Source organism: Ornithinibacillus halotolerans (assembly GCF_014637405.1).
GTDB lineage: Bacteria > Bacillota > Bacilli > Bacillales > Amphibacillaceae > Ornithinibacillus > Ornithinibacillus halotolerans.
The window spans coordinates 1-42,153 of record NZ_BMEY01000028.1; the positions used below are offsets into that span (position 1 = coordinate 1).

Consider the following 42,153-nt stretch of genomic DNA (forward strand, 5'->3'; position numbering starts at 1 on the left):
GCATCTTAAGATGGATGCAGAGGATTCATCTTGATTCAAGGGAATTTAATAATTTTTTAAAAGCCTCTTCATTGGGGAGGGGGAACCTATATCTAAAATTACAGATTCTACTAATAAAAATGTGTTCAATTGAAGATAGTCATGGTGAAAATATAATTTAAAAAGGAAAAAGAAGATTGAATCCCCAAGGGAGACACACCTGCCCCGCGACTTCATTCTTCTATGGCAATCAAAAATTTTGCGTTAGTAGATAAATATAATTATAAGAAGGCACAATAAGCTGATTATCCTGCTTATTGTGCCTTCTTTCCNCTGCTTCTAACTTTTTTGTACAACAGGTAACTTCACATAAGTTTTATACTGTTTTCCGTGATAAATTCGTTGTGTGGCTTTTATATTATCTATGTCAGTTGCTGGATTTTCGCCAGTGTTACTGTTCGGAAAGACAAAACTATCCGCACTAGATGTGATGGTAAGACGAATACGATGTCCTTTTTGGAACGTATTTGCAATTTTAGATGTACGTATCATATACTCTTCAACTTTTCCTGGTTCTAATAGGACTTCTTTATCATAACCGTTACGGAATCGAGCACGTATTACACCGTCTGCTAGCTTGATAGAGTTACCAGCTGCGTCTACATCTGTTAAACGAACGACCCAATCGGTATCTCTCGCGGAACTTGATGCAAAAAAATTCACATAGATATCACCAGCAATTGTTAACGGTTCATCCAGTGGATCGGATGTGTAGACGAGCACATCCGATCGCTTTTCAACGTCTTTATAATTGGCTGGAACACCAATTTCGTTTTCGGAAAGGTCGATTAAATGTGGTGCTGGGTTTTCTGGATCATAAATGAATTCATCATATCCATCCTGTGTACTTTCTTTAAACGATAGCTTACCATCTTCATCAGATGAGACTGCATTTCCATTACCACTTACGTATATTTCTTTCCAAGCAACCTTTTCAGGTGGCCATTGGTTTGCGGTTGTCCAAGCATTATCTCCATTAACATAGTATTCCACGACTGGACTTGCATCGATGTTGTTCTCAATTCCTTTTAGTTTTCGGTCAAACCATAATTGGTAATGGAGATCCATGTCATAACGAATGGCATTATTACCTAGTGCAATACCTTGAATGTCCCTAGTTGTGTTCCCGTTATGCATCCATGGGCCAAGGATAATTTTCTTATTTTCGCTTGGATAATTTTCAACCACTTCTAATGCTTCAGTTGTCCCCATTCCATTATCATCATACCATCCGGATACAATCATGGCGGGAGCTTTTATTTTGTCTTTATATTGATACCAATCAGACTGAAGCCAAAATTCATCATTGGTTGGGTGAGACATCCAATCATCCCAAAACGCAACATCTTTTCCTAATGCACGTTTAGGGATATCTTTTAATGGGCGGATTTTAACAACCTCATCCCAGTCATTACGGACCATATTTTCTGGCTTAAATTCTTTTTCAACCATCGCAAATGCCCAGGCTAATGCACCGGAAACAAGGGTACCGCCTTTTCTAGGAATATCAATAAACGGACTTCCTGCTGTTACGATACTAACCATTGCCTTCAGATGTGGGTTGCCACTTGCTGCAGCTGCCCATTGAACATACCCACCATAGGAAGCACCAATCATTCCAATGTTTCCATCGCACCAAGGTTGGTCGGCAATCCAGTCTAATGTGTCATCTCCATCCTCAATTTCGGAAGCCATAGGAATCCAATCGCCCTCGGAATCCTCTCTTCCACGCGTATCTTGAATGACAACACCATATCCACGTTGGATAAAATTCGTATAGGAACGGGAATACATTGATTTTCCATAAGGTGTTCTTACTAAAATTACTGGTACTGGACCGTCTACTCCTTTTGGAAGCCAAACATCTGTCGCTAGTTTGATCGTATCTCTCATTTCTACCATAACGGTCTCATGAAGATGTATTCCGAAGCCTGCCTTCGAAATGTTGTTTTGGTTCCAAAGTTTTACTGGTGTATACTCTTCAAAACCCTCTTTCACGAAAACACTACAATTTTCTCTTGATATACTAATGAATGCTACAGGCTCGTTATTAACCGTTACTACATCAAGTGGGTATTTTTTTTGCCTTTCAACCCATGTGTTTTCATCGTGTTTTTGATAGGTAGCTCCCCAAGAAGTTAGGACTTCTTTGGTATCCTGTTGAAAAAGTTGCCTAAATTCATCCAAGTGCTTTGCGATAGTTAGTAGGTTAATATGATAGTAGTTTTCAAGTTCCGTAGCTTTATCTTCATTTAAACGGACAGGTTCTTGCCATTGATTAGTCATGACGTTTCGTTCTTTGAATTCAACGTCACTTCCATGCAAGCGTATTGTTGCATCGTGTATACCAGACCGATATAGTTTGAAATTCTCCATAAAAATTCTCCTCTAATTACGGATTGCCCCGCCAAACGAGTTAGCGGAGCAGTTCGTGTATTCTTATGCTCCTATGAGCGCTTTAATTAAGTAAGCTGTTCCAATACCTAAGTAGTTACCTAGCACGGAACCGATAACACCAATGACAACAGCAATACTTACTAGTGATTTCCAGCCAGCAGAAGCGGCTACTAGAGCAGAAGTTGCGCCGTCTGCAATCGATGCAACGATAGAGATAATTACATATTGATAATCGATTTTAAATATACGACAAACGATTGCATGTAATAATAAAGTAAGTACAATAACAACAAAACAGAATAGAGCAATGACTAAAGTAGAACTTAGGAAATCTTGGATATTTACCATATAACCGATAATGGTTAGGAAGAATAGGGCTACGAAAAGTCCTAGATCCATATTTCCTTTAAGTTTCTTCACTGGTCCAAGCTGTGCGACAGCTACTGCAATCGTTGTAACAAATAGAATCTTCGCAGCGCTTTGGAATGAATCTGGGAATAGTCCAGCAAGAGAAGTTGAAAGTGCTACGATAACGAAAGCAATTCCGAAGCTCCATGCAATATGTTGGATGCTCCATTTTTTCTCTTCTAAAAATCCATCTTCCGATTCTTCAGCGCCGCCCTCTAGTGCATTTGCTTGTAGAGAGTATGGCCATACTTTTTGGAACCATTTCGATTTTGCGGCAATTGCCGGGAAGGCGAACATTAGGATTAATGTCGGGATCCCAATCACATAGTCAGCAGCATTTGCAGCAGCAAAAGTAGTTGGAGATGCGTTCAATCCATAACCGATAGCAGTTAAGTTGGAGCTACCACCTGTGTATGTACCAACAAACATTCCAGCAATCTTCCAGCCTTCATCAATCATTGGAGCAAAGATTAAACCTGCAATAAATGTTACAAAAGCTACACTAGTTGCAGCAATCAACATAGCGAAAATCGGTTTCTTCGATAATTTAAGCATTGCTTTAATATCAACACTTAATAACATTAGAGCGATGGATAGTGGAACGGCATAGGTTGCCACGACACCATATACTTCTGCGCTGAATGGTACTATTCTCGTATTGGCTAAAATAATACTAATAATAATAACGATAAGTGCTGGACCAAACATTTTTAATCCTTTAAATCGTTGTAGATAAAATCCTAATGCTACAGTGATGGCCATAATGGCTAGTAGACTTTCTGTACTTGTGAATAATGCATCCATGTTCTCTCTCTCCTTTTATGTGTAAGCAATGTAGAATATAATATATTAAAGATTTAAATCGATGCCTAGTCCAGGTGTGTCTGGAAGGATAATCTTCCCGTTATTTAATTGTAATCCACCATTAATTCCGATATCTTTGACATATAAAAAACTATCCATATCTGCTTCGGTAATATTTTTCTTAGCGGCTACTAAACTAGCACCTGCTGTAATAGCAATCTTGCTTTCTAGCATGCAGCCTACCATACATTGAATACCAGCTGCTTCTGCAATGTTATTAATACTCATTGCCTTATAGAGGCCACCTGATTTCATCAGTTTAATATTAATGACATCAGCAGCTTGTTTCTTGGCCACTTGGAAAGCATCTACTGGCGAATGGACTGATTCATCTGCCATCACAGGAAGGCTTACTTTTTGTCTCACATATGCCATGCCATCGATATCCCAAAAAGGTAATGGTTGTTCAACAGCCTCCACTTGGTATCTTTCCACAGTATTGATTACTTTTACTGCATCTGCTACTGTCCACCCTTGATTGGCATCCATTCGTAAACGTATTGATGGGCCAACTGCTTCACGAATACGCGCTACCGCCTCGATATCTTGTTCGGGGTTAAGACCAGCTTTAATTTTTAAAATTGAGAAGCCTTGAGCAACTCGTTCTTTCGCCTCGTTCGCCATCGTTTCCGGTGTATTAATGCCAATCGTCACATCTGTTTGGAAAGAATTACTGTAGCCACCTAACACCTGATAGAGTGGGGCATTCATGTATTTCCCTTTTAAATCAAATAAGGCAATATCTAGTGCTGCCTTTGCTGCAGTGTTCCCAACAATCGTCCTGTCCATCAACTCGTGAATAACTTCTATGTTTAATGGATTCTGACCGATGATTCGATTTCCAAGCAGTTGTGCAGTAGAAATAGCTGTTTCTAACGTTTCTCCTGTTACATATTCAAAAGGAGCTCCCTCACCAATTCCATAAATTCCCTCATCAGTTTCTACTTTGACAAGTAAGGTTTCCACATTTTCAATGGTTCCGAGAGCAACAGTAAATGGCTTGAATAGTTCTAATTTTAATTTTTCAACTTTGATATTTGTAATTTTCATGCTGTACCAACCTTTCTTGATTTTCCATTTTTAATCAAATAGTAGGACGGTTCAGTTTTATCTTTGTAAAAGATGACTAAAGGTGTCCTTCTGCTTTCCTTGTTGTTAATTGTCCTCCTTTTTTTAAAATAGTAAAACTATTCGATAAAATTCTCAAAAATTAAATTAACTGTAATTATACGCTCATAAGAAATAATTTCAACCCTTTTTATTCATTTTTGTAAATAATTTGATATATTTATATATTTGTTTTATAAACGGTCAGTGTAACTTATTAAGGAAGATGGGAGAAGATGGACCCTAATGCCCAAATATTATTTTTTGAAAATGAAGACGAATTGAATGAATTGGTCATTACAAAGGATGCTTACTACGATGTAAGTGGATATACAAGTTAACGAGTGCTTTAATAAAAATCTAAGCTATAAGACTGATAAGCGACCAGTCGTGATATTATGATTATTGAAATTGACGGGTATTATCATCAAGCTTTACTTACAGGTGAAAAATGTTCTAAACAACAACTAAAGAAAAATATTTACAAACAAAAAAGTTAACCTATGATATAAAAGACCTTCCTAATGTATTTTGTAGACTACATAACTTTGAACAATTACCTTATGACGTTGATGTTGAAGTTGAATTTGTTATTGACAGTGATACAGATAGAATTTATTCACTTTCAGATTAAGCTAACGGGGGCTTTACTAATATAAGGAGAAGTGAAGTATGAAAAAACATTGCTGTGAGGATATGAACTATCATGCAAATTTAAAGTGTGATATACATGAAAACTCATTTGAATGTCCTGATAAAATAATTATTTTTGATGAAAAAGATAATGACTACGGATTAATCATTCATGATGGAGGTTCTTCAAGTATAGGAATTGATTTTTGTCCGTGGTGTGGTTCGAGATTATAATATGTTGTTCAACGAACGGGTGCTTTACGACAATAGTATTGCACCCTTATTCAATTAGCGGAGCAGCTTAGTGAAAGGTAAGATAGTTTGACTTAAAGGGCACATAGATCGATGGTAAGGTAAGATAGTTTGGCATTAAGGTCACATAAGTTGATACTAAGGTAAGATAGTTTGGCTTAAAGGGCATAAAGATCAATGGAAGAGTAGTGCATCTCCTTCTGGTGAAGCCAAGAAGCAAATAAATACTTTACTCTTTCAGCCAAGTTATTTATATTTCGAAGGTAGGGAAGAAAAATGATTGAATTAAGAAAAATTACCCCGATAATTTTGAGGTAGTGTTGGAGTTAAGCATAACAGACGAGCAGAAAGGAAATGTGGATTCCAGCATATATTGTTTGGCTAAAGCCTATGTAAAGATACTCAACGACGAAAAACCTCCTATGATCTTTGCTATATGCAAAATGATGAAGTCATAGGATATGTCGATATTGGATTTTACGAACTGGCGGAAAGTTCAATTTTAAGTGAAAAATATGGAGATAAATCTACTTATGGACTTAATCGTTTTATGATTGATAAAAAGCATCAAGGCAAAGGATTTGGCAAACAAGCAATGATGAAAGTTATTGATTATATAAAGTCGTTTCCACAAGGAAAAGCTGATGCAGTTTCTACTTCATATTGGATGGTAAACGATGCCGTCCGGAAGTTGTTTGCGTCTGTCGGATTCGTTGAAACAGGAGCAATATGGGATGGACAAACAGGGGGTAATTGGAATGCAGAAAGAAAAGATATAGAGTATGCAGAAGTAGGTGCCAGACTCGGATTATAAAGCTAACAATTTGAATAGTGCATCGTACAGTATGAGATACAACAAGAGATCGACTTTATGAAAGAACCAGAATTATCATTGGAGATGAAAGTGATGGAAAAAGAGTTAGGTAATGCAATTGATTTACGGAAGAATGGAAATTACAAAGAATCTAACGAGCTACTTTTAAAATTGGTACAGGAGTTTCCTGATCATGCATCGATTAACTATCAGTGTGCTTGGAGTTTTGACTTATTAGGAGAAGAAGCGAAAGCAGTCCCTTTTTATGAAAAAGCAATCAGGTTAGGGTTGCCTTCAATGGAACTGGAAGGTGCCTTATTGGGATTAGGTAGTACATATAGAACATTAGGCGAATATGAAAAATCAAAAAGTACTTTATTAAAAGGAATCGAATTATTCCCCAATAATAAAGCAATTCAAACGTTCTATGCGATGACCTTATATAATTTGCACGAACATAGTAAAGCAATGGAGTTGCTACTAAAATGCTTAATAGAAACAACAAAAGACCCTGAAATTATAAGTTATCAAAAAGCAATTGATTTCTATTCGGATAAATTAGATGAAGTTTGGAAGTAGTGGTATTTTAATGGAAGAGTATAGTATAAAAAATTAAAAACGCAGAGGATGATGAAACCTCTGCGTTTTTGTGGCTAAAGCTGGTGATTTAAGAAATTTCACGATTAGTTAATGCTATCCGGGACAACAAACCTGTCCCCACGCTCATACTATAAGGCATCTTTGATTAGCTTCTTATAGTACATAACAGAAAGTATCCCAAAGATAGAATACAAGAGTGTATACAGTACCATGACAATAATCATCGGTGTCCATAATTCGGTGCCGAAGAAGAACCAGCCTGATTTTACGGCAAAGTAACTATGGCATAATCCGACAACGAGTGGTATTCCGAAGTTAAATAGTTGCTTAATCTTGATTCCATTAAGTAATTCTGTTTTCGTATAGCCTAATTTTCTTAATATAGAATAACTCGGTTTTTCTTGTTCTCCCTCATCCATTTGTTTGAAGTAAAGGATACATCCGGAAGTAATTAAAAATGTTAACCCTAGAAAGCCAACAACAAACATTGCAAATCCCATATCCTGTTTTTGATGGATAAAGTGATCAAGTTGTGACTCATGTCCCGACCACTCACTTACACCAGTAGAATGGAAAATCTCATTTGACTTCACGATATCCGCTTTATCTACTATATTTACGCCAATCGATACCGAAAATGGGTTATGCACTTCTGGATTGGGGTCGTTCTTTATTTGTTGAAACATTTCTTCATCAACTATGACAGCTGGAAAGCCGCTATTCGTCAAACGTAACGGGATAATATAGTGATCATGAATATCTATTAATTCCAAGTCATAGGAATCAGTTGTTCCCAATACAGTAAAATTCCCTGTATGAAAGGTCATCATTGTTCGAATCGTTGCATGAGTTTTCGCTAATACGGCTTCATCCTCTGAAACATCTATCCCTTCGACCTGCGTGTCTGGTATAAAAGTTAGTGGGATATTCAAATCATCATGTGCCAACATCTCATCCATGTCGGTTTCGATAATATTTGTTCCATTCACGGCTGCGGTGAAGATGTCCATCTCCGTAACAGAATAGGAAATGCCCATTTCGTCTAGTGTATCCGTAAATTGTTTAGCATGAGCTCTATCTGGGATAGAAAAATCATACACGATAAACTCTTTCGCTTGCTTTTCTGCAGAATAATAAGAAATATACATGAGTGATAGCAAGCCAATAGCTAGAGCAGAAACTGTCGTTACAATGGTTAACAGTAACGAATTCGACCGCATCCGAAACATAATCGATGATAAGGATAAGACCTTATTCACGGAGAGATAGCCATTATCTTTTTTTCGAATGAGATAAAAAAGAAATCGAACAGATCCTTTATAAAAGAAATACGTCCCTACAATAACGGAACCGAGGATCAATAGCATGACCAAAAACAAATGAAACATATACTTGCCATTGAACATTTGTGATGACAAATAATAACCAAATATAATTAAGCCGAGCCCGAGAATACCGATGATAATTTCCAATATGGAAACCTTATAACGCTTCTCTTCTGTTTTTGATGTAGCATGGAACAGAGAAAGAATCCGTTGTCGTTTAATAAAAACATAGTTAATAGCTGCAATAATGAAATAGATAGCGGCAAAAATAACAACTGTTTGAATCAATGCTTCCATAGAAAACGTTAACGCTGCTACTTCATCTATCCCGATGATTTTCAATAAAATCATCATAATCAATTTAGAGGAGGAAAATCCGAGAAATATCCCTACAATCATCGAACCAAAATAAAGAATAAAATTCTCTACACTAATAATCCGAAAAATACGGGCTTTTGAAATACCAACTAATTGATATAATCCAATTTCCTTTCCTCTTCGTTTAATAAAAAGGTTATTCGCGTAAATAAGAAAAATAGCGACAATAGTAACTAACAAAACCGAACCTGCTTTTATTCCCGCTTCCCCTTTAATGGTACCTGATGCCACGTCCATTGCAGGATCATACTGAAGTGTAACAAAAGCAAAATACAGTGCAACACTAAACACAAGGGCAAAGACATACAAATAATAATTTTTAAGATTCTTAAGCAAACTCCTAAAAATGAGAGACTTAAAGCTCATGCTGCACCCCACCTAACACACCTTGTGTTTTGATGATGTCCTGGAAGAACGCCTGCCTTGAATCCTCTCCTCGATTTAACTTTGTGAAAATCTGTCCATCCTTAATAAAGATGACACGACTACAGTAGCTCGCAGCTGAAGGATCATGTGTTACCATCACAATCGTAGCAGCCAGCTTTTCATTTAAGTCACTTAATTTCTTAAGCAAATCTGCTGCTGATTTGGAATCCAGTGCACCTGTAGGCTCGTCGGCAAAAATAATACTAGGCTCATGGACGAATGCACGCGCTGCGGATGCTCGTTGTTTCTGCCCCCCAGAAATTTCATTTGGATATTTATCCTGTACATCCATAATTCCTAATTCCTTTACGACCCGTTCAAACATCAATTGTGCTTCTTTTTTCGGAATTTTATTTACCGTTAGTGGGAGCATTATATTTTCTTTCACCGTTAGTGTATCTAGTAGATGATACTCTTGAAAGATAAATCCTAAGTGACGTTTTCTAAATTCGGCTAATTGTTTATCTTTCATCGAAGTAAACTCTTTTCCCTCCACTCGAATGGAGCCTTGGGTAACACGGTCTATGGAAGAAAGAACATTGAGTAATGTCGTTTTACCTGAACCAGAAGGACCCATGATTCCTACAAATTCACCCTTCACTACCTCCAAGTCAATCCCTTTTAACACCTCTTGCCGATTCCACTTATTTCCATAACTCTTTACTATTTTATTTGCCTCTAATATCCGCATCTACTTCAAACCCCTTTCTATCTTTAGAATAAACGGCGTTCGATATTTTTTCCTTCGAATACCCGAACAAAATAAGGAAGCATGTGACAATATTGTCACATGCTTGATATTTCTAGGAAATCATTCTTCCTAGGGAAAATTAAGGAAACAGTTGTCCCCTTACCATAACTAGAATCAATCGTAATCTTTATCTTCAAAGCTTGAGAAACTTTCTTTGTTAGAAATAGCCCCATCCCGGTTGCCTGATGGTCCTTATGATCAGTGGTCGACGTAAATCCTTTCTCGAAAATACGTGGTAAATCCTTCACTGCTATTCCACGACCATAATCTCTAATGGTTAACACGACATGACCATTCTTAGAAAAACTAGTAATCTCGACATCGGATTGTTCACTATATTTCACTGCATTCGTCAAAATCTGCCTAATGATAAAAGGCAGCCATTTTGAATCCGAGAGAACCATCTGTTTGTCCAAGGATAAGTCAAACCCAATCCCTTTTTGAAAACACCAAGATTTTAGTCCTTGAATTTCTTGCGTAATAATTCTTTCTATATCAATTTGCTCGATATAAAGATCGTTTTCCATGGAAGGGAGGCGGCGATGATGTAATTGCTGATCCAGTAATAAATGTATTCGTAGCCACTCAAACATTAATTGTTCTTTTAATTTTTGGTCTTCTACTTTTTCAAGCATTAATTTTATAGTGGTAAGAGGGGTTTTTACTTCATGGATCCAAGCCAGTAATTCATCTTTTTCTTGCTCAATATGGATAATATGGCGACTTATTTCATGCTTAGAAAAATTAACTTGTTGTTTGATAGCATGTTCTACGATTCTTTCAAATGGAGTATTTCCATCTTGTATTATTTCCATATCAACTTGAGGATCCCAATCTTTTAAACGTCGATAGTAAGAGCTTTCTCTACGGTATTGTATGAATAAAAACAACAGAAATAATATTAGCGATAAGAAGACTACATATAAGATAGAATTAAAATGTAGGGAAGGATCTAAATATCCTACTAGAAGAAATAACCCCAAAAGCATGCCAATAAATAGAATCCAAGTCAATCGCTCGACGATAAAATCTTTAATCATTCATTTATATCCTCTTCTATAGCCATATAACCTTGCCCAACCTTTGTTTCAATATATTTTCCTAACCCAATTTCCTCTAATCGCTTACGCAACCGGTTAACATTTACTGTTAATGTATTATCACTAACAAACCGCTCATCATCCCATAATCGTTTAATAAGCTCCTCACGACTAACGATTTGGTTCGTGTGTTCGAGTAAGACTTTTAAAATATGTATTTCGTTTTTTGTTAATTCAATCGTACCTGAACGATGTTGTACCGTTCCTTTGACATAGTCAACCGTTGCATTATTCCAAACCTTTATCATTACTTGTTGTTCCATACTGTAGTTATATACACGTCTTAATACAGCTTGGACTTTGGCAATGAGGACTTCAAAATGAAATGGCTTTTGTACGAAGTCATCTGCACCAAGTTGCATCGCCATCACCATATCGGTTGGATGATCCCGGGAGGATAAAAATATGATTGGCACTTTTGAATGACTTCGTATTTTTCTACACCAATGAAAACCATCGAACTTTGGTAATTGAATATCGATGATTACTAAGTCAGGGTTTACCTCCGTGAATTCTTTCATGACCCTACTAAAATCATTAATACCATACACATCATATGACCATTGTGCCAACCGTTCTTGTATTTCGTTATATAAACTTAAATCATCTTCTATGAGTAAGATTTTAAACAATCCAATCACCGTTTCTATTAGTCTATTAATCTTATTTTATATTAGAAAAGAGTGCCTGTCACTTTAAGGGGACAGGCAACATGTATCGTAAGACAACACCTCAGAAATCTGCAATTTTAAAACCTTTCAAAAAAATAATTAAATAACTATTGTAAAGCGTTTACATATGATTTATACTATTACTAAATCGGTTTAGTAAATCGGTTTAGTAGAGAAAGATGAACAAGAGATAGATGAATAAGTTTCATGGGAGCAGAGAAATGAAAACGGTAACTATTACTGATGTTGCAAAACATGCGGGGGTTTCTAAAAGTACGGTTTCTCAGTACTTAAATAAGCGGTATGATTACATGGCTGAAAAAACGAAGAAAAAGATTGAACAAGCCATTGAAGAATTAGGGTATCAGCCGAATTTCTTGGCGAGAAGTTTAAAGCAAAAGTCGACGACAACAATCGGTGTCATTACTGCAAACATACTTCATGTATTTTCAACGCAAGTTATTCGTGCGATCGAGGACTTTTGTAATCAACATGATTTTCATGTCATTGTTTGTAACGCAGATGATGATGCGGAAAAAGAAAAGAAATATATGGATATGCTTCGGGCAAAACAAGTAGACGGGATCATCATTTTTCCAACTGGTGATAATGTCGAAACGTATAATCAAATGCTAAAAGAGAATTATCCGATTGTCTTTGTTGACCGGTATGTACCTGGACTAGAGGTAAGTGCTATTTTACTAGATAATATGAAAGCGTCAACAATGGCAGTTAACGAATTTACTAGAAATGGTTATGAAAAAATTGGCTTAATTTTGCCGGAAAATCCAGAGCTTATCACCCCAAGACGGGAGCGAATACTTGGGTATAAGGAAGCGATGAAAGCGAATGGACTTACTATCAATCCGGAATATATCCAGAGTACAGAAGTGAAGAATATGCAACAAGCGCTTGATACGTTACTCGCATTACCGGATCCGCCAAATGCCATTATCGCGGGGAATGACTTGGCACTCTATGAGGTCCTAAAATATACGAAAGAAAAAGAGATTCATATTCCGAAAGATTTGGGAATTGTTGCAATTGATGATGTGCCTTTTGCCAATCTCTATTATCCAGCAATTACATCCATTGCCCAACCTGCGTTTGAAATGGGGACAAAGGCAGCCTATCTACTATTCGAAAAAATTAATAAACAAAATACATCAAGTGAAGAAGTATTTCGTTTTGAACCAGAACTCATTGTTCGTTCTTCTTTAATAGAATCTACTAGGAACGAAGGAAAGGGAGTTGTTACGAGTGAAGGAAATAATTAAAGCGGTTGCAACAGAAATCTCTACCGTATTAGAACGAGTGAAAGAAGAAGAAGTCGTTCAATTACATGATGAACTAACAACGGCCAATCGAGTATTCATCGCGGGAACTGGCCGCTCTGGCTTAATTGGAAAAGTATTCGGGATGCGATTAATGCATAAAGGGTACGACGTGTTTATTGTCGGCGAAACGACAACACCAAGTATTGGGTCTGGAGATCTTCTTTTACTTATCTCCGGTTCAGGAAATACAGGAACACTAGTAAACTTTGCCAACAAAGCAAAAGAAACTGGAGCAAAGGTTGCTTTAGTGACGACGGCTGCGGATTCTAAAATTGGAAAAGTGAGTGATTGTGTCGTCACTATTCCAGCAGCTACGAAGAAACGTAATCCAGAAGAACCAACAACGATCCAGCCATTAGGTAGTCAATTTGACCAGTCTGCCCATTTATTACTAGATGCTTTAATTGTGTATAACATGGAAAAAAGTGGGGATCAAGACCACGAAAAACTAAAAGGTAGACATGCTAATTTGGAATAACAGAAAGAAGGATTGCAGATGAATGTGTTAGAGAAATTAAAAGAAAATCCAATTGTAGCCGTGATTCGGAAAGCGGATGAAAGTAATATCGTTCCAATTATCGAGGCATTATCTCGAGGTGGGGTGAAGGCGGTTGAAATTACAGCAGAAACACCAAGAGTAACGAATCTAGTAGAGAAAGCGGTTGCTGCATTTGATGATGATGTATTAATCGGTGTTGGTACGGTGTTAGATCCGGAAACAGCACGAGCAACGATTATTGCTGGAGCTAAGTTCATTGTCTCGCCAACGGTTAATGTCGACACATTACGGTTAACGAATCGTTACGGGGTATTAAATATTTCTGGTGCGTTAACACCGACGGAAATTTTAACGGCGTATGAAAACGGTGCTCAGATGGTCAAAGTTTTCCCAGCTAATGTGTTTGGGCCGGACTACATTAAGAGTGTCCATGGTCCACTACCTCACATTCCACTCATGGTTACAGGTGGGATCACATTGGAAAACATGAATGATTACTTTACAAAAGGGGGGATGGCCGTCGGTATCGGTAGTAATCTAGTAAATGTAAGTAAATTACAAACAGAAGAAGATTATCAACAATTGACGAATACAGCAAGACAATATATAGACGAGTTTAATAAGATCAAGCAAGGATAATTATTTACACAAAATTTGGGGGTAAAACATAATGACAAAGAAGATGAAGTTTTTAGCATTTAGTTTAATTTTATTTGTTTCGCTAGTATTAGCTGCATGTGGTGATGATAGCTCAAATAGTGAAGATGGCAAAATCAAAATTATCGCAGCACATAACCAAACAGACCAAGAAAATCCATACCAAGCTGGTTTATTAGAATTTAAAGAAGTTGCTGAAGCGGAATCAGATGGAAAAATTGAAGTAGAAGTTCATGCAGGTACAATTGGTACGGAAGAATCCGAATTAGTAGAAAAACTTAAACTTGGTGCAGCGGATGTTGTCCTTGTATCACCTGGTTTCATGACATCAACAGGAATTAAAGAAGTAGACTTATTCGCATTACCGTATTTATTTGAAAGCTATGATCACTGGGAAACAGTTGTAGATGGTGAAGTTGGTCAAAAGATGGCGGAATTAATTAATGAAAAATCGAACAATGATTTCAAACTAGTTGGTTACTGGTCTGCAGGTGTTCGTCACTATTATGGAAGTAAGCCACTTAACTCGATGGATGACTTAAAGGGTATGACAATTAGAACACAAACATCTGGTATTGTTGCTGATTATTGGAAACAAGCTGGTGCTGTTCCAACAGACGTGGCATGGGGTGAATTATATCAAGCGCTACAACAAGACGTTGTAAAATCAGCAGAAAATGCATACCCATACTTTGTACAACAGAACCACCATACAACAAATAATGGTAAATTTATCACAGAAACTGGCCATGACTATACAACTAGATTCTTACTTGTAAATGGGAAAAAATTTGATTCTTTAACTGAAGAACAACAAAATGCGATTCTTGCAGCAGCAGAAGCATCTGTTGAAGCAGAGAGAGAAGCAGTTTATAAACAAGAAGAAGAGTATAAACAAAAAGCTATCGATGAAGGTGCAGAGGTTAATGAAATTGATCGTACTCCATTTATCGAGTTAGCAAAACCATTACAAGATCAAGCTGCTAAAGACATTGGCGCAGAAGAACTATTAAAACAAATTAGAGAAACAGAATAATCATAAATGATTATTTAGCTAAAGGTTGGGGCAATACTAGCCCCCCTTTAGTTTTATAGGAGGATTACGATGAAACGCTTTGTTAACATACTTGAGAAAATACAGATCACGTTAGGGGTTATGTTTTTATCCGTCTTCTTTATCGTAATTTTGTATCAAATAACCACTAGACATTTAGGTATATCTGCCATATGGACAGTAGAAATGGCCTCAAATACATTTATTTGGGCTATGTTTATGGGTGCTGCAGTTATGGTAAACCGTCGCGAACACTTCAATTTCGATATTCTTCTGAAAAAATTAACGGGTAAAAAATTAATTTCTGTAAAGTTATTTAATGATTTAGTTTTATTACTATTTAATTCTGCGATTTTTGTCTATGGTATTCAAGTTTGCCAACAGTTCTGGAACTACAATTGGACATCGATACCAGAATTAAAAATGGGCTATGTTTGGATTGCGATACCAATTATGGGTGGAACGATGGTTATTTATACGATTAACCATATGATTGGTCATCTGAAGGAATGGAAAGGGGGACAAGCATAATGGGATTCATACTGCTTGGTTTATTCATCATTTTAATGCTGATTGGAGTCCCTATCGCCTTTGTTATTGGGATTGTCGCTTTATTAGGAATCATGAACATTCCATATGTTCCTGAGATTACCGTTCCAATGAAAATGTTAAACGGACTAGACTCTTTCGTATTATTAGCTGTTCCTTTATTCATTCTAGCAGCTAACTTAATGAATTCTGGTAAAATTTCTACTAAACTAATTGAATTAGCTCTTGCACTTGTTGGTTCTATTCGTGGTGGACTAGCTCATGCGAATATACTAGTTTCAATGCTTTTCGCTGGTGTATCTGGAGCATCCCAAGCAGATACAGCAGGCGTAGGGAAGATTTTAATTCCTAGTATGAAGAAAAATGGGTATGATACGGAGACAGCAGTTGCAGTAACAGCAGCTTCTTCCACAGTCGGTGTTGTTATTCCACCTAGTATTCCAATGATTATTTTTGCTGGGATCGCTAACGCTTCCGTTGGTGCACTATTTTTAGGTGGAATTGTCCCTGGTATTTTAATTGGACTAGGAATGATGGTATTCATCTACATTGTGGCTCTTAAACGAAACTATCCGAAGTCCAAACGAGCAGAACTTAGTAAACTTATTAAGTTATCTCTAGAATCGGCTCCAGCATTATTCACCATCATTATTATTATTGGTGGAATCACGACAGGAATCTTTACGGCAACAGAAGCAGCAGCAATTGCTTCCTTATATACACTATTAATTAGTATGTTTTTCTATAAAACATTGAAACTAAAAGATATACCAAAGATTCTTTTTGATACATTGGCACTAAGCTCATTATCTTTATTTGCTTTAGCGGCTGCAAGTGCGCTTGGTGAATTAATGAGTTACTATCAGTTAAGTGCTCTTGCTCAAGATTTCTTTGCTAATAATATTGGTTCTAAAGCAGTATTCTTAATTATTATCATTGCATTCTTCCTATTTATTGGTACATTTATGGATGCGATTCCAGCGATGATCTTGTTTGTGCCGGTAATCTTACCATCTGCAACAGCGTTTGGTATTGATCCTGTTCACTTAGGATTAATTGTTGTTATTACATTAGCGGTTGGACTAATTACGCCACCTTATGGATTATGTTTATTATTGGCATCGAAAATTGGAGAGATGTCAATCGAACGCTCCTTTGTGGCAGTGCTTCCTTATATTGCGATTATCCTAGTCGTGCTCCTATTTGTCGCGTTCTTCCCGGATATTGCATTCTTTATACCGAAGCTAATTAATCCGAGCTTATTTTAGATAGAATGGGATATAAATAACTCCAGTCCAGTTGCTGGAGTTATTTACTTCCTATGGGAAAGGAGACATTATAATGGAACAATTAGAGATGTACAAAAAGTTAGCTGGTGAAAAGGCTGTAGAATATATTGAGGATGGGATGACGATAGGACTAGGTTCCGGATCCACTGTTTATTGGATGATGAAAAAGGTCAGTGAACTTGTGAAAGATGGTCTAACTATACAAGGTGTACCGACATCGAAACGAACAGAAGGCTGGGCAAAGGAATTTGGCATCCCGTTAGTTGATTTCTCAAACGTGGAAAAAATTGATGTAGCAATTGATGGGGCAGATGAAATCGATTCTGAACTTCAGTTGGCAAAAGGTGGAGGCGGTTCCCTCGTTAGAGAGAAAATCGTAGATATCCTTGCAGAAAAGTTTATCGTAATTGCTGATAAAACGAAATTAGTAAAAACGCTCGGGAAATTTCCATTACCAGTAGAAGTGGTGCCATTTGGCTATGAAGTCACTGCGAAGCGAATTGCTAATTTAGGGGCTACACCTGTTTTGAGGATGAAGGATGGAAAGGTTTTTGTTTCTGATAATGGCAATTATATTTTAGATTGTCAATTCCAAGCCATTGAGCAACCCGAACTTCTTCATGAAGAGATCAAAGGATTAGTAGGTGTTGTGGAAACAGGGCTATTCGTTAATATGGCGGATATTGTCATTATTGGAAATGAACAAGGTACGGAGATTATTACCAAGAACAGATAACAGCATTGTCGGATAACAGGAGGAACTAACATGAACGATATCATTACAATTGGGGAAGCGATGATTGTTTTTGATCCATCGGCGACAGGTCCATTACGATTTGTAAATTCATTTGATAAAAAAGTCGGTGGAGCGGAGTTGAATTTTGCGATTGGCTGCACGAGGCTTGGTCTGAAGTCCGGTTGGATTAGTCGGTTAGGGAAGGACGAGTTTGGTACACATATCCGCAATTTTGCAAGAGGTGAAGGAGTGGATGTATCCCAGGTTGACTTCGTGGAAGGATATCCTACCTCTTTAAATTTTAAAGAAATTATGGAGGATGGTTCTGTCCGGACTTTTTACTACCGGGATAAATCACCAACATTAACGTTAACTCCAGAAGATTTAGATGAGTCCTATTTTAAAAATGCAAAGGTTCTACATTTGACAGGAATCTATCCAGCGATTGATCCTGTTAATCGACGTGTCTTTGAAAAAGCAATAAGCTTGGCTAAAAAGCATGGTGTGAAAGTGTCCTTCGATCCGAATATTCGTTTGAAATTATGGAGCAAGGAAGAAGCAAGAGACTATCTTTCTGAAATTCTACCACATGTAGACATTTTACTAGCAGGCGATGAAGAAATGGAAATAATCTGGGGAGTGAAAGACCCAGAGGCGATTATTCGTAAAGCGAAGGAAATCGGAATTACTTATGTCGCTATTAAGCAAGGAGACAAAGGTTCTGTTGGCTATTATAATGATGAAGTGATTAAGGTAGAAGCGAAGAAAGCGAGAAAAGTAGTCGACACAGTTGGTGCTGGTGATGGGTTTAATGCAGGATTTATGTATGGTGTATTAAACGGCTGGGATCTGAAAAAGTCACTAGAATTTGGTAACACCGTTGGGGCAATGGTTGTCAGTGTAAAAGGTGATAATGAAGGATTACCATATTTAGAAGATGTAAAAATCTTTCTAGGTGAAAAGGAAAATATAGAAAGATGAGGAGTGTTTTACAAATGAACTTACAATTAGCATTGGATCGTTTAACAAAAGAAGAATGCCTACGTATTATTGATGAGACTAGAGAATCGATTGATTGGATCGAAGTTGGTACGAGTGTTATTAAGGAATACGGGATGGCGTTTGTCCGTGAAGTAAAAAAAGCATACCCAGAAAAGGTAATCGTTACAGATATGAAGACGATGGATGCGGGCGGACATGAAGCTATTCAAGCGTTTGAAGCAGGAGCAGATATTACAACAGTGATGGCTTTATCTTCCGACTTAACGATTTCAGATATGATGAAAGTAGCAAAAGAATATAACACGAGAATCATGGTAGATTTACTGGAAGTATCGAATCCAGAGCGAATCAAGGAATTAGAAAAACTAGGTGTCGATTTAGTCAGTCTTCACATCGGAAAAGACAAGCAGCGTGAAGGGAAATTCGATGTAAGTCACTTCGCCCTAGTTGAAGATTTTCCATTTGAGGTAACCGTTGCTGGTGGGATTGATTTGGGAACACTGCCAGATGTATTAGAAAAAGCACCAAATACAGTAATCGTAGGAAGTGCGATTACAAAGGCAGAAAAGCCAGGTGAAGTTGCAGCGGAAATGAAACGATTAATGAATGAGTTTGCAAACAAAAACTAAACGAACAGAGCTGGTTTTCTATTTGTGGAAAACCAGCTGTTTTAAACTTATCAATTATATAAGGGGTTGAGGAAATGAATTTTGGTACGGTTGGAACGAGCTGGATAACCTCTTCTTTTATTCAAGCATCACAGGAAGTAAATAACTTCACGCTCACTGCTGTTTATTCCCGTTCCGAACAGAAGGTAAAGGATTTTGCAGAAAAACATCAAGCTCCTTTTGTATATACAGACTTGGAGGAAATGGCTAAGAGTGATAAATTAGACTGTATTTATATCGCATCTCCAAATTCTTTACACTTTGAGCAGGCAAAGTTATTTCTACAACATAAAAAACATGTTATCTGTGAAAAACCTATATTTTCAAATACGAAAGAATTTCAAGAAGCATTTCAAGTAGCAGAGGAAAACGGTGTATATTTATTTGAGGCGATCCGAAACATTCATACGCCTAATTTCGAAGTGTTAAAACATGCAGTTGAAAAAATTGGTCCTGTCACTTCCACTATTCTCCATCGAAATCGTTATTCTTCTAAATATAAAGAATACCTTGCTGGTGGTAGACCAAATGTATTTACTGCGGAATTTTCAGGGGGAGCACTTACGGATTTGGGAATATATCCTTTAGCTCTTGCGGTTAGCCTGTTTGGAAAACCGAAGCAGGTCTCCTATGTTGCTAATATGTTGGAGTCTGGAGTAGATGGGAGCGGAACACTTACCTTAGAATATGATAATTTTGTCTCTACAGTCATGTGTTCTAAAATCTCCACATCCTATATCCCGTGCGAAATTCAAGGAGAAAATGGAAGTATTCTTTTTGATGATGCTGGGTCGATATTGGATATGAAATATATTGATAACTCTTCTGGTCAGGAAGAACCTATACAGACGTATAGTTTAGAAGATAATATGCAGTATGAAATCACTAACTTTTTACAGATTATTACCAGTCAAAACAATGAGGAATATAATCGATTAAAAGAACTGAGCTTACTCACACTTTCCATCACAGAAGAAGCACGAAAGCAGAATAATATTATTTATGGTAGTGAGAGGTAGGAAGGATAGCATGGGGATGATTCTCATGCTTCTTTTTACGTTTGGTAAGTTGCGTTCTATCCAGTAATATTAGATATAGATTAAGCATTATTTTCCTTACGTGGAGGGAAGAAGACAATGAGTGAAAAACCAATTATTGCCATTCCAATGGGGGATCCAGCAGGAATTGGCCCTGAAATTACAGCAAAAGCGTTAAACAATAAAGAGATTTATGATATGTGCAAACCTCTAGTGGTAGGGGATTTACGTGTTCTGGAAAAAGCAATACAGATTGTAGAAAAGGATTTACAAGTCAATGTTATTGCATCTCCAGAAGAAGGACTGTACGAATATGGAACGATTGATTTAATTGACCTTCAAAACATTAATATGGATGAACTAGAATATGGCGTCGTTCAAGCACAATGTGGTCGCGCAGCTTACGAATACGTGGAAACTTCTGTAACGCTAGCTAAAACAGGTAGCGTACAAGCGTTAGCGACAACACCGATTAATAAAGAATCGCTAAAAGCAGCAGGAGTTCCTTATATTGGGCATACAGAAATGCTCGAGTCCCTAACCAATACGAAAGATCCATTAACGATGTTTCAAGTTCGTGATTTGCGGATATTTTTCTTAACACGTCACTTATCCTTAAAAGATGCAATAACGCAAATGACAAAAGAACGGATTCGTGATTATCTTGTTCGCTGTGATCAAGCCCTCGAGCGTCTAGGTGTGGAGAAACGAAAAATTGCTGTCGCAGCATTAAATCCACATGGTGGGGAAGGTGGCCTATTTGGAATGGAAGAAGTAGAAGAAATCGTTCCAGGTATTGAAGCAGCCGTACAACATGGAATTAATGCCGTTGGTCCAGTTCCAGCAGACTCTGTTTTTTACCAGGCATTACAAGGAAATTATGATGCCGTCTTATCTCTATATCATGATCAAGGGCATATTGCTGCCAAGATGACCGACTTTCACCGAACTATCTCGATTACAAATGGGTTACCATTTTTAAGAACATCTGTCGACCATGGTACCGCATTTGACATCGCTGGGAAAAACGTTGCATCAAGTGTTAGTTTGGAAGAAAGTATCAAATTAGCAGCAGAGTATGCACCGAAGTTTACAAGAGAAACGATTGAATAAGTTTTAGAAAATCTCTAGACTAAAGAACGGGCGTACTATCTTCTTGTGGAGATAGTGCGCCTGTTTAATTATATTTTATTTATGGTTGATTAACTTTAACTTAAGGCCAATACCAATACTGTTCGCCATATGGATATTCGATTCCGCTATCGAGATGGATATACGTACCTCCATTATAAGCCCCACTAAACCCGGAAGATTTCGCTGCATTTAATAGAGTGGTTAAGGAAACACCAGGAGCTTTAATATCAGCGGCAACCCCATACATATGCATGCTGTTATAATAAGCATTTGGAATTCGATTATTCAGGGCAACACTTCTAAATCCAGAATTGATGACGATTGGTTTGTTTCCAATTTTAACGCGAACGGCTTCGAGTTTATACATCTGTCTCCGAACATTTTCTCTAACCGTCGTAGCGGATACTTTTCCACCACTAAAGACACTGCCATCAGTTGAGTAAAATTCACTATACGCAAAGTTCTTCGTTCCAGTTGAACGTTCTAAACTATTTAATTTTGCCTGTGTAGCAGGACCAACAATTCCATCTGCTACTAATCCGTAAGCCCTTTGGAATCGCTTGACCGCTGCTTTTGTAGCAGGACCAAAATGTCCATCAACCGCGAGATATGTTTTTCTAGGGGAATCTGCAGCCCAGCCAGCTACTCTTATTTGTAGCTCTCGCACATCATTTCCACTGGAACCTTCTTGTAGCGTACGAGTCCAGTTATAGGCAGACGCTTCATTCGTATCAAAAACGGTCATGGCTAGTGAAATCAAGATTGTAAATCCAATTACACTAACTAACATTTTAAAGGCTTTTTTCATATTGTTACCTCCCAAGAATAGTGTTGGTAAGTACAAAACTTATATAAATTGAATTCCGATCAGGCTTCTTTCGCTTACCCCTTCCTGTTAGTTAGCAGAAATTAATTATGTAGAGACGCGATTTAATAGTAGATATTTTGTTGTGGTTTGATGAGGTAAAGGAGTATTACTTTTAGTGGAATTTAACAGTTAACAGAAAAAAAGGTAATGAAATTCGCCTTAAATCACACCTCCTTATTGCGGAATAATCCTAATTTAATAAGTTTTGTAGTCGGAGTTATCTTACCATGTAGAGGTACGGGATGATATTCGTCAAAAGTGCTAAATGTGAGGGGGGACTTCTGTAGGGAAAATGGGAAGTGGGGTGGGTCTTTTTGCTATTACAGCATAACATGTGTAGGGATTGTACTCATGCTAAGGCGGGGCAAATCTTTAGCAAATTACTTCACATGTTGGCTGTCCCCGTAAATGAGTTAGTTTCCATCGATATTAGTATGTTAGATAAATTGAGCAATAGAACAGAAATCTATTGTAATAGTTATTAACCTACTAAGTCTATAATGTTCTAATTCAGTATTAGTAATGTATTTTAGTGAGTAATTGAGTCATGTAGATAATATTTAATAAAGAATATATGAAGCCTAAAAGATTAATCGTATTTATTGGGAATGATGTAGGTAGTTTGTACATTATATTGTATGTTTTAAAGGAGTAGTTCTAATAGTTTTGATACTGGCGTATGTTATTTAATGAGTAAAAATAATAGTAAAAAAAGCGTAGGTACTAATAATTATCTTTATTAATAGTAAAGGTTGTTATATCAATTTAATGTTTGATATTAGTAAATCTGATAGCTATAATTTATTTAAACAAATTTTTCTTGCTAGGAGTGAGAGGAAATGGGATTGTATGATAAGGATATACGGATTATATTAATGAATGAGTTTTTCAAAACACCAGAATTCATAAATGACCCAAGCACGATTATAGTACATGAGTTAGACGTTTGTTCTGGATCTGCAATCATGGATATAGCGGTCATCAATGGTAAAATACATGGGTTTGAAATCAAAAGCGAACATGATACACTAGAACGACTTCAAACCCAAGTTAATTATTATAATAAAGTGTTTGACACTGTAACTTTAGTTGTTTCTGAGAAACACTTAAACAAGGCTGTAGAAATAGTTCCTAAGTGGTGGGGTATTTATAGTGTGAATAGCAGTAATAAAGATAATACATTTAAAGTAAATGTCATCAAAGAACCAAAACTAAATGATTCTGTAAGTATCTTTAACCTTTGTCTGATGCTTTGGAAACCAGAGTTAATAAGCTTATTAAGTCAAAATGGTATTACCAAGGGTATTAATAGTAAAACTAGAAGAGACTTGTCTAAGATAGTCACTGAGTCAATAGATTCTGAGACTATTGTGACCTTTGTTAAGTCAACTTTGAAAAATCGAAAATCCTGGAAAGCTCATTCACTACAACTGTTATATGATGAGAAACAGCATTTGTTACCCAATTAGTGTTACCACCTGGTCCGACCTTTTTTTCTGGATTGTCTTTAACATGGCCCAACGCTCTTTCCATGATATCATAATCACCGAATGAAAAGTCTTCACCAAAGTAATATTGAGAATTATAAATAGATTGAGCTAGTGACTGGTGATTTTTTATCCATTCCTTCGTTTCATTATTTCTTTGTCCTTTTGAAATCCAGTAACTATCATCTGTAGTGTATCTAGCCTTGGGAAGTATCCCGTATCTTAACCTTGAAAAATCTATCTCAGAGTCAGTAAATTTCGTTACACCGTAATCTGAGTAACTAATAAAATCTCTTAAATCATTATAATCTTTTGAACTCACTAACATTTCAAAGATCTTAATATCATATCTTGTATAAAAGGCTTCACCACCAGATGGTATGTTTGAGAGATCATCTGGGAAAGAAGTAATTCCAATTATAATATTTTGGAAACTTGAGTTTCTAATATAATCTCCAAGAACCCGTTTTAGTTCCGCGAATTGTCTGTTGGCACTGCTTCTATCCTCCACAAGTCCTAAATCTAATAAAATACTTACTTTTAACCCATGTTTACTTTTCCATGTATCAAGTAATGAAAATATTTTCTCGTATGAATCGCCTTCAAAGTCAACAGGAATGGGAACTTTTACAAGTATTTCTGAACTTATCTCGATGAAATTATTAGACCTATATTTAAATTCATCATAAGACAAAACAGGAAATATTGATAATTCTTCACGGGCTGCTTGGAATATTAGATTTTCTAAGTATCCCTCACTTCCTTCTTCGATATAGCTGCAGTCATAATAAATTCTATTAATTCCGTGTAATTCCTTAGTAAATGAAATTATATTTGAAAAATCATCTGGTTCAACTATTTCAATTATTGGTGCTATTCCATCCTTAATATCATCTGATAGCTTAGTTAGTGCTTGTTTTTCACCGGATTTCCATTTTAAAATCGGAAAGTATTTAGCTTTTGACACCTGACTTCCTCCCTTTTTAAATATTTTTCGAAGTTACTTCGTTTCTTATAGTTCTATTTAAATCACCCCCTTTAATAGGTTTAAAAAAAGAAAAACAACATGAAAAAATGTCATGTTGTTTTTCTGGTTAGAATACCCATATATTTCAAAATATTAGTTTTTACCTAAACCATCTTTTAGTTTGTGGTTTAACTACGTTACTTTCTTTAACTTTAATTTTTCTCTTTATTATAAGTTATTTATGATAGGTATTTTGTATAAGTCAATAATACTACAAAAGTTATATGAAATCACTCTTATATTTCAGTATTATATGTAGTAACTACTAGGCTTCCTCTCTGTCATTTTTTATTGCTATAAATTTCTCTTTTATGTCAAATATACAAAGTGATATAGCTATTGCAGCGAAAGGTAGAAAATAGTTGTATCTTGTCATTATTTCCGTACTTTCTATGTTAATCGGTATTATTACTGATAAACCAATCGAAATAAAAAGAAGAAGACTTCCAAAAGTTCTATGTAATTGCTTTACTAATTCAGATATAACCATCCCAAAAGCAAAAATATTAAATCCAAAGTAAACAGCTATAGGTATCTCGTTCTGATATACAGCAGCAACTGCACCCATCACAAGTATTAAAAAGATAATTCCGTAAAAAATCATATCTTTATCTATATTTCCTTTGCTACTCATTTGGGACATGGGGACAGGCATCATGTCCCGGAGGTTGAAAATAAAGAGAGGTGATCAAATGAGTAAGAAGCTCAGTAATGAACAAAAAAAGAAAGTAAAAGCTTTTATAGAAGAAAAAAAGAAGAATTCTAAACCTGTAACAATCAAAGGAATTAATTTAAAAAACGGTGAACCATTTGAATACAAGCTCTATGGAGATAAAGACATTAAATAACTATCTAATAGTAAAAAAATGATTATGACTTCAGTAAGTTAGTATGGATCTTTTTACGTAAAGAGAGTGAGTAGACAATAGTTCAGGCAACATGTCCCAAGTTCCAAGGGGGCATGTTTTTTGCTTAAGTTTTGTCGAATTATAGCAGTATCTTGCAATTTTTTACTCATTAAGTGATGAAGTTTGTCGAATTATATTGAAAAGTAACTTATATAGTAAAGTTAATGAATAAATTTTCCCAATAACAAATTCTCTTACATTCATTTACGATGTAGTTGAGAGGTGTACTAAACATGAACAACAACCAAACTGTCCTAAGTGTCAAGAAATTAACTAAAGTGTATCAACGTGCTGATAAAAAAGTCGAAGCTTTAAAGGATGTTGATTTCCAATTATTTAAAGGTGAGTTTCTAGCTATCATGGGAACGAGTGGATCAGGTAAAAGTACATTATTGAATATATTAGGTGCTATGGATGAGCCAACATCAGGTGAGATTGATTTTAGTGGAGTAGTAGATCATCAGAATATATTTAAAGAACCATATGCAACAACTTATCGCCGGGAGAATATTGGGTTTGTCTTCCAATCGTTTCACCTGTTAAAGGATTTAACGGTAGAGGAAAATATTGCAATGCCTCTAATCTTAAAAAATGTAGATTTCGCTACGATAGAAGAGAAAGTAAATGAATTGCTAGAGTTAGTACAATTAACGAAATGGCGAAAGCATCGTCCATTAGAACTTTCCGGTGGACAACAACAGCGGGTGGCCATTTGCCGAGCATTAATTACCTCACCACCTCTTATTCTAGCGGATGAACCAACTGGTAATTTAGACTTTAATACGTCTCACAGTATTCTAGATATATTTAAGGAAATTAATAAATCAATGCGTCAAAGTATTGTCCTTGTGACACATGAGCCATATGTTGCTTCGTTTGCGGATAGGGTACTCTTTTTTCATGATGGACGTATTAAAAATGAATATCAATGTCGAGAAGACTCATCGGATATGGAGCGGATTATGCATGAATTCAAACGTATTCTGGAGAGTCCGCTATGATTAAATCGGTTAAACAACTGGCCGGACGCTTTTTGCGAGAGAACAAATTTATCGTCGTTTCTTCCATCATTGGCGTGATGTTATCGATCGTCATTATTAATACATTGCTCATGTTCATCATCGATGGGAAGCAATTACTCGTAGAAGATGTACAGCAACAATATGGAGAGATGGATGTATCGGTTGGATACGATGCTTATCAGGATCACTATATTGATTCCGAATTAATGGAAGAGATTGTATCAAATGAGGTGGAAGCATATTCGAAAGTTTGGATTACGCCTTTACACTTGGACGAAATGGGTGAGGAGATTCTCGCTCTAGGGGTGGAGAATGATTCATTAGCAAAAGGGAGATATCATTTTCAAACGGATTTGAAGAGTGAAGATGTCATCATGCCTGAAAGACTAGCAGCAAATCTAGGGATTCAACTAGGTGATACGATAACGGTTGAAAGTAAAGCATTTACCGTAAAAGAAATACTTCGCGATAATAGTATGTTAGAAGAAATACAGCAAGATTATATCATCATGCCGAGGAGTTCTATACAAGAACTAGATGGTCAACGTACAAATGAAGCGACAACGATTTTAATTAAGTTACAGCCTGGTTCCGATTTGCTTGCCTATATCAATAAATTTAGACAATTGGATCCAATGTTAACCATGGAAGTAGCACAAGCAGATTCTTTTGAAGAAGTAAATTTAAACTTGCTTAATCAGTTTATCATTGTATTGTCCCTGCTCATATTAGTAATTACTTCTTTAATCCTAATTTCGAATTTCGATATTTTCTTATATAAATATAAGAACCAATTAGCGATTTTACGTTCGATGGGTGCGACTAGAGGTCAAGTATTTCACATCATTCTTTTACAAACGATTGTGATTAATGTTATTGGTGCTGGGTTAGGGTTGTTGTTTACTTTTGTTAGTTATCGTTTATTAAAGTCCTGGATGGAATATTTATTTTCGATATCCGTTGCAGATGCAGGAGTAAATATTGGGATTGCTTTCGTCGTTACGATAAGCTGTATGACTATCATTCAACTGTTTATGCTGTATCCTTCGATTAAAAGCACGAAAATACTACCGATGGTTGTTATGCAAGATAATGAAAAGCTAGATATACCATACCGTAATGTCATTAAATGGACCGGACTAATATCGATCATAGGTGGTGGACTATTTTTACTAATCGGAGCGCTATCATCAAACTTAGCCCTATTCATACTACTCGGTGTCTTCTTATTTTTAATAGGCTTTTATTGTCTATTTCCAATTTATCTTTCGAAAGTATTCGAACTAATAGCACCTATCATCAATCGTATATTCGGGCGTGTTTCTTATTTATCTGTGAAAAATCTAATTCCACAAGTAAGGAAGAATATGTTTATTATCCTAGGGATTAGTCTAATGATGACGATTTCGGTCTTTGGTTCAACCGTGATGAAATCGATTCATATGAACCAGCAATCCTATATTCAGGATCAACACCGAGCTGATATTATTATCAAAAATGAAGTTGGAATAAACGCCAATTTGGACAGGGAACTTTTGAGGGATGAAATAGGGAAGATAAACGAAGTAAAGAGTATCAGTATGCAAAGTACATACAGTGAGGCCATGCTGAGAAAAGATAATCAATCGATTCCATTGGATTATGCCTTTGCAGATTTGAAAGAACTAATCGAACAAGGATTAGTTGAGCCCTTTGAATGGGACAAGAATGTCATCATTATCGAAGAACAATTCGCTGCGATGAATGGAATAAAGATTGGTGATACGTTAGAAATTCAAATGTGGAATTTAGATAACGAATCGTTTTCAGGTGATGTAACGGTCGCTTCAATAGCTGAAAATATGCCTGATTGGGGTAGTATGCTCATCGATTGGAACAATACCGTATTTGAATTCTCTAATGCTACTTTTGGTATCGCATTTGTTCAAACAGACCATATAGAACAAACGATGGAGCAATTAGAGGCAGTGGAGCAGAAGTATCCGGAGCTCAGCATAAGTAATCTCAACCAAGCATTAGAGCAAGCTGATAAGATGTTTATCCAACGTTGGTATATTCTTATTATTGTCTTATTTATCATTATGTTTAGTGTGTTACTAGGAGTGGTTAATACATTAATTAATACTATTCATATGAAAAGAAAAGAATTTGCGGTGTTACGAGCAGTATCCTTAACGAAAAAGGAACTAAGGAAATTTATTTTAACACAAGTCTTTCTCTATATATCCATGGGGATGGTATCAGGTTTTATAATCGGAGTTATCTTAGTCTATGCGATACGATTAATTGATCCAGTGCCTATGTATGTTGATGTGTTGCTTTTAATTAGTATTATCCTTATATCCATCATCGTGATTTTATCGGTATTGGTACCTTTTATTAATAGGATTGGGAAATATCCTCTTTTGCAGGAATTAACCGAAGAAAATAAATAGAAAATGGTATATAATGGAATCAGGTAAAATAGTCAATAAAATTAAAATAGACAGAAAAATGGAAATGCTAATGAAAAGAAACTAGGGGGGAATCAAACTGGATTTAGGGAAGCGCTTATTCTTTTATCGAAAAAAGAATAAATTAACTCAAGAAGTACTTGCCAAGGGGATTTGCTCTGTATCGTATTACAGTAAAATTGAATCCGGGCAAGTAACCCCAAGTACGGAAATAATTAATCTATTAGCTGACCGATTAGGTGCTCCTTCTTCAGAACTTCTATTAGATAAGGATTCACTATTACGTATAAAGGAGAAATTTAACGCATTTTCTTATGATCTAAGACTGAATCGTATCGATGGAGCACAGGCACATTATGAAGATATGATGAGTGAATTCGCAGATAATAGGAATCCTTCTATTCATTTGATTGTTATATTAGCCCACCTTAGAATGTCCATCTTACATAACGATAATCGGAAAGCTGAACGTTACTATAAAAAAGCGGAAAAATTAATCGATTATCTTGATGAAGAAATGACTACAGAATACCAACGAATATGTGGGTTGTATCATTATTTATTAGGTGATTTAGAGGAAGCCTTAACTTACTTGAAACAAGTAGAAAAAGCAACAGACTATCCATTAATGGAGGAAATTTACTATCTTTTGTCGCTAATATATAGTAGACAAAATGAATTATATCTTTCTACTTATTATGCAGAAAAAGCTTTAGAAACTTTTGTTGCAAAGATGGATTATAAGCAATGTACGAACTGTAATTTAATTCTTGGAGTAAACTACTATAAATTAGAGAAGTACGATAAAGCACTAGAAATTTACCATAATATACTAGAACAAGAGAAGGATAATTATTCCTTAAAAGCAAAAGTTTTTCATAACATTGGCCTACTATATTCCAAGCGTGGGCAAAGTGAACTAGCAATAAAATATTATCAAGAAAGTATTGTTTTGAAGGATAAGAAAGCAACGAAACCGAAGACGATCTATTTAATAGCAAAGGAATATTATCGTCTTAACGAGAAAAAACTTGCGGAGACATGGGCAATGAAGGGGCTATTTCTTGCGAAAGAGTTCCGTGATAAAGAATATGAAATTAAATTACAAGTGTTAATCCTTTTAATAACAAATCAAGACATTGATCTGTATATAAAGAATGTTGCTATGCCATTTTTTAAACAGAGAGGTGACTCTGATTCGGTAAGAGAATTTATTAAACTATTAACAAATAATTATGAGGAAAATAAAAAGTTTAAAGAAGCCTATTTCTTATTAAAAGAATATATAAATATTTAATGGAGGTATGAAAGATGAAATATTTAAGACTAATTTTAATGGTAACAGTAACTCTATTATTTTTCACGGTCACGGAAGAAAGTGTCGTAGCGCTTAATGATGAAGTGATTGTAGGAACATTAGGAGATGAAGAGTTGCCAGATCCGATACATAGGTATGTGGTAGAGAAGTAATTGGGGCATGGGGAAGAGGTTGTAAGTCTAAAATAAAAGTAAGCTAGTGTAAGTTCGGTACAATACCGAATTTCACACTAGCTTACTTTTTTATTTAAAAGGGTATTTAATAGTTAGCCCTGATTCAGTGTGGCCAGAAACTAACAATGTCGCGTTATTAATGATTTTCAATATCTCATTCTGGATATGGTCCAGGCTCTGTCTCATGTTCATTGTTTGGTGAAACCATTCCATCATTAATAGAAAGCGCATAATTAGCAGGTGATGTAATAAAAGATAAGGCCAGTATGAATAGTAGCATACGTACAAATTTTTTCATTTGTTATTCCTCCGTTATTCATTGTAAATTGATTTCAATATGTGATTAGCTTTACGATAATACTTTGCTGCTTGCTTATATCGTCTTTCATCGTAGTAGTGGTCTGCTAAAAGATGAAAATAGATTTGTTTTTGGTAGTATAATCTGTTTTTCTCTAAGTATGGAAATACTTCATTCAGTAAGATTTTCTCTAATTGGTGGCCATTATGATGCAAGAGTAATTGTTCATAAATTTCAAAGTCATAGGTGAGACTAGACTTTTCCATATGTTCGGTCTCTATTCGTTCTTTCCCTTTTTGCAACCAGAAAATAGCATTCGGGTAATCTCTCATTTTATAGTATTCTTTCATTAAACTACTTATAGGGGTTAGTATGTTTATATTTGGGGTGTATGTACCAGGATGTGTTTCATAACTTTTTTTAAAATGTTCAATGGCATTCATATGGTCCCCTATTGAGGAGTATAGAGCCCCGATATTTTGATTGGAGAGGGAAATTAGTTTAGGATTGTTTAGTGATACTCCAATCTTTATGGCCATCTCATAACTTTCTTTTGCTTTTTCCACTTCATTATTTCGTCTGTAACATATTCCTAATAAAATATGGCAATAGGCACATCGAAATAAATCGTATTGGCTTTGATAGTATTTTAGCGCCTCTAACGCATAAGGAAAAGCTATGTGAACTTGTCTAATCTTACTCGCAGTATTTCCAATAAGATAAAACAAATTACTAATTTCCTCTTCTTTATAAAAGAGTTCATCATGAATTAGGTTTTCGGCAGATTGAAACAACTCCAATGCTTCGTAATAAGAACATTTTGAGTAAAAATACTCACCTCTAAATTTATAGAAATAATATTTTTCCAATTTATTGAAAGTGCTTTTTATCCTTAGCAGATTTTGTAGTTGTTTAGCAGCTCGATCCGCTTGATTCGTAAGCATGAAGTATCGAAGCTTATTTATTTCTATTAAATTCACAAGTAATTCACTAGAATACAATTCGGTTTGGCTATCGATCTCTTCAAAGAGTTCTTTTGCTTGATTTCTGTCTCCCGAAAGCAAGCTTTTAAACCACTGTTTACACTTTTCAAAGTCTGCATCAAATTCTGTAATGACATTTGGATCAATACCTAACTTTTTACATAGTAATCCAGTAATTTCTGGATTAGGCATTGTACTTCCACTTTCTATTTTGGATAAGTAAGAAAAAGAAATAATTCCTTCTGCCAATTCCGTTTGCGTTAGTCCTTTTTGGATACGAAAGTATTTTATTTTTTGCCCGATATGATACAACAAGTCACCTCCCCTCACTACTTTAATTATAAGAATAATAAGTAAATATTACCAGGCAAAAAGCACCATTTTCTAATAATTCAAATTTTCCTGAAGGGGGTAAGGTTAAGGGGTAAAAAGGTGGTTTTATGAGGAAAATTTTCCTTGGAAATGGATAAATTTTGCGTTTAGTTTGGGGACAGTCCCCTTCAAACCGTTTTTCTACTGTATGAACAGGCACTATCTTTTCTTGAGTAGGAAATAGGATAGGAAAGTAGGAAATTTTTCGTCTGTTTTTTCCTACTTTCAGACATAGACTTTCCCAACATTATCAGAAAATATAGTATGTTATAATTAGTGCAAAATTACTAATCGAGTGGAAAACGGGACTTATTTTTCTTTATCAGATCAGCGATTGAATGTATTAGGTGAAAGGGGATTATTGATGCAGCTACTTAAAAGCGGATTAATTAGGGGAGTAATTCTATTTGCTATTTTGCTTGTATATTCCTTGATATATGAAGGAATTGAAGAAACTTTTAATCTATATATTTATAACGCTATTATCGCATTTTTATTAGGATTAACTAGCATTATATATCAAATAGAACAATGGCAGTATTGGAAACAGATTTTGGCTCATTATTTATCCATGCTCATAACAGTTTTTCCAATTTTACTAATAAGTGGTCATTATCCGGTCAATTCCTTTAGTGATGTATGGCATGTGTATATGCAGTTTAATAAGGCAGGGATCGCGTTATTTATCGTGACATTCGTTATGTTTAACTTGTTCAGATGGTTTGGTAATCGGAATTCGGAAGAGGCTTAGAGGGTGAGGTAGAAAAGTAGAGGGATGGTTCAGATAGAACCGTCCCTCTACTTTTCTAATATAGGTGTCTTTATATAGGTGTCTGACACCTCCCGAAGTTTGTTGGTTTTTGTCGAAAGTGTTTTTCTTACACAAATTGTTTAAAAATTTGGCTCTCATAGGTGGTTTTGGTACTTGAATTACACACGTGACTAGTGATTTGGGATGGGATAACATTTATATAATAACTGGTGCGATTAGCCTAGTTATGGGATGAACGATCTTTGAAAATGGGGTGGGGTCGATGAGGTTTGTATCGTGGAGAAGGATTTTCATTTTAACTATATTTTTCACGGTAATTAGTGGTTGCCAAGACGAAATAATTAGTGTAGACGATCTTGGGATTACGAGTATTGCAACATATAAAGATGAAGAAACAGAGATATCGTATTTTGTTGTTACAATTCAACCAGAGAAGAAGATAACTCTCCATGCCGCAGAACTAGACGGTCATTATAATGAAGTGGCCGGCCAAGCAATGGAATATAAAAAAGATTTTACGATCGAAAGTTGGGAAAGTAGTAAGAAGTTTGAATTGCCGATGGAAGTTATGGAGAATGAACAAATTCGAATTCTCTTTATGTCTGACAATCCAGAGGTTGATGTCAGTCTAGTAGAAGGTGTTTATTTTAATGTAAATGGAGAGTGGCTGAAGCGCGAATTCAAGCAAGGGGATAAATGATTTTTTGTCTTTTTTCATAATTTACAATTTTTTACCAAAATGGTAATGTTTAAATATGCAAGATTGTGAGAGACCAGGAGGTAAAAATGACTATTTCATTCGGTAAGATTATTAAGATGAAGAGAATGGAAAAAGCGATTACGCAAGAAGAGCTTTGTGTTGGGATCTGTACACCATCTTATTTAAGTAGAATAGAAAATAATCGGGTAATTGCTGATGAGCATATTTATACATTATTATTTCAACGACTTGGTATGGATGTTCCCAAAAACGATAATCCGATCGATGTCGATGAGGAACTAGAGTTAGTTTATAAGAAGTTAGTAAGGAGCGAAGAGGTAACGGAAGCGGATATGATGAAGCTAGAGTCATTGGCCAATCGAGCTGGAGGAGACGCCATCATGAAATATGAGCTTGTCTATTGTAAGTATTTAATCCGCAATAGAGAGTTTGATTCGGCTTATAAAAGGTTGCGCCAAATGGACGAAATGATTCAAAAGAAATTGGATCGTACGTATTTCATCTATATTAATAATTATTTAATCTATCATTCTTTTAATCGAGAATATGAGAAGGCTGTACAGATTTCTAATCAGCTTATTCAAACTTCGGGTTATAGACACTTAGGGGATGCTTATGAGTTAGGAATCTTTTTTTATAACCTCGCCTTTAATTATAAAAACATATATGAGTATAATGAGGCCATTCATTATGTAACTGAGGCTTTACAACTTTTTAATGAGAATTATCTTTTGGAGCATGCGATAGATTGCCAAATCATATTAGGGATTTGCTATAACAATATTCACAAATGGGACGAATCGATTCGTGCCTACCGTCATGCCAAAAAGATACTTACCTATTTACCAGAAGAAGAGCATGAACATTATCAAGGGATGATTTATAATAATCTCGGGAATTGCTATGAAAATCAAGAAGATTATCATCAGGCAATAAAGTATTATCTTGAATCCTTAAAATATGAAAGAAAAATTAGCAAAGAAAATAATAAGATGATTACGTATATTAACTTAGTTCGTTGCTATTATAAGCTCGATCAATGGACAGAAGCGATCAATTGGCTAGAGCATGCTTTTAAACATTGTAGTAAACTGACGGATAAACTATATGTCTATCAAATTCGTATCTTTCAAAGTGTGTTATTCCACGTTCCTACGATGGAAGAAATCATTGCTTTACAAAACGAAACGGTAGAGTATTTTAAGGAACAAAAACGGTGGAGCTTAGTTATTTTTTATGGCGAGCTATTTGCTCAGATGTATGAACAGGCTAATCATCATAAAAAAGCCAATCAGATGTATAAGCAAATTATGAGATCGCAAGAGTGTATAAGGTTAGGGAGTTAAGAGTGGGGGATACCCTAGTAAAAACAACGCTTGGAAAAAATTCAAGCGTTGTTTAGTTCTGTTTATTTTTCTTCTTGAACTAGCGCACGCGTTAGCTAAAGAAGATTCTATTTGACTCTCTCTAAATTTTTTAATAAATATGGAACAGAATTTTTATATATATCACTAATTGATTCATTTGTTCCAAGAAATCATCATCACTATCGGGAGATCCAATATTTACTCAAAATCTTTTGGAGTGGGGTTGCCGATAACCCCACAACCACCTAAAAAAATAAGCAGGATACAAAGTTGAAATAGAATTTTTGGGAAAAACATTCTACTACAGTTTTCCATCATCATTTTCCTCCTGTTCTGTATTACTATATAATTATAAGTCAATTCATAATATTTTTTGAATAAATCTTTAGAATGTATAAATATTTGTAACCTTTTCTAATGCTCATTCGATTAATATGATGAGTAGCAAAAAAGGAGGGATGATCTTGACTAATTCAACTGAGTTAAATGGAGATATAGAACTAATTTATCAGAGGCATTATTTGGACGTGTATAAATTCTTGATTTGTTTTGTTGGTAATCGTAACGAAGCAGAAGATTTAACTCAGGAAGTTTTTATTAGGGTTCTTAAAAATAGTTCGAATTTTAATTACCAATCAAAATTATCTACCTGGATTCTTTCTATAGCAAAGCATACAGCAATTGATCACCTCAGAAGAAAAAAATTTACTTCTATATTCAAAGATAGCTTTTTTAATCAAATTCCCGAAGAGAGCAACAATCCCGAACAAGTAGTAGACGAGAAGGAAAACAAGGAACTAATAAGGGCAGCGATCACATCCTTAAAGCCCCACTATAGAGCTGTTGTCATACTTAGGGGAATTAATGAATTCTCCATTAGAGAAACAGCAGAAATACTAGGTTGTAAGGAATCTAAGGTGAAAGTAGATTATCATCGTGCTTTAAAAATACTTAGACGGAAACTAATACCGTCAAGGGAGGTTTTCGAAAATGCAAACGGATAAGGAGCTATTAGACAACATAAAGAATTCTTTTGAGTTGGAACCTAGGCCTGAGTTTGTGCGAGAAACAAAGCGAAAATTAATTACTGAGGCGAATAGAAGTAATAAACGATACCAATTTCAAAAGAAAATGAAATATACCCTCGCTACAGCTCTAACGTTAACTTTCATTATATGGTTGTCATTTTACAATGGAACAGAATATGTAACCAGTTCTTTTCAAACATTGTTATCAACAATAAATCAAAAAAATACTGTGAATACCCCTATAAATAGTTCAGAACCAACCGTTTTTATATACCATACACACAATACAGAGTCCTTTATGCCTCTTCTTGATATAGAAGATCCAGATAAAGCACACGATGATGAGAAGAATATTACGATGGTCGGAAAACATCTTGCTAACTTATTAGAACAGGAAGGAATCCCCACTCTACACGATAATACTGATATTATGAAGCAAATTGAAAATGATGGATTGCAATACAACGAATCTTACAGCCTATCTAGGGAGATAGTTAAAGACGTTTTAGACAAGCACGAGAATTTAAAATTAGTGCTAGATATACACAGAGACTCCATAGATAGAGATAGTACTACGACGAACATAGACGAGGCTGAAGTGCCGAAAATATCCATTATTATATCAGAGAATAATTCTAAATATGAAGAGAACCTGAAAGTTGCCGAACTATTCCACGAGACATTGGAGAATAAGTATCCAGGTGTTTCAAGAGGAGTTTCAACGACAGAAGGTTCAAATTCAGGTATATACAATCAAGATTTATTTCAAAACTCATTGTTAATTCAAATAGGTGGTATTGGTAATACTTTAGAGGAAGAATATAAAGGCGCAAAGATTCTCTCTGAAGTCATTATTGATATCCTTGATAAATTAGAATAGAAACAAAAAGTCAGACTAAAAAAAGACGATTTATTTATTTAAATCGTCTTTTTTCTTTCCATCTCGGATAGCAATTTATTTACTTAATAAACAGCCCTGCAATTTCATCTTTATCATTAAACGAAATCGTGTATACACGATTTAAATTACTATACTTTGCAATGACGACAGTGACATAAAGGCCATCTTGTTCATCAACGGATGTTTTTTCAAACGCTACAAAATCACCGGATTCCTCAAGAACAGGAGTAAATTGGTTCATATTTTCTAATGATAATCCTTGTTCCATTGTTTCATCAAACATCGCATGGACTTCTTCATATTTATGTTCATTTAATAACGATACGACTTCTTCTGCTTTTTCACTATATTTTTCGGTATTGGGATCTGAATCATCCGAACCGCATGCAACAAGTACGAGCATCAATGCAATGATAAACATTGGTAAGATTAGTTTCTTCATGAAAACATATTCCTCCTTTTTAATAAAAAGCTGTAGCTAATAACAACTAGTGCAGTTACTGCTAAGGAAACTTCGGAAGCAATTAATACATGGTTTGTGGACTCGAATATAAGTGGGAATATTCCTATTAACGTATCGATGAATCCATGAATGAAAATGGCTAGGACTACAAATAGAAATTTCCTCTGTATCACACCATGTAATACAATGATCGATAGTCCGATATGTAGCATTAGTGCAAAGAAACGTTCGGTGCCACCTATAAGAAAGTCTATATTGTAAAAGGTGGCTAGGGGAGAGAACAACATACTGATTGCACTAATACCTACAAACCAAACAGCCTCTATTCCACCATGACCTGTACCAAATAAAAAGCCAGCTTGAAAGCTCCTTTGCTTCATAAAAAAGCGCATCATGATATAACGTGCCAGCTCTTCCACAATTCCTGCTGACAAACCGATTGCGATAGCAAATAAGACGGGATTCATAATGCTAAGCATGGAATAGGTGGTGCTATGACTTTGTAAGTAATCTAAAAGTGGGAGGCGGAATAAAAGCTGCGAAATAACAAATGCCAATACACCTAGAAAGAAGGGTATGTAGTGCCTTTTGACACAGGCATAAATTAATGCGAAAAGTGGTATTCCAATACTAATACAGATGGAAAAAATAATACCGAACACGATTGTATAGTCTCCTTCATCAGATTAGGCTTTTAATCGTGCTGCCCAGATTAAGTTGTAAATTAACACGATTGGAATGAAGACCAGTAAGGCAATAGATAGGACAATGAAAATAGTTGTATTCGCATCGATGGCATATAGTAGAAATGCCTCATTAGCAGATAGAAATGTTAAAAATGCTAAGTGTTGAATAACGATGATAACCTTTTTCGCCATATTATATTGCATATCTCGGTTATTATCCGTTAAATTAATGTAATTTAACTTATCTGGATGTTTCGCAAGTAACCCTAATAACCACCAAATTAATAGACCGATTACTGGCATGATCAGTAACATAAATTTAGGTCCCCAACCATCGGGTTCACCATTCGTAAAGTGGATGGCGATCTCGTCTGGAACATCCGCCCATGCAACAACTAGATGGATGATGTGGCCGATGAGGGCAATGATAGAAACTAACGCTAAAAATTTAGACAACCCATTACTTTTCCTCATGTTTTTCTTCCCTTCGATTGTTATGACTTTGTTTCTTAGATTTGGCAATTACCATCTTTACACGTTCGATTAGAAATATAGAATCTATTTTTGGCTACAAGTTTATAACCTAATGATCCAATCTGCGTTATTTTTAAAAGGTAGAGAAAAAAACGAATGAAAGGATTAGGCCTAATTCTCTTATTAATTTCTACGATAGTAGAAAACCCCTTATAAACACGCTCCCCATCAAAGGAATGCATTTCTTCCGAAAGGTTATCTTTGTAATCCGCCATTTCCATCGGAATATTTTCTCTAAAGGAAGAAAACTTTAATAAGTTGTTCTTATCCTTCTTCATCCATTTGTTCACCGTTTGTCTGCAATAGGAACAATTCCCATCATAATAAACAGTTAAAGTATTAAGCATTTTTATTAACCTCGCTCACATGTATTCGTTATGAACATATTCACCTGGTTCCAATGAAAAGTTATTTTTCTATTGATGAGTTGTCGTTATGAAGCACCATCTCCTCTGTTTGATAACCAAATATAGTGACTATTATACATAATTGGAATTTACTTTCAATACTTTGGACGGGTTGCCCAATAAGAACTTATGTTCGTGTCGAAAGTGGCTAAAAAGGCACCTTTTTTGTACGAAGTTTGTCGAACTGTTATTCGACTTTCACAAAATTGTAAGGCTTTTTATGTGGTAGATTAGTATGTGTAAAAATTTCCAAGGGAGGTATTTTCACTTTATGAAACGCAAAAACAAAGGATTTCTAATCGTTTACTTTATCGCTTTTCTGACTTTCTTCTATGTTTCTATTGCACCAGTTTTACCTCCAAGTCCGATCAAAATTCCAGATGCAGTATCAGCAAAAGTTATGGAGTATTTTCCACAAGGGTGGGGATTTTTTAGTAAAGATCCAAGAGAGAGCTATTTCTATGTCATTGATTTGGAATCAGAAGAACTAGGCGCTCACTGGCCTAATATGACACTGAAAAATTGGGCTGGCTTAAAACGATTTGGACGTTCTCAAGGGATTGAGATGGGGAGAATCTTCGCGCAAGTTGGAGACCAAGCGATGACAGAATGTGAACTAACACCAGTCGAATGCCTTAAAAATGAAGAGAATGTAATTCATGTCACAAACGATTCACCATCCCCAACGATAAAAGGGGATATCGGAATTGTCGTCCAGGAAAGTGTTCCTTGGGCTTGGGCAAAGAAAGTGGATAAAGAAGATATGCCTTCTAAGATTGTGAGGTTAAACGTCGATGTTCAAAGTAATTAACGAAAAAATCAATCATTCCGTTTTAAATTTTAATCCGTTAAGTAATGTATATGGGCTTGCCCGATCATTTATCGCGCTAGGTACGTTAGTCACCCTTTTATTTAATTCTACCGATACATTGTTTCGTCCGATGGCTGGAATCGATGATTACCCTTCAGGTATCGGGGCAATTAGTTTATTCAATCTAGTTCCTAATGAAACGATTTATCTCACGATTGTGAAATGGTTGTTTGTCATTGGTCTAATCGTCATTATGTCTGGTTGGCGCCCACGTTATACCGGAATACTGCACTGGTACATAGCTTATAGTTTCAATACTGCTGCAGCGACGCTTGATGGTGGGGACCAAGTAGCAGTTGTGCTTACGTTCTTATTAATCCCTATTACACTAGCAGATTCAAGGAAATGGCACTGGGATCGGGCTGACCTTCCTAGTGAAGGACATAAAGTGTTTACCGCAGTTCCGTATTTCTTTATTCGAGTCCAGGTTGCGGTGATTTATTTTCATTCCACGATTGCCAAGTTATTTAATCCAGAGTGGAGAGATGGTACGGCGGTTTACTATTATTTGAACGATCCAATGTTAGGACTAAATGACATCTTTCTAACACTAGTAAATCCAATATTAAATGGTCCTCTCGTCGTATTACCAACATGGGGGACGTTAATTTTACAGTTTGTGCTGTTTGCAGCCTTTTTCGCTCCGAAGAGTGCATGGAATTATTACTTAATTATCGGTATTGTAATGCACGAAATATTCGCTTTAATGCTAGGACTAGCTAGCTTCTCTATCACTATGATTGGCGCATTAATTCTGTATTTACGACCGCTTGATCAACCATTCAAATTCTTTAAAGGGGGGGATGCTTATAAAGAAGAAGAACCAATTTATTTAGAACGGGCTAGTTAATAAAAAAAATATAATTAAAATTTTTAGGAGGAGAACAAGATGAAAAGAATTTTATCTGTATTAGTTTCATTCGCGTTAATATTATCGATATTACCGCTAAATGTATTTGCTGCTGGGGATTCAGCAAATGCAAAACAATATTCGGGTGAAGAATTATTAAAAGGAATTATCTTTGGAGTCGGTGACGCTGCCAAAGATATGGGTGTATGGACTGACGAAGAATTTGAAATAAACAACAGCAAGGAGGTAATCGAGCAAGTTGATCTTTTAGTTGGCGAAATTGGTCAACTAGATGCAACATTCTTTGATCGATTTGAAGAGAATATCTACTCTAGTAACTATGTGAAATTAGAGAAGAATTTTACAGAGCTTAATAGTTTGCTTGATAAAGCAATCGAAAACTTAGTTGACCGTAGCGAACTAGGAATTGATACGACAACTGCTTCCAAGGATGGAATCGGGTTGAATGCAGTGGCAGCGGTAGGATGGCTCGTATATGCAGGTGCTGCAGTGACAACTGGGGCAGCAGTAACTCATGTTGTTGTAGCAACAGCTGGAGGAGCAGCAGCAGCATATCTAGTAATTTATGGGGAGAAATACTTCTGGGGTCCTGACTCTGTAAACGATAAAACGACTCAACTAGTAAAAGAACAATTCATCGATAAGATTATTACTACTTTTAACTAAGTTCATCGTTTTACAACCGATAAAAACGGATCCGGGGATTGAAAAAGTGGACAAAGGAACGGTTCTCATGCTTGTTTTAAAATTGTAACTGGCCCGGGAGCATAAGAAGAACGAAATCGCTTTGCGATGGCTCAAAACCTAAAAACCCAAACCCATAATAATGTAATGAAGATTCATAAATAATACACAAAAAAAGAAAAAGTATGCTCTATTTTATGGTATTGTTTTAT

The 42,153-nt window shown here is 35.8% G+C and carries 44 protein-coding genes and 1 pseudogene; 29 read left to right on the plus strand and 16 right to left on the minus strand.

Annotation, left to right across the window (positions count from 1 at the left end; translation table 11 throughout):
- Window positions 1-318 precede the first annotated feature (318 nt).
- The 3 genes from IEV35_RS18440 to IEV35_RS18450 all read right to left on the minus strand — a co-directional run bounded on the left by IEV35_RS18440 (window position 319) and on the right by IEV35_RS18450 (window position 4,758).
- Entirely contained in the window at window positions 319-2,415 is a 2,097-nt protein-coding gene (locus tag IEV35_RS18440; RefSeq protein ID WP_188386131.1) for a CocE/NonD family hydrolase, read from the minus strand.
- A gap of 63 nt (window positions 2,416-2,478) precedes the next feature.
- Window positions 2,479-3,648 carry a DUF819 family protein gene (locus tag IEV35_RS18445; RefSeq protein ID WP_188386132.1) on the minus strand — a complete coding sequence of 390 codons (1,170 nt, stop codon included), beginning with the start codon at window positions 3,646-3,648 and terminating at the stop codon, window positions 2,479-2,481.
- A 45-nt stretch (window positions 3,649-3,693) separates the two neighbouring features.
- Window positions 3,694-4,758: a mandelate racemase/muconate lactonizing enzyme family protein gene (locus IEV35_RS18450; protein ID WP_188386133.1), complete on the minus strand. Its 1,065-nt coding sequence runs from the start codon at window positions 4,756-4,758 to the stop codon at window positions 3,694-3,696.
- A gap of 729 nt (window positions 4,759-5,487) precedes the next feature.
- Between IEV35_RS18450 and IEV35_RS18460 the strand changes: the two genes are divergently transcribed.
- The 3 genes from IEV35_RS18460 to IEV35_RS18470 all read left to right on the plus strand — a co-directional run bounded on the left by IEV35_RS18460 (window position 5,488) and on the right by IEV35_RS18470 (window position 7,093).
- Window positions 5,488-5,682: a DUF6980 family protein gene (locus IEV35_RS18460; protein WP_188386134.1), complete on the plus strand. Its 195-nt coding sequence runs from the start codon at window positions 5,488-5,490 to the stop codon at window positions 5,680-5,682.
- Window positions 5,683-6,136: 454 nt separating this feature from the next.
- A complete protein-coding gene (locus IEV35_RS18465) occupies window positions 6,137-6,514 on the plus strand; it encodes a GNAT family N-acetyltransferase (protein WP_229740805.1) in 378 nt (125 codons plus the stop codon).
- A gap of 93 nt (window positions 6,515-6,607) precedes the next feature.
- The gene (locus IEV35_RS18470) at window positions 6,608-7,093 is read left to right on the plus strand and encodes a tetratricopeptide repeat protein (protein WP_188386171.1); all 486 of its coding nucleotides are present in this window, start codon (window positions 6,608-6,610) and stop codon (window positions 7,091-7,093) included.
- Window positions 7,094-7,242: 149 nt separating this feature from the next.
- Here the strand turns inward: IEV35_RS18470 and IEV35_RS18475 are convergent, their stop codons facing one another.
- The 4 genes from IEV35_RS18475 to IEV35_RS18490 all read right to left on the minus strand — a co-directional run bounded on the left by IEV35_RS18475 (window position 7,243) and on the right by IEV35_RS18490 (window position 11,726).
- Window positions 7,243-9,183 carry an FtsX-like permease family protein gene (locus IEV35_RS18475; protein ID WP_188386135.1) on the minus strand — a complete coding sequence of 647 codons (1,941 nt, stop codon included), beginning with the start codon at window positions 9,181-9,183 and terminating at the stop codon, window positions 7,243-7,245.
- Window positions 9,173-9,934 carry an ABC transporter ATP-binding protein gene (locus IEV35_RS18480; protein WP_188386136.1) on the minus strand — a complete coding sequence of 254 codons (762 nt, stop codon included), beginning with the start codon at window positions 9,932-9,934 and terminating at the stop codon, window positions 9,173-9,175. The genes IEV35_RS18475 and IEV35_RS18480 overlap by 11 nt, the downstream gene beginning before the upstream one ends.
- A gap of 95 nt (window positions 9,935-10,029) precedes the next feature.
- Complete coding sequence (locus tag IEV35_RS18485; protein ID WP_188386137.1) at window positions 10,030-11,034, minus strand: sensor histidine kinase; 1,005 nt, start codon at window positions 11,032-11,034, stop codon at window positions 10,030-10,032.
- Window positions 11,031-11,726, minus strand: a complete 696-nt coding sequence (locus IEV35_RS18490; RefSeq protein WP_188386138.1) for a response regulator transcription factor — start codon at window positions 11,724-11,726, stop codon at window positions 11,031-11,033. Before IEV35_RS18490 ends, IEV35_RS18485 begins: the two co-directional genes overlap by 4 nt.
- Before the next feature lie 260 nt (window positions 11,727-11,986).
- On the opposite strand from IEV35_RS18490, the gene IEV35_RS18495 reads away from it, so the two are divergent.
- From IEV35_RS18495 to pdxA, 11 genes are all read left to right on the plus strand, one after another.
- The gene (locus tag IEV35_RS18495) at window positions 11,987-13,042 is read left to right on the plus strand and encodes a LacI family DNA-binding transcriptional regulator (protein WP_188386139.1); all 1,056 of its coding nucleotides are present in this window, start codon (window positions 11,987-11,989) and stop codon (window positions 13,040-13,042) included.
- Window positions 13,026-13,580, plus strand: coding sequence for a 6-phospho-3-hexuloisomerase (hxlB, locus tag IEV35_RS18500; protein WP_188386140.1), 555 nt, complete (start codon window positions 13,026-13,028; stop codon window positions 13,578-13,580). The genes IEV35_RS18495 and hxlB overlap by 17 nt, the downstream gene beginning before the upstream one ends.
- A gap of 18 nt (window positions 13,581-13,598) precedes the next feature.
- On the plus strand, window positions 13,599-14,240 hold the full coding sequence (locus IEV35_RS18505) for a bifunctional 4-hydroxy-2-oxoglutarate aldolase/2-dehydro-3-deoxy-phosphogluconate aldolase (RefSeq protein WP_188386141.1): 642 nt from the start codon (window positions 13,599-13,601) through the stop codon (window positions 14,238-14,240).
- A 31-nt stretch (window positions 14,241-14,271) separates the two neighbouring features.
- Window positions 14,272-15,294, plus strand: a complete 1,023-nt coding sequence (locus IEV35_RS18510; protein WP_229740806.1) for a TRAP transporter substrate-binding protein — start codon at window positions 14,272-14,274, stop codon at window positions 15,292-15,294.
- Between the two features lie 69 nt (window positions 15,295-15,363).
- Window positions 15,364-15,843, plus strand: a complete 480-nt coding sequence (locus tag IEV35_RS18515; RefSeq protein ID WP_188386142.1) for a TRAP transporter small permease — start codon at window positions 15,364-15,366, stop codon at window positions 15,841-15,843.
- The gene (locus IEV35_RS18520; RefSeq protein WP_188386143.1) at window positions 15,843-17,129 is read left to right on the plus strand and encodes a TRAP transporter large permease; all 1,287 of its coding nucleotides are present in this window, start codon (window positions 15,843-15,845) and stop codon (window positions 17,127-17,129) included. Before IEV35_RS18515 ends, IEV35_RS18520 begins: the two co-directional genes overlap by 1 nt.
- Window positions 17,130-17,202: 73 nt before the next feature.
- Window positions 17,203-17,886, plus strand: coding sequence for a ribose-5-phosphate isomerase RpiA (gene rpiA / locus IEV35_RS18525; protein WP_188386144.1), 684 nt, complete (start codon window positions 17,203-17,205; stop codon window positions 17,884-17,886).
- Between the two features lie 30 nt (window positions 17,887-17,916).
- Entirely contained in the window at window positions 17,917-18,867 is a 951-nt protein-coding gene (locus IEV35_RS18530; protein WP_188386145.1) for a sugar kinase, read from the plus strand.
- A gap of 14 nt (window positions 18,868-18,881) precedes the next feature.
- Window positions 18,882-19,517, plus strand: coding sequence for a 3-hexulose-6-phosphate synthase (gene hxlA, locus IEV35_RS18535; protein WP_188386146.1), 636 nt, complete (start codon window positions 18,882-18,884; stop codon window positions 19,515-19,517).
- 74 nt (window positions 19,518-19,591) lie between these two features.
- Window positions 19,592-20,575, plus strand: coding sequence for a Gfo/Idh/MocA family protein (locus IEV35_RS18540; RefSeq protein ID WP_188386147.1), 984 nt, complete (start codon window positions 19,592-19,594; stop codon window positions 20,573-20,575).
- Window positions 20,576-20,692: 117 nt separating this feature from the next.
- Window positions 20,693-21,706 (plus strand): 4-hydroxythreonine-4-phosphate dehydrogenase PdxA, encoded by a 1,014-nt coding sequence (gene pdxA, locus IEV35_RS18545; RefSeq protein WP_188386148.1) that lies wholly within the window; start codon window positions 20,693-20,695, stop codon window positions 21,704-21,706.
- 100 nt (window positions 21,707-21,806) lie between these two features.
- Here the strand turns inward: pdxA and IEV35_RS18550 are convergent, their stop codons facing one another.
- Window positions 21,807-22,535, minus strand: a complete 729-nt coding sequence (locus tag IEV35_RS18550) for a D-Ala-D-Ala carboxypeptidase family metallohydrolase (protein WP_188386149.1) — start codon at window positions 22,533-22,535, stop codon at window positions 21,807-21,809.
- Between the two features lie 899 nt (window positions 22,536-23,434).
- On the opposite strand from IEV35_RS18550, the gene IEV35_RS18555 reads away from it, so the two are divergent.
- Window positions 23,435-24,064 carry a sce7726 family protein gene (locus IEV35_RS18555; protein ID WP_188386150.1) on the plus strand — a complete coding sequence of 210 codons (630 nt, stop codon included), beginning with the start codon at window positions 23,435-23,437 and terminating at the stop codon, window positions 24,062-24,064.
- Here IEV35_RS18555 and IEV35_RS18560 read toward each other — a convergent pair.
- Window positions 23,976-25,049, minus strand: coding sequence for a beta family protein (locus tag IEV35_RS18560; protein ID WP_188386151.1), 1,074 nt, complete (start codon window positions 25,047-25,049; stop codon window positions 23,976-23,978). The two genes, IEV35_RS18555 and IEV35_RS18560, sit on opposite strands and share 89 nt — an antisense overlap.
- 325 nt (window positions 25,050-25,374) lie before the next feature.
- Window positions 25,375-25,743, minus strand: coding sequence for a hypothetical protein (locus IEV35_RS18565; RefSeq protein ID WP_188386152.1), 369 nt, complete (start codon window positions 25,741-25,743; stop codon window positions 25,375-25,377).
- Between the two features lie 58 nt (window positions 25,744-25,801).
- Here IEV35_RS18565 and IEV35_RS18570 point away from each other — a divergent pair, with 58 nt between their 5' ends.
- The 6 genes and pseudogenes from IEV35_RS18570 (at window position 25,802) to IEV35_RS18595 (ending at window position 30,962) form a co-directional block, all read left to right on the plus strand.
- Window positions 25,802-25,957 (plus strand): hypothetical protein, encoded by a 156-nt coding sequence (locus IEV35_RS18570; RefSeq protein ID WP_188386153.1) that lies wholly within the window; start codon window positions 25,802-25,804, stop codon window positions 25,955-25,957.
- Between the two features lie 293 nt (window positions 25,958-26,250).
- Window positions 26,251-27,018 carry an ABC transporter ATP-binding protein gene (locus IEV35_RS18575; protein WP_188386154.1) on the plus strand — a complete coding sequence of 256 codons (768 nt, stop codon included), beginning with the start codon at window positions 26,251-26,253 and terminating at the stop codon, window positions 27,016-27,018.
- Window positions 27,015-29,474 (plus strand): FtsX-like permease family protein, encoded by a 2,460-nt coding sequence (locus IEV35_RS18580; protein ID WP_188386155.1) that lies wholly within the window; start codon window positions 27,015-27,017, stop codon window positions 29,472-29,474. Before IEV35_RS18575 ends, IEV35_RS18580 begins: the two co-directional genes overlap by 4 nt.
- 97 nt (window positions 29,475-29,571) lie before the next feature.
- Window positions 29,572-29,739, plus strand: a pseudogene (locus tag IEV35_RS20480) (helix-turn-helix domain-containing protein); the annotation flags it as partial.
- Window positions 29,740-29,859: 120 nt separating this feature from the next.
- Entirely contained in the window at window positions 29,860-30,789 is a 930-nt protein-coding gene (locus tag IEV35_RS18590; RefSeq protein WP_188386156.1) for a tetratricopeptide repeat protein, read from the plus strand.
- A 14-nt stretch (window positions 30,790-30,803) separates the two neighbouring features.
- Complete coding sequence (locus IEV35_RS18595) at window positions 30,804-30,962, plus strand: hypothetical protein (protein ID WP_188386157.1); 159 nt, start codon at window positions 30,804-30,806, stop codon at window positions 30,960-30,962.
- 175 nt (window positions 30,963-31,137) lie between these two features.
- Here the strand turns inward: IEV35_RS18595 and IEV35_RS18600 are convergent, their stop codons facing one another.
- Both IEV35_RS18600 and IEV35_RS18605 read right to left on the minus strand, forming a co-directional pair.
- Window positions 31,138-31,281: a hypothetical protein gene (locus IEV35_RS18600; RefSeq protein ID WP_188386158.1), complete on the minus strand. Its 144-nt coding sequence runs from the start codon at window positions 31,279-31,281 to the stop codon at window positions 31,138-31,140.
- Window positions 31,282-31,295: 14 nt separating this feature from the next.
- A complete protein-coding gene (locus tag IEV35_RS18605) occupies window positions 31,296-32,576 on the minus strand; it encodes a helix-turn-helix domain-containing protein (protein ID WP_188386159.1) in 1,281 nt (426 codons plus the stop codon).
- Between the two features lie 424 nt (window positions 32,577-33,000).
- Between IEV35_RS18605 and IEV35_RS18610 the strand changes: the two genes are divergently transcribed.
- The 5 genes from IEV35_RS18610 (at window position 33,001) to IEV35_RS18630 (ending at window position 37,404) form a co-directional block, all read left to right on the plus strand.
- Window positions 33,001-33,387, plus strand: coding sequence for a DUF3021 family protein (locus IEV35_RS18610; protein ID WP_188386160.1), 387 nt, complete (start codon window positions 33,001-33,003; stop codon window positions 33,385-33,387).
- Window positions 33,388-33,670: 283 nt separating this feature from the next.
- Window positions 33,671-34,108, plus strand: a complete 438-nt coding sequence (locus tag IEV35_RS18615; RefSeq protein WP_188386161.1) for a hypothetical protein — start codon at window positions 33,671-33,673, stop codon at window positions 34,106-34,108.
- 86 nt (window positions 34,109-34,194) lie between these two features.
- A complete protein-coding gene (locus IEV35_RS18620; protein ID WP_188386162.1) occupies window positions 34,195-35,475 on the plus strand; it encodes a helix-turn-helix domain-containing protein in 1,281 nt (426 codons plus the stop codon).
- Window positions 35,476-35,960: 485 nt separating this feature from the next.
- Window positions 35,961-36,500 (plus strand): RNA polymerase sigma factor, encoded by a 540-nt coding sequence (locus IEV35_RS18625; protein WP_229740807.1) that lies wholly within the window; start codon window positions 35,961-35,963, stop codon window positions 36,498-36,500.
- Complete coding sequence (locus IEV35_RS18630; RefSeq protein WP_188386164.1) at window positions 36,487-37,404, plus strand: stage II sporulation protein P; 918 nt, start codon at window positions 36,487-36,489, stop codon at window positions 37,402-37,404. The genes IEV35_RS18625 and IEV35_RS18630 overlap by 14 nt, the downstream gene beginning before the upstream one ends.
- Window positions 37,405-37,483: 79 nt before the next feature.
- On the opposite strand, the gene IEV35_RS18635 is transcribed toward IEV35_RS18630, so the two are convergent.
- From IEV35_RS18635 to IEV35_RS18650, 4 genes are read right to left on the minus strand one after another with little or no spacing between them, the layout of a single operon-like run.
- A complete protein-coding gene (locus IEV35_RS18635; RefSeq protein WP_229740808.1) occupies window positions 37,484-37,867 on the minus strand; it encodes a DUF3887 domain-containing protein in 384 nt (127 codons plus the stop codon).
- On the minus strand, window positions 37,864-38,550 hold the full coding sequence (locus IEV35_RS18640) for a YhfC family glutamic-type intramembrane protease (RefSeq protein ID WP_188386165.1): 687 nt from the start codon (window positions 38,548-38,550) through the stop codon (window positions 37,864-37,866). The genes IEV35_RS18635 and IEV35_RS18640 overlap by 4 nt, the downstream gene beginning before the upstream one ends.
- Before the next feature lie 24 nt (window positions 38,551-38,574).
- On the minus strand, window positions 38,575-39,048 hold the full coding sequence (locus tag IEV35_RS18645) for a DUF1648 domain-containing protein (protein WP_188386166.1): 474 nt from the start codon (window positions 39,046-39,048) through the stop codon (window positions 38,575-38,577).
- Window positions 39,049-39,083: 35 nt separating this feature from the next.
- Window positions 39,084-39,455, minus strand: a complete 372-nt coding sequence (locus tag IEV35_RS18650) for a thiol-disulfide oxidoreductase DCC family protein (protein ID WP_229740809.1) — start codon at window positions 39,453-39,455, stop codon at window positions 39,084-39,086.
- Window positions 39,456-39,786: 331 nt separating this feature from the next.
- On the opposite strand from IEV35_RS18650, the gene IEV35_RS18655 reads away from it, so the two are divergent.
- Genes IEV35_RS18655 through IEV35_RS18665 form a run of 3 tightly spaced genes read left to right on the plus strand, consistent with a single transcriptional unit; the run spans window position 39,787 to window position 41,923 of the window.
- The gene (locus IEV35_RS18655; protein WP_188386168.1) at window positions 39,787-40,326 is read left to right on the plus strand and encodes an SdpA family antimicrobial peptide system protein; all 540 of its coding nucleotides are present in this window, start codon (window positions 39,787-39,789) and stop codon (window positions 40,324-40,326) included.
- Entirely contained in the window at window positions 40,310-41,236 is a 927-nt protein-coding gene (locus IEV35_RS18660; protein WP_188386169.1) for a sporulation-delaying protein SdpB family protein, read from the plus strand. The genes IEV35_RS18655 and IEV35_RS18660 overlap by 17 nt, the downstream gene beginning before the upstream one ends.
- A gap of 39 nt (window positions 41,237-41,275) precedes the next feature.
- Window positions 41,276-41,923 carry a sporulation delaying protein family toxin gene (locus tag IEV35_RS18665; RefSeq protein WP_188386170.1) on the plus strand — a complete coding sequence of 216 codons (648 nt, stop codon included), beginning with the start codon at window positions 41,276-41,278 and terminating at the stop codon, window positions 41,921-41,923.
- Window positions 41,924-42,153 lie beyond the last annotated feature (230 nt).

Bases quoted from the DNA above. Each gene is read 5' to 3' on its own strand.
- IEV35_RS18440 (WP_188386131.1), bottom strand. From the start codon at position 2,415: ATGGAGAATTTCAAACTATATCGGTCTGGTATACACGATGCAACAATA.
- IEV35_RS18445 (WP_188386132.1), bottom strand. From the start codon at position 3,648: ATGGATGCATTATTCACAAGTACAGAAAGTCTACTAGCCATTATGGCC.
- IEV35_RS18450 (WP_188386133.1), bottom strand. From the start codon at position 4,758: ATGAAAATTACAAATATCAAAGTTGAAAAATTAAAATTAGAACTATTC.
- IEV35_RS18460 (WP_188386134.1), top strand. From the start codon at position 5,488: ATGAAAAAACATTGCTGTGAGGATATGAACTATCATGCAAATTTAAAG.
- IEV35_RS18465 (WP_229740805.1), top strand. From the start codon at position 6,137: ATGCAAAATGATGAAGTCATAGGATATGTCGATATTGGATTTTACGAA.
- IEV35_RS18470 (WP_188386171.1), top strand. From the start codon at position 6,608: ATGGAAAAAGAGTTAGGTAATGCAATTGATTTACGGAAGAATGGAAAT.
- IEV35_RS18475 (WP_188386135.1), bottom strand. From the start codon at position 9,183: ATGAGCTTTAAGTCTCTCATTTTTAGGAGTTTGCTTAAGAATCTTAAA.
- IEV35_RS18480 (WP_188386136.1), bottom strand. From the start codon at position 9,934: ATGCGGATATTAGAGGCAAATAAAATAGTAAAGAGTTATGGAAATAAG.
- IEV35_RS18485 (WP_188386137.1), bottom strand. From the start codon at position 11,034: ATGATTAAAGATTTTATCGTCGAGCGATTGACTTGGATTCTATTTATT.
- IEV35_RS18495 (WP_188386139.1), top strand. From the start codon at position 11,987: ATGAAAACGGTAACTATTACTGATGTTGCAAAACATGCGGGGGTTTCT.
- IEV35_RS18505 (WP_188386141.1), top strand. From the start codon at position 13,599: ATGAATGTGTTAGAGAAATTAAAAGAAAATCCAATTGTAGCCGTGATT.
- IEV35_RS18510 (WP_229740806.1), top strand. From the start codon at position 14,272: ATGACAAAGAAGATGAAGTTTTTAGCATTTAGTTTAATTTTATTTGTT.
- IEV35_RS18515 (WP_188386142.1), top strand. From the start codon at position 15,364: ATGAAACGCTTTGTTAACATACTTGAGAAAATACAGATCACGTTAGGG.
- IEV35_RS18520 (WP_188386143.1), top strand. From the start codon at position 15,843: ATGGGATTCATACTGCTTGGTTTATTCATCATTTTAATGCTGATTGGA.
- rpiA (WP_188386144.1), top strand. From the start codon at position 17,203: ATGGAACAATTAGAGATGTACAAAAAGTTAGCTGGTGAAAAGGCTGTA.
- IEV35_RS18530 (WP_188386145.1), top strand. From the start codon at position 17,917: ATGAACGATATCATTACAATTGGGGAAGCGATGATTGTTTTTGATCCA.
- hxlA (WP_188386146.1), top strand. From the start codon at position 18,882: ATGAACTTACAATTAGCATTGGATCGTTTAACAAAAGAAGAATGCCTA.
- IEV35_RS18540 (WP_188386147.1), top strand. From the start codon at position 19,592: ATGAATTTTGGTACGGTTGGAACGAGCTGGATAACCTCTTCTTTTATT.
- pdxA (WP_188386148.1), top strand. From the start codon at position 20,693: ATGAGTGAAAAACCAATTATTGCCATTCCAATGGGGGATCCAGCAGGA.
- IEV35_RS18550 (WP_188386149.1), bottom strand. From the start codon at position 22,535: ATGAAAAAAGCCTTTAAAATGTTAGTTAGTGTAATTGGATTTACAATC.
- IEV35_RS18555 (WP_188386150.1), top strand. From the start codon at position 23,435: ATGGGATTGTATGATAAGGATATACGGATTATATTAATGAATGAGTTT.
- IEV35_RS18565 (WP_188386152.1), bottom strand. From the start codon at position 25,743: ATGAGTAGCAAAGGAAATATAGATAAAGATATGATTTTTTACGGAATT.
- IEV35_RS18570 (WP_188386153.1), top strand. From the start codon at position 25,802: ATGAGTAAGAAGCTCAGTAATGAACAAAAAAAGAAAGTAAAAGCTTTT.
- IEV35_RS18575 (WP_188386154.1), top strand. From the start codon at position 26,251: ATGAACAACAACCAAACTGTCCTAAGTGTCAAGAAATTAACTAAAGTG.
- IEV35_RS18580 (WP_188386155.1), top strand. From the start codon at position 27,015: ATGATTAAATCGGTTAAACAACTGGCCGGACGCTTTTTGCGAGAGAAC.
- IEV35_RS18590 (WP_188386156.1), top strand. From the start codon at position 29,860: ATGAGTGAATTCGCAGATAATAGGAATCCTTCTATTCATTTGATTGTT.
- IEV35_RS18595 (WP_188386157.1), top strand. From the start codon at position 30,804: ATGAAATATTTAAGACTAATTTTAATGGTAACAGTAACTCTATTATTT.
- IEV35_RS18600 (WP_188386158.1), bottom strand. From the start codon at position 31,281: ATGAAAAAATTTGTACGTATGCTACTATTCATACTGGCCTTATCTTTT.
- IEV35_RS18610 (WP_188386160.1), top strand. From the start codon at position 33,001: ATGCAGCTACTTAAAAGCGGATTAATTAGGGGAGTAATTCTATTTGCT.
- IEV35_RS18615 (WP_188386161.1), top strand. From the start codon at position 33,671: ATGAGGTTTGTATCGTGGAGAAGGATTTTCATTTTAACTATATTTTTC.
- IEV35_RS18620 (WP_188386162.1), top strand. From the start codon at position 34,195: ATGACTATTTCATTCGGTAAGATTATTAAGATGAAGAGAATGGAAAAA.
- IEV35_RS18630 (WP_188386164.1), top strand. From the start codon at position 36,487: ATGCAAACGGATAAGGAGCTATTAGACAACATAAAGAATTCTTTTGAG.
- IEV35_RS18635 (WP_229740808.1), bottom strand. From the start codon at position 37,867: ATGAAGAAACTAATCTTACCAATGTTTATCATTGCATTGATGCTCGTA.
- IEV35_RS18645 (WP_188386166.1), bottom strand. From the start codon at position 39,048: ATGAGGAAAAGTAATGGGTTGTCTAAATTTTTAGCGTTAGTTTCTATC.
- IEV35_RS18650 (WP_229740809.1), bottom strand. From the start codon at position 39,455: ATGCTTAATACTTTAACTGTTTATTATGATGGGAATTGTTCCTATTGC.
- IEV35_RS18655 (WP_188386168.1), top strand. From the start codon at position 39,787: ATGAAACGCAAAAACAAAGGATTTCTAATCGTTTACTTTATCGCTTTT.
- IEV35_RS18660 (WP_188386169.1), top strand. From the start codon at position 40,310: ATGTTCAAAGTAATTAACGAAAAAATCAATCATTCCGTTTTAAATTTT.
- IEV35_RS18665 (WP_188386170.1), top strand. From the start codon at position 41,276: ATGAAAAGAATTTTATCTGTATTAGTTTCATTCGCGTTAATATTATCG.